61 protein-coding genes and 1 tRNA gene (1 of these 62 cut by a window edge) are annotated in these 53,342 nt (G+C 73.6%); 30 read left to right on the forward strand and 32 right to left on the reverse strand.

From position 1 onward, the window contains the following. The 4 genes from PU704_RS11790 to PU704_RS11805 all read left to right on the forward strand — a co-directional run. Nucleotides 1–1,126, forward strand: the 3' portion of a protein-coding gene (locus PU704_RS11790; RefSeq protein WP_277551491.1) for a S8 family serine peptidase. 293 nt of this gene lie to the left of the window's left edge; only the last 1,126 of its 1,419 coding nucleotides appear in the window; its start codon lies off the left edge, out of view; it ends in the stop codon at nucleotides 1,124–1,126. Nucleotides 1,127–1,212: 86 nt separating this feature from the next. Continuing rightward, entirely contained in the window at nucleotides 1,213–2,622 is a 1,410-nt protein-coding gene (locus tag PU704_RS11795; RefSeq protein ID WP_277551492.1) for an NAD(P)/FAD-dependent oxidoreductase, read from the forward strand. A 191-nt stretch (nucleotides 2,623–2,813) separates the two neighbouring features. Continuing rightward, nucleotides 2,814–3,158 (forward strand): hypothetical protein, encoded by a 345-nt coding sequence (locus tag PU704_RS11800; protein ID WP_047804039.1) that lies wholly within the window; start codon nucleotides 2,814–2,816, stop codon nucleotides 3,156–3,158. A 429-nt stretch (nucleotides 3,159–3,587) separates the two neighbouring features. Then, nucleotides 3,588–4,664: a hypothetical protein gene (locus PU704_RS11805; protein ID WP_277551493.1), complete on the forward strand. Its 1,077-nt coding sequence runs from the start codon at nucleotides 3,588–3,590 to the stop codon at nucleotides 4,662–4,664. Here the strand turns inward: PU704_RS11805 and PU704_RS11810 are convergent. Further along, the gene (locus PU704_RS11810) at nucleotides 4,652–4,930 is read right to left on the reverse strand and encodes a hypothetical protein (RefSeq protein WP_075872844.1); all 279 of its coding nucleotides are present in this window, start codon (nucleotides 4,928–4,930) and stop codon (nucleotides 4,652–4,654) included. The genes PU704_RS11805 and PU704_RS11810 overlap by 13 nt on opposite strands. 228 nt (nucleotides 4,931–5,158) lie before the next feature. Between PU704_RS11810 and PU704_RS11815 the strand changes: the two genes are divergently transcribed. Further along, nucleotides 5,159–5,232, forward strand: a tRNA-Leu gene (locus PU704_RS11815). Nucleotides 5,233–5,352: 120 nt separating this feature from the next. On the opposite strand, the gene PU704_RS11820 is transcribed toward PU704_RS11815, so the two are convergent. Continuing rightward, the gene (locus tag PU704_RS11820) at nucleotides 5,353–6,072 is read right to left on the reverse strand and encodes a hypothetical protein (protein ID WP_277551494.1); all 720 of its coding nucleotides are present in this window, start codon (nucleotides 6,070–6,072) and stop codon (nucleotides 5,353–5,355) included. Between the two features lie 411 nt (nucleotides 6,073–6,483). Here PU704_RS11820 and PU704_RS11825 point away from each other — a divergent pair, with 411 nt between their 5' ends. The 3 genes from PU704_RS11825 (at nucleotide 6,484) to PU704_RS11835 (ending at nucleotide 8,271) form a co-directional block, all read left to right on the forward strand. Further along, on the forward strand, nucleotides 6,484–7,032 hold the full coding sequence (locus tag PU704_RS11825; RefSeq protein WP_277551495.1) for a hypothetical protein: 549 nt from the start codon (nucleotides 6,484–6,486) through the stop codon (nucleotides 7,030–7,032). After that, a complete protein-coding gene (locus PU704_RS11830; RefSeq protein ID WP_277551496.1) occupies nucleotides 7,029–7,598 on the forward strand; it encodes a dihydrofolate reductase family protein in 570 nt (189 codons plus the stop codon). Before PU704_RS11825 ends, PU704_RS11830 begins: the two co-directional genes overlap by 4 nt. Before the next feature lie 172 nt (nucleotides 7,599–7,770). Next, the gene (locus PU704_RS11835; RefSeq protein WP_277551497.1) at nucleotides 7,771–8,271 is read left to right on the forward strand and encodes a DUF6578 domain-containing protein; all 501 of its coding nucleotides are present in this window, start codon (nucleotides 7,771–7,773) and stop codon (nucleotides 8,269–8,271) included. On the opposite strand, the gene PU704_RS11840 is transcribed toward PU704_RS11835, so the two are convergent. From PU704_RS11840 to PU704_RS11850, 3 genes are all read right to left on the reverse strand, one after another. Then, a complete protein-coding gene (locus PU704_RS11840; protein ID WP_277551498.1) occupies nucleotides 8,244–8,906 on the reverse strand; it encodes a pentapeptide repeat-containing protein in 663 nt (220 codons plus the stop codon). The genes PU704_RS11835 and PU704_RS11840 overlap by 28 nt on opposite strands. A 142-nt stretch (nucleotides 8,907–9,048) precedes the next feature. After that, complete coding sequence (locus tag PU704_RS11845; RefSeq protein WP_277551499.1) at nucleotides 9,049–9,231, reverse strand: hypothetical protein; 183 nt, start codon at nucleotides 9,229–9,231, stop codon at nucleotides 9,049–9,051. A gap of 21 nt (nucleotides 9,232–9,252) precedes the next feature. After that, nucleotides 9,253–9,399, reverse strand: a complete 147-nt coding sequence (locus tag PU704_RS11850) for a hypothetical protein (protein WP_277551500.1) — start codon at nucleotides 9,397–9,399, stop codon at nucleotides 9,253–9,255. Between the two features lie 119 nt (nucleotides 9,400–9,518). Here PU704_RS11850 and PU704_RS11855 point away from each other — a divergent pair, with 119 nt between their 5' ends. After that, the gene (locus tag PU704_RS11855; RefSeq protein WP_277551501.1) at nucleotides 9,519–9,692 is read left to right on the forward strand and encodes a hypothetical protein; all 174 of its coding nucleotides are present in this window, start codon (nucleotides 9,519–9,521) and stop codon (nucleotides 9,690–9,692) included. A gap of 41 nt (nucleotides 9,693–9,733) precedes the next feature. After that, nucleotides 9,734–9,934 (forward strand): hypothetical protein, encoded by a 201-nt coding sequence (locus tag PU704_RS11860; RefSeq protein WP_277551502.1) that lies wholly within the window; start codon nucleotides 9,734–9,736, stop codon nucleotides 9,932–9,934. Here PU704_RS11860 and PU704_RS11865 read toward each other — a convergent pair. From PU704_RS11865 to PU704_RS11890, 6 genes are all read right to left on the reverse strand, one after another. Then, nucleotides 9,931–10,428 carry a hypothetical protein gene (locus tag PU704_RS11865; RefSeq protein WP_139318617.1) on the reverse strand — a complete coding sequence of 166 codons (498 nt, stop codon included), beginning with the start codon at nucleotides 10,426–10,428 and terminating at the stop codon, nucleotides 9,931–9,933. The genes PU704_RS11860 and PU704_RS11865 overlap by 4 nt on opposite strands. Before the next feature lie 4 nt (nucleotides 10,429–10,432). Next, nucleotides 10,433–10,702, reverse strand: coding sequence for a PLD nuclease N-terminal domain-containing protein (locus PU704_RS11870; RefSeq protein ID WP_075872810.1), 270 nt, complete (start codon nucleotides 10,700–10,702; stop codon nucleotides 10,433–10,435). 264 nt (nucleotides 10,703–10,966) lie between these two features. Then, complete coding sequence (locus tag PU704_RS11875) at nucleotides 10,967–11,332, reverse strand: hypothetical protein (protein WP_277551503.1); 366 nt, start codon at nucleotides 11,330–11,332, stop codon at nucleotides 10,967–10,969. Between the two features lie 82 nt (nucleotides 11,333–11,414). Further along, entirely contained in the window at nucleotides 11,415–12,065 is a 651-nt protein-coding gene (locus PU704_RS11880) for a hypothetical protein (RefSeq protein WP_277551504.1), read from the reverse strand. A 10-nt stretch (nucleotides 12,066–12,075) separates the two neighbouring features. After that, nucleotides 12,076–12,216 carry a hypothetical protein gene (locus PU704_RS11885; protein ID WP_277551505.1) on the reverse strand — a complete coding sequence of 47 codons (141 nt, stop codon included), beginning with the start codon at nucleotides 12,214–12,216 and terminating at the stop codon, nucleotides 12,076–12,078. Further along, nucleotides 12,189–13,019 (reverse strand): hypothetical protein, encoded by an 831-nt coding sequence (locus PU704_RS11890; protein ID WP_075872842.1) that lies wholly within the window; start codon nucleotides 13,017–13,019, stop codon nucleotides 12,189–12,191. The genes PU704_RS11885 and PU704_RS11890 overlap by 28 nt, the downstream gene beginning before the upstream one ends. Before the next feature lie 96 nt (nucleotides 13,020–13,115). Here PU704_RS11890 and PU704_RS11895 point away from each other — a divergent pair, with 96 nt between their 5' ends. Next, nucleotides 13,116–13,457 (forward strand): hypothetical protein, encoded by a 342-nt coding sequence (locus PU704_RS11895; protein ID WP_277551506.1) that lies wholly within the window; start codon nucleotides 13,116–13,118, stop codon nucleotides 13,455–13,457. 123 nt (nucleotides 13,458–13,580) lie between these two features. Then, on the forward strand, nucleotides 13,581–13,838 hold the full coding sequence (locus PU704_RS11900; protein ID WP_075872805.1) for a hypothetical protein: 258 nt from the start codon (nucleotides 13,581–13,583) through the stop codon (nucleotides 13,836–13,838). Nucleotides 13,839–13,934: 96 nt separating this feature from the next. Here PU704_RS11900 and PU704_RS11905 read toward each other — a convergent pair whose 3' ends face one another. Next, complete coding sequence (locus tag PU704_RS11905) at nucleotides 13,935–14,399, reverse strand: ester cyclase (RefSeq protein WP_158041294.1); 465 nt, start codon at nucleotides 14,397–14,399, stop codon at nucleotides 13,935–13,937. Nucleotides 14,400–14,673: 274 nt separating this feature from the next. Beyond that, nucleotides 14,674–15,507 carry a hypothetical protein gene (locus tag PU704_RS11910; protein ID WP_277551507.1) on the reverse strand — a complete coding sequence of 278 codons (834 nt, stop codon included), beginning with the start codon at nucleotides 15,505–15,507 and terminating at the stop codon, nucleotides 14,674–14,676. A 221-nt stretch (nucleotides 15,508–15,728) separates the two neighbouring features. On the opposite strand from PU704_RS11910, the gene PU704_RS11915 reads away from it, so the two are divergent. Further along, on the forward strand, nucleotides 15,729–15,941 hold the full coding sequence (locus PU704_RS11915; protein ID WP_047804056.1) for a hypothetical protein: 213 nt from the start codon (nucleotides 15,729–15,731) through the stop codon (nucleotides 15,939–15,941). Between the two features lie 64 nt (nucleotides 15,942–16,005). Here PU704_RS11915 and PU704_RS11920 read toward each other — a convergent pair whose 3' ends face one another. From PU704_RS11920 to PU704_RS11935, 4 genes are all read right to left on the reverse strand, one after another. Further along, the gene (locus PU704_RS11920) at nucleotides 16,006–16,266 is read right to left on the reverse strand and encodes a hypothetical protein (protein ID WP_277551508.1); all 261 of its coding nucleotides are present in this window, start codon (nucleotides 16,264–16,266) and stop codon (nucleotides 16,006–16,008) included. A 17-nt stretch (nucleotides 16,267–16,283) separates the two neighbouring features. Next, the gene (locus PU704_RS11925) at nucleotides 16,284–16,556 is read right to left on the reverse strand and encodes a hypothetical protein (protein WP_277551510.1); all 273 of its coding nucleotides are present in this window, start codon (nucleotides 16,554–16,556) and stop codon (nucleotides 16,284–16,286) included. A gap of 117 nt (nucleotides 16,557–16,673) precedes the next feature. After that, nucleotides 16,674–18,374, reverse strand: a complete 1,701-nt coding sequence (locus PU704_RS11930) for a flavin monoamine oxidase family protein (protein ID WP_047804059.1) — start codon at nucleotides 18,372–18,374, stop codon at nucleotides 16,674–16,676. After that, nucleotides 18,371–19,885 (reverse strand): amino acid permease, encoded by a 1,515-nt coding sequence (locus PU704_RS11935; protein ID WP_047804060.1) that lies wholly within the window; start codon nucleotides 19,883–19,885, stop codon nucleotides 18,371–18,373. Before PU704_RS11935 ends, PU704_RS11930 begins: the two co-directional genes overlap by 4 nt. A 98-nt stretch (nucleotides 19,886–19,983) precedes the next feature. Between PU704_RS11935 and PU704_RS11940 the strand changes: the two genes are divergently transcribed. Continuing rightward, a complete protein-coding gene (locus tag PU704_RS11940; RefSeq protein WP_277551511.1) occupies nucleotides 19,984–21,570 on the forward strand; it encodes a PucR family transcriptional regulator in 1,587 nt (528 codons plus the stop codon). Between the two features lie 15 nt (nucleotides 21,571–21,585). On the opposite strand, the gene PU704_RS11945 is transcribed toward PU704_RS11940, so the two are convergent. Further along, nucleotides 21,586–22,392: a carbon-nitrogen hydrolase family protein gene (locus PU704_RS11945; RefSeq protein ID WP_075872801.1), complete on the reverse strand. Its 807-nt coding sequence runs from the start codon at nucleotides 22,390–22,392 to the stop codon at nucleotides 21,586–21,588. Between the two features lie 304 nt (nucleotides 22,393–22,696). Here PU704_RS11945 and PU704_RS11950 point away from each other — a divergent pair, with 304 nt between their 5' ends. From PU704_RS11950 to PU704_RS11960, 3 genes are all read left to right on the forward strand, one after another. Then, nucleotides 22,697–24,235: a PucR family transcriptional regulator gene (locus PU704_RS11950; protein ID WP_075872800.1), complete on the forward strand. Its 1,539-nt coding sequence runs from the start codon at nucleotides 22,697–22,699 to the stop codon at nucleotides 24,233–24,235. 292 nt (nucleotides 24,236–24,527) lie between these two features. Next, a complete protein-coding gene (locus PU704_RS11955) occupies nucleotides 24,528–25,823 on the forward strand; it encodes a Glu/Leu/Phe/Val family dehydrogenase (protein ID WP_277551512.1) in 1,296 nt (431 codons plus the stop codon). Between the two features lie 248 nt (nucleotides 25,824–26,071). Next, the gene (locus PU704_RS11960) at nucleotides 26,072–26,944 is read left to right on the forward strand and encodes a Bax inhibitor-1/YccA family protein (protein ID WP_047804065.1); all 873 of its coding nucleotides are present in this window, start codon (nucleotides 26,072–26,074) and stop codon (nucleotides 26,942–26,944) included. A 100-nt stretch (nucleotides 26,945–27,044) separates the two neighbouring features. Here PU704_RS11960 and PU704_RS11965 read toward each other — a convergent pair whose 3' ends face one another. Then, the gene (locus PU704_RS11965; protein ID WP_053004976.1) at nucleotides 27,045–27,647 is read right to left on the reverse strand and encodes a nitroreductase family protein; all 603 of its coding nucleotides are present in this window, start codon (nucleotides 27,645–27,647) and stop codon (nucleotides 27,045–27,047) included. A gap of 163 nt (nucleotides 27,648–27,810) precedes the next feature. Here PU704_RS11965 and PU704_RS11970 point away from each other — a divergent pair, with 163 nt between their 5' ends. Beyond that, nucleotides 27,811–29,229, forward strand: coding sequence for an AI-2E family transporter (locus PU704_RS11970; protein ID WP_277551513.1), 1,419 nt, complete (start codon nucleotides 27,811–27,813; stop codon nucleotides 29,227–29,229). A gap of 84 nt (nucleotides 29,230–29,313) precedes the next feature. Next, on the forward strand, nucleotides 29,314–30,561 hold the full coding sequence (ilvA, locus tag PU704_RS11975) for a threonine ammonia-lyase (protein ID WP_047804066.1): 1,248 nt from the start codon (nucleotides 29,314–29,316) through the stop codon (nucleotides 30,559–30,561). A 90-nt stretch (nucleotides 30,562–30,651) separates the two neighbouring features. Here ilvA and PU704_RS11980 read toward each other — a convergent pair whose 3' ends face one another. The 3 genes from PU704_RS11980 to PU704_RS11990 all read right to left on the reverse strand — a co-directional run bounded on the left by PU704_RS11980 (nucleotide 30,652) and on the right by PU704_RS11990 (nucleotide 32,069). Next, nucleotides 30,652–30,861, reverse strand: a complete 210-nt coding sequence (locus PU704_RS11980) for a hypothetical protein (protein WP_047804067.1) — start codon at nucleotides 30,859–30,861, stop codon at nucleotides 30,652–30,654. A 7-nt stretch (nucleotides 30,862–30,868) separates the two neighbouring features. After that, nucleotides 30,869–31,372, reverse strand: a complete 504-nt coding sequence (greA, locus tag PU704_RS11985; RefSeq protein ID WP_047804068.1) for a transcription elongation factor GreA — start codon at nucleotides 31,370–31,372, stop codon at nucleotides 30,869–30,871. Nucleotides 31,373–31,607: 235 nt separating this feature from the next. After that, entirely contained in the window at nucleotides 31,608–32,069 is a 462-nt protein-coding gene (locus tag PU704_RS11990) for a DUF4307 domain-containing protein (protein WP_277551514.1), read from the reverse strand. Between the two features lie 184 nt (nucleotides 32,070–32,253). On the opposite strand from PU704_RS11990, the gene mca reads away from it, so the two are divergent. The 3 genes from mca to PU704_RS12005 are packed head-to-tail and all read left to right on the forward strand — an operon-like array spanning nucleotide 32,254 to nucleotide 35,634. Beyond that, entirely contained in the window at nucleotides 32,254–33,132 is an 879-nt protein-coding gene (gene mca / locus PU704_RS11995; RefSeq protein WP_047804112.1) for a mycothiol conjugate amidase Mca, read from the forward strand. Nucleotides 33,133–33,140: 8 nt separating this feature from the next. Continuing rightward, complete coding sequence (locus tag PU704_RS12000; protein ID WP_047804070.1) at nucleotides 33,141–33,476, forward strand: hypothetical protein; 336 nt, start codon at nucleotides 33,141–33,143, stop codon at nucleotides 33,474–33,476. Between the two features lie 55 nt (nucleotides 33,477–33,531). Next, complete coding sequence (locus tag PU704_RS12005; RefSeq protein ID WP_277551515.1) at nucleotides 33,532–35,634, forward strand: thioredoxin domain-containing protein; 2,103 nt, start codon at nucleotides 33,532–33,534, stop codon at nucleotides 35,632–35,634. A 1-nt stretch (nucleotide 35,635) separates the two neighbouring features. Here the strand turns inward: PU704_RS12005 and trhA are convergent, their stop codons facing one another. Next, on the reverse strand, nucleotides 35,636–36,343 hold the full coding sequence (trhA, locus tag PU704_RS12010; protein ID WP_075872794.1) for a PAQR family membrane homeostasis protein TrhA: 708 nt from the start codon (nucleotides 36,341–36,343) through the stop codon (nucleotides 35,636–35,638). Nucleotides 36,344–36,559: 216 nt separating this feature from the next. On the opposite strand from trhA, the gene PU704_RS12015 reads away from it, so the two are divergent. Next, a complete protein-coding gene (locus PU704_RS12015) occupies nucleotides 36,560–37,321 on the forward strand; it encodes an isoprenyl transferase (RefSeq protein ID WP_075872793.1) in 762 nt (253 codons plus the stop codon). Nucleotides 37,322–37,452: 131 nt separating this feature from the next. Then, nucleotides 37,453–38,817: a PhoH family protein gene (locus PU704_RS12020; RefSeq protein WP_082157451.1), complete on the forward strand. Its 1,365-nt coding sequence runs from the start codon at nucleotides 37,453–37,455 to the stop codon at nucleotides 38,815–38,817. Between the two features lie 21 nt (nucleotides 38,818–38,838). Here the strand turns inward: PU704_RS12020 and PU704_RS12025 are convergent, their stop codons facing one another. Beyond that, entirely contained in the window at nucleotides 38,839–39,594 is a 756-nt protein-coding gene (locus tag PU704_RS12025) for a hypothetical protein (RefSeq protein ID WP_047804073.1), read from the reverse strand. 68 nt (nucleotides 39,595–39,662) lie between these two features. On the opposite strand from PU704_RS12025, the gene PU704_RS12030 reads away from it, so the two are divergent. From PU704_RS12030 to PU704_RS12040, 3 genes are all read left to right on the forward strand, one after another. Beyond that, the gene (locus PU704_RS12030) at nucleotides 39,663–40,187 is read left to right on the forward strand and encodes a prepilin peptidase (RefSeq protein WP_277551516.1); all 525 of its coding nucleotides are present in this window, start codon (nucleotides 39,663–39,665) and stop codon (nucleotides 40,185–40,187) included. Between the two features lie 114 nt (nucleotides 40,188–40,301). After that, on the forward strand, nucleotides 40,302–40,772 hold the full coding sequence (locus PU704_RS12035; protein WP_075872791.1) for an NUDIX hydrolase: 471 nt from the start codon (nucleotides 40,302–40,304) through the stop codon (nucleotides 40,770–40,772). A gap of 153 nt (nucleotides 40,773–40,925) precedes the next feature. Continuing rightward, nucleotides 40,926–41,171: a hypothetical protein gene (locus tag PU704_RS12040; RefSeq protein ID WP_047804076.1), complete on the forward strand. Its 246-nt coding sequence runs from the start codon at nucleotides 40,926–40,928 to the stop codon at nucleotides 41,169–41,171. A gap of 116 nt (nucleotides 41,172–41,287) precedes the next feature. On the opposite strand, the gene PU704_RS12045 is transcribed toward PU704_RS12040, so the two are convergent. From PU704_RS12045 to PU704_RS12055, 3 genes are all read right to left on the reverse strand, one after another. Continuing rightward, entirely contained in the window at nucleotides 41,288–42,733 is a 1,446-nt protein-coding gene (locus tag PU704_RS12045; RefSeq protein WP_277551517.1) for a class II fumarate hydratase, read from the reverse strand. A 62-nt stretch (nucleotides 42,734–42,795) separates the two neighbouring features. Further along, a complete protein-coding gene (locus PU704_RS12050) occupies nucleotides 42,796–43,446 on the reverse strand; it encodes a carbonic anhydrase (protein WP_075872789.1) in 651 nt (216 codons plus the stop codon). After that, the gene (locus tag PU704_RS12055; RefSeq protein WP_277551518.1) at nucleotides 43,443–44,123 is read right to left on the reverse strand and encodes a DUF4245 domain-containing protein; all 681 of its coding nucleotides are present in this window, start codon (nucleotides 44,121–44,123) and stop codon (nucleotides 43,443–43,445) included. The genes PU704_RS12050 and PU704_RS12055 overlap by 4 nt, the downstream gene beginning before the upstream one ends. 235 nt (nucleotides 44,124–44,358) lie before the next feature. Between PU704_RS12055 and glpX the strand changes: the two genes are divergently transcribed. Both glpX and PU704_RS12065 read left to right on the forward strand, forming a co-directional pair. After that, entirely contained in the window at nucleotides 44,359–45,306 is a 948-nt protein-coding gene (glpX, locus tag PU704_RS12060; protein ID WP_047804115.1) for a class II fructose-bisphosphatase, read from the forward strand. Between the two features lie 198 nt (nucleotides 45,307–45,504). After that, nucleotides 45,505–46,686 carry a hypothetical protein gene (locus PU704_RS12065; protein ID WP_047804080.1) on the forward strand — a complete coding sequence of 394 codons (1,182 nt, stop codon included), beginning with the start codon at nucleotides 45,505–45,507 and terminating at the stop codon, nucleotides 46,684–46,686. Nucleotides 46,687–46,846: 160 nt separating this feature from the next. Here the strand turns inward: PU704_RS12065 and PU704_RS12070 are convergent, their stop codons facing one another. The 4 genes from PU704_RS12070 to PU704_RS12085 form a co-directional block, all read right to left on the reverse strand. Continuing rightward, nucleotides 46,847–47,860 carry a lipid II:glycine glycyltransferase FemX gene (locus tag PU704_RS12070; RefSeq protein WP_277551519.1) on the reverse strand — a complete coding sequence of 338 codons (1,014 nt, stop codon included), beginning with the start codon at nucleotides 47,858–47,860 and terminating at the stop codon, nucleotides 46,847–46,849. Between the two features lie 75 nt (nucleotides 47,861–47,935). Next, nucleotides 47,936–49,552 carry an LCP family protein gene (locus PU704_RS12075; protein WP_277551520.1) on the reverse strand — a complete coding sequence of 539 codons (1,617 nt, stop codon included), beginning with the start codon at nucleotides 49,550–49,552 and terminating at the stop codon, nucleotides 47,936–47,938. 49 nt (nucleotides 49,553–49,601) lie between these two features. Continuing rightward, the gene (gene purE / locus PU704_RS12080) at nucleotides 49,602–50,087 is read right to left on the reverse strand and encodes a 5-(carboxyamino)imidazole ribonucleotide mutase (RefSeq protein ID WP_047804116.1); all 486 of its coding nucleotides are present in this window, start codon (nucleotides 50,085–50,087) and stop codon (nucleotides 49,602–49,604) included. Between the two features lie 136 nt (nucleotides 50,088–50,223). After that, a complete protein-coding gene (locus PU704_RS12085) occupies nucleotides 50,224–51,339 on the reverse strand; it encodes a 5-(carboxyamino)imidazole ribonucleotide synthase (protein WP_047804083.1) in 1,116 nt (371 codons plus the stop codon). Between the two features lie 290 nt (nucleotides 51,340–51,629). On the opposite strand from PU704_RS12085, the gene PU704_RS12090 reads away from it, so the two are divergent. After that, on the forward strand, nucleotides 51,630–52,274 hold the full coding sequence (locus PU704_RS12090) for a GtrA family protein (RefSeq protein WP_277551521.1): 645 nt from the start codon (nucleotides 51,630–51,632) through the stop codon (nucleotides 52,272–52,274). Nucleotides 52,275–52,284: 10 nt separating this feature from the next. Here PU704_RS12090 and PU704_RS12095 read toward each other — a convergent pair whose 3' ends face one another. Beyond that, nucleotides 52,285–53,073 (reverse strand): TIGR03089 family protein, encoded by a 789-nt coding sequence (locus PU704_RS12095; protein ID WP_139318664.1) that lies wholly within the window; start codon nucleotides 53,071–53,073, stop codon nucleotides 52,285–52,287. Nucleotides 53,074–53,342 lie beyond the last annotated feature (269 nt).

Raw genomic sequence — 53,342 nt, forward strand, 5'->3', positions numbered from 1 at the left:
CCGGATCGCGGTCATCGACACGGGGGTGGACGGTACCCACCAGGACCTGGAGGGCGCCGTCGTCGGCGGCACCGACGTCTCGGGCGGGGGCGCCGCCGACGGCCAGAAGGGCCTCGGCACGGAGCCCGAGCACGGGACCCTCGTGGCCTCCGTGGCCGCGGGCCGCGGCCACGTGGCCCCGGGCGGGCGCGACGACGCCGGACCCGGCCGGCCCGCCGGCGTGGTCGGCGTGGCTCCCGACGCCGAGGTGCTCGCCGTGTCCACGTGGCTGGGCGGCGAGACCTCCGAGGTCCGCAGCGTGGACGAGCAGCTCCCGGACGCCGTCCGGTGGGCCGTGGACCAGGGCGCGGACGTCATCAACATGTCCGTGGGCTCCAACACCACCTCCTGGCCCGAGAGCTGGGACGAGGCCTTCCTCTACGCCGAGGAGAAGGACGTCCTGATCGTCGCCTCCGCGGGCAACCGGGGATCCGGGCTCGTCCAGGTGGGCGCCCCGGCCACCATCCCCGGGGTGCTCACGGTGGGCGGCGTGGGCCGCACCGGTGAGGCGAGCTGGGAGTCCTCCTCCCAGGGCATCTCCATCGCCGTCGCCGGCCCCTCCGAGGACATGGTGGGCGCCATCCCCGGGGACCGCTACGCCTCCTGGGCGGGGACCTCCGCGTCCGCGCCCGTGGTCGCGGGCACCGCCGCCCTCATCAAGGCGAAGTGGCCCGAGATGAGCTCCGCCCAGGTCGCCAACCGGATCATCTCCACCGCCCGGGACACCGGGGCCCCGGGCAAGGACCCGCTCTACGGCTACGGGGTGCTCGACGTCGAGGCCGCGCTGACCGAGGACGTCCCCGAGGTCGAGGCGAACCCGCTGGGCAGCATGCGGCAGTGGGTGCAGGTGCACCGGCCGAGCTCCGGGGCGACCCCCGGGGCCACGCCCTCGGAGAGCTCCGCACCGGTCACCGAGGAGGTCGAGGCCGAGGTCGCCCCGCCCGAACCGGTCGCCCCGATCGACGAGACGGGCCTGCTGCCCGTGGTGGTGCTCACAGGATTCGGTCTGCTCGTCCTGGGCCTGACCGCCGGCGCCGCGGTGCACATCCGCCGCATCGTGCGCGAGGACGCGGACGGCGGAGCCTGAGCCGGTGTCCCGCCCGATCCCGGACACGGTGGCGGGGCTTCCGCCGGGGATCCGGGGCCGACAGCTTTCTGAGTAGACTCGGGGGCATGTCTTTCACTCAACTGGCCAAGGATCGTCCGCGCCTTCTGATCGTCGGCGGAGGCTACGTCGGCTTCACCGTGGCGCAGGAACTGCAGAAGCGGATCAAGGACTCCGGCGGGGTCGTGACCGTCGTCGACCCCAACCCGTACATGACCTACCTGCCCTTCCTCCCGGAGGTGGCCGCCGGCAACATCGAGGGGCGCCACGCCGTGGTCCCGCACCGTCAGCACCTGCGCGACTGCGAGCTCATCGGCGGGCGCGTGATCGGCGTCGACCACGCCAACCGCACCGCGACCATCCAGGGCGTCGACGAGGGCGAGACCTTCGAGCTCGCCTACGACGAGATCGTGATCTCCGGCGGGTCCGTCACCCGCGCCTTCCCGATCGAGGGCCTCGCCGAGAACGGCATCGGCCTGAAGTCCATCGAGGAGGCCGTCGGGCTGCGCGACTGGGTCCTCGAGCGCATCGAGTACGCCTCCCTGACCTCCGACGAGGACGAGCGCCGCCGCGCGCTGACCTTCGTCGTCGTCGGCGGCGGGTACGCCGGCACGGAGGGCCTCGCCGAGATCGAGGACATGGCCCGCAGCGCCGTGGAGCGCAACGACCGCCTGCAGCCCTCCGATCTGCGCTTCGTGCTGATCGAGGCCATGGGCCGGATCATGCCGGAGGTCTCCGAGGAGCGGGCCGAGAAGGTCGTGGCCCACCTGCGCAGCCGCGGCATCGAGGTGCTGCTCAACACCTCCCTCGACTCCGCCGTGGACAAGCACCTGAAGCTGATCAACATGCAGGACAAGTCCCCGGCCGGCGAGATCGACACGGACACCCTCGTCTGGACCGCCGGCGTGCAGGCCAACCCCCTGGTGAAGAACACCGACTTCCCGCTGGACCAGCGCGGGCGAGTGCGCGCCGGGGCCGACCTGCGGATCACCGGCGACGACGGGCCCCTCGAGGGTGCCTGGGCCGCCGGAGACGTCGCGGCCGTCCCGGACCTGACCGGCGGCGGCGTCGGCGGGTTCTGCGTGCCGAACGCCCAGCACGCCGTGCGCCAGGCCCGCGTCCTGGCCAAGAACGTCCTGGCCGCCCGCGCGGGCAAGCCGCTCGAGGACTACTACCACGAGAACCTCGGCGCAGTGGCCGGCCTCGGCCTCTACAAGGGCGTGGCCAGCATCAAGAACCTGCCCGGCATCAAGGGCAACGGGGTCGAGTTCTCCGGCTTCCCGGCGTGGATGATGCACCGCCTCTACCACGGCTACGCGATCCCCACCGTGGAGCGCAAGGCCCGGGTGTTCTCCGAGTACGTGCTGAACGCCGTGTTCGGCCGCGACACCGCGCCGATCCGGAACGCGCGCGAGCCCCGGCTGAACTTCCAGGAGGCCACCGGCACCGCCCCGGCCGCCAGCAAGGCCAGCCTCTGACACCACCGTCCGACCCGCTCGACCCCGCTCCGGCACCGGCCGGCGGCGGGGTCGAGCCGTTCCCGGGCCCGGCACGGGCGGGGATGGTCCGCTAAGCGCACACCTCCTTGTGGGCGGGCGCTGCGTTCCCTAGGCTGACGCGACCGCGGAACACCGTCTCGCGGCCACCGCACGCGAAGAAGGGTGCACCCATGGACCACCACGTCTCCGTCCTCGTCCAGGTCGACCGGCAGGGCGCCGCCGTGCGCCTGGTCGTCAGCGGATGCCTGACCGAGCACAACCACCAGGCCGTGCGTCCGCTCGTCCTCCGGGCGCGCACCCTGTTCCCGCCGGCGAACGTCTCGGTCGATCTGACCTGCGCCGACCACGTGGAGGCCTCCGCGGTGGACCTGCTGCGCTGGTCACTCGACGAGGACGCCATGCTCGAGCAGATCGGCCCGGTGGAGCTCGTGCTCCCGGATCCGCTGCCCGAGCACCGCCCCGCACTGCACCGCGGGCACCGCGGCCGGGACGCGGCGTCCGGACTCGCGGCCTGAACAGGCACCTCGCCCACCAGGACGAGCGCGAACCGGGCGGGGCGCGCCCCGGACAGCGCGCCGACCGGTTCAGGCGGCCAACCATCCGGGAGCCCGCAGGTCCATGGGAGCATCCTTCGTCGCATGCATTCCGTCGGCCGTCTGCTGGACCGCTCCTCAGCCTAGGCATCGCGCGGCGGTCGTCACCAGCGGCCTGCCCGCACAACGCCGGGCAGCCGGCCCGCGAGCCGCCGCAGCTCGGCGTCCTGCCCCGGGTCGTGCGCGGTGCCCGTCCCGGACCGGTCACCGGCGACTAGGCTCGGAGCAGAACGGAAGGTCCTCGGGCGCCGCGGTGTCCTGCCGATGCGCCCCGGTGCGCCCGACCCGCCCGGTAGTCCGGACGACGGTGGACGGTGGACGGAGCCGGGCGCGCGACGAGAGAGGACGACGATGCGGACGACGACGGTGGGGATCATGGCCGATCCCGGCCTGCCGGAGAAGGTGGCGCGGCGGGTCGCGGAGGACCTGCCCGGGGTGCTGTCGGAGCGCTCCGGTCCGGACGTCTCCTGGGAGATCGAGGTCAGCCGCGAGACGCTGCCGCTGACCGAGGAGGGCGCCATCCCCCTGCTGGACCGGGCGGAGGAGCTGCGGGAGCGCTACGGCTGGGACGTCGTGATCTACCTGACGGACCTGCCCCGCTCCCACGGTGGGGCCCCGATGGTGTGCGAGCTCAGCGCCGAGGCGGCCGCGGCGCTCGTCTCCCTGCCGACCCTGGGCCTCGACCACTTCTCGCAGAAGGCGCGCCGGCTGCTCGCCGCACTGGTCGACGCCCTGCAGGAGGGCACCGCGCAGTGTCCCTCCGCGACCGAGGTCGTGGAGGCGCTCGGGCACGGCCAGGTCCGCTGCGTGCTGCCGGACGGCGACGGGGACGTGTCCTACATCGTGCTGCCCGGACGGGCGAACCGGCTGCGGCTGCTGGCGGGCATGGTGCTGAGCAACCGCCCCGGACGGCTCCTCCCCGCGCTGGCCAGCTGCGTGGCCGCCGCCGCGGCCACCGGCGCCTTCGGCATCTTCTACGCCTCCATCTGGAACATGTCCGACGCCCTCCACCCGGCGCGGCTGGCCATGATCAGCGTGGTGGTCACCGGAGCGCTCAGCGGATGGCTCATCTTCCACAACAGCCTGTGGAACCGGAGCAGGGACACCGACGAGCCCTGGCGGGCCGGGTCCGACAACGCCTCCACCGTCATCACCGTGTGGCTGAGCGTGGCCATGATGTACGCGGTGCTGTGGTCGCTGCTCTTCGCCGTGTCCCTGGCGGTGATCGAGGCCGACTACCTCCAGAGCCAGCTCGGCCATCCCGTCGGCGTCCTGGACTACGTGCACCTGTCCTGGCTGGCCGCGTCCCTGGGCACCCTCGCCGGAGCCCTGGGCTCGAACTTCGACAGCGACGAGGCCATCCGCGAGGCCACCTACAGCCGGCGGGAGCACCAGCGGCGGCAGCTCGCGGACACCTACGACGACTGAGGCCGGAGCGCGTCCGGGACGCTGCGGGCGGCGCTGATCTCCCGGGCGTCGAGCTCCACGGTGATCTCCTGGCACCGCTCCAGGGTGAGGGGATGGGCCCCGTCCGGGACGGTGAGGTACTCCTGCTCGAGCTGGCGGGAGACCTTGCTGTGGAGCACGTGCAGCTCCGTCTCGGCGAGCTCGGTCAGATCCGCGGGGAACGCCGCCTCCGGCGGCAGGTAGGTGCTGGGCGCCGGGTCACCCGGCACCGCTGGGTCGCCGCTCATGCCGCCCACCGGATTCCCGCGGCGTGCTCGGGGCAGGTTTCCTCCAGGGACCGCCGGGCGGTGGATGCGAGGGATGGGTGGTGCACGGCGGCAGCCTCCTGCGTGTTCGACGACGACGCGGCCGGCTGCTCGACCACCGTCGAAGAATACTCGATCCGGACGGGTGGCGTCGCTCCGTCCGGCGTCGTGACCAGATAGGGTGGTGCGGCGCCCGAGAAGGCGACACCGGCCCCCATAGCCCAATCGGCAGAGGCAGCGGACTTAAAATCCGCTCAGTGTCAGTTCGAGTCTGACTGGGGGCACTGAAGAACCGCGGAAGAAGGCGGAAGTCGTCCGAATCTGTAACCGACGCAGGTGGCCGGTGCGCCGAGTCGTTCTCCATTTCCGGCACGGGTTCTGCCCCGGGAGCGGCGCGCCCCGGATCAGCCCCGCTGTTCGCGCTCTTCCGGCTCCGCCCGGCGCCGAGCCCTCCGGTCCAGCTTCATCCGGCGCACCACCTCCGCCTGCGCCTCGTCGGTGAAGGCGTGGGTCAGCTCGTCGCTGGCCCCGACCAGGGTGGTGATGTTGAAGAGGCTGGCGGTGCGTTCGGCCAGCCGGCCCAGGGCTTCGAGGGAGAAGTGGGTGAGGTTCGCACAGTCCAGCAGCGCCTCCTGCGGCGGGAGGTCCCGTCCGGTGAACGGTGCCAGCAGCGCGGTGACCTGCTCGGGCTCCAGCAGCTTGCCCGGCATGGTGAGCGTGACCGGCTTCAGGGAGTCCGCGTTCCGCTTCAGGTGGGTGAGGGCCTGTTCGCTCATCTCGCCGAACACGTCGATGAGCTGTTCGGCCGTCAGGACGTTGGACAGCGGGTCGCCCACGATCCTGCCGCGGGAGGACTCCAGCTTGGGGAATCCGGAGGGCCACTGGTCGTGGACGCTCGGGGTCTGGGTGCCGGTGGGCCACACGCGGAAGCGCGCGAGGTCACCCTGGTACGTGAAGACGAAAGGGCGCTCGTCCAGCACACCGGTGGCCGTGAGCGGGAGGGCGCCGAAGCGGTGCAGCGACCCGTCCTCGTCGCGGCGAAAACGCAGGCCAGGATGGCGGACTTCCAGGACGGAGACGACTTCCTCGTGGGCTGCGTGCTCGGTGTGGGGTTCGGGGTTCACGGGTCTCTCCTGGGATTCGGCCGGACCAAGGCGGGCCGCCTCATGGTTCATGTCTACGGGCTGACCCTGTGGTGTTGCTGAGCCAGCCCTGTCGGTTGTCCGGCATGCTCCTGACCGGCCACGCCGGGCCGACGAGAAGCCTCGCCCGTTCATCCAGGGCATCACCGAGCCGCCGTGAGACTGTCCGCCCTGCGGGTGCTGCCCGGCCGCGGCGTGAGGCGCACCGGTGCGTCCCGCAGCACGCTCCTCGTGCCGTCGACACGGTGACGACATCTCTGAGACATGCGCCCCGGACCCCGCGACGATGACCCTGCGTGAATTGCGTCGCCGGCGAGGAGGGCGACCGCCTGGTCACCTGCCCTACCGGGCGCCGGGTCTACCCCCGGCCTGCGCGGTCGGCGATCATGAGGCATGACCGATCGTGCCGATGAGGAGACACCGCAGTTCGTCACGTTCCAGTCGTGGCGGATCCGGGTCGCGATCGCCGTCGTGTTCTTCGCGCTGATCATGGTCGCGTCCGCGCTCGTACCGGACGGGCCGTATCTTCTGACGACCGGACCGGTGTTCTTCATCGGCTTCACGGCGTACTCGTTCGCTCTGCACAGATCGGTCGTCATTCGACTGGAGGACGACGCCGTGGACATCCGGCTCGGCTTGCACAAGGCGAGGATCCCCTACGAGGACATCACCGAGGCGGCCGTCGGGCCGCGCACCGAGTGGTGGCGCATCGGCCGGCGCCGCTTGGACGACCGGGCCACCGGCTACCTGACGGGCGGGCCCAGCGTGCGCATCAGCACCGGGTCGACGTCGGTGGTCGTCTCGGCCGCGAAGTCCTACCGGGTGGCCGGGGCGATCCAGCGGAAGTGCGATCACCTCGCCGAGGAACGGGGTGTGGCACGGAGCAGGCCGGCCGCTGAGGCAGCCGAGCCGGCACCACAACAAGGGAGGACAACGAGATGAGACCACTTCGATACTCGATCAACGTCACGCTCGACGGCTGCTGTCATCACGAGGCGGGGCTCCCCCCGGACGAGGAGTCGATGCGCTACTGGACCGCTGAGATGGAGCGAGCCGATGCCCTGCTGTTCGGCCGGGTGACCTACGAGATGATGGAGTCGGCGTGGCGGAAGCCGGCCACGGGCCCGTGGCCCGACTGGATGGACGAGTGGGAGACCCCCTTCGCCGAGGCCATCGACCGGGTGAAGAAGTACGTCGTGTCGAGCACGCTGAGCGGGGTCGACTGGAACGCCGAGCTGGTGCAGGGCGACCTGGGGCAAGCGGTTCAGCGGCTCAAGCAGGAGTCGGGCAACGGCCTGTGGGTGGGTGGCGTGACGCTCCCGACGGCGTTGGCGGATCTGGGACTGATCGACGAGTACGAGTTCCTGGTGCAGCCGGTCCTTGCCGGGCACGGGCCGACGTTGCTCGCCGGTCTGCGCGAGCGCGTCCAGCTCGAGCTCGTGGACCGCCATGAGTTCCGGTCGGGGGCGGTCGCCCTTCGATACCGGCCCACGCGAATTGCGGCTTGACGTGCTTCGTCCCGGCATGTCGGCCGCTGCCTCGCGACGGAACGACGACTCGGAGTCTCGCTGCCCCGCGCCGGCCGTGGCGCGGACGAGCGGGCATGTCGGCGGGGTATGGCCCGGAGGCACTGGCAGCGGCCAGGGCGGATGCTGCCTGACGCGGCGCTAGGTTGACTCCATGATGATCGAGGTGGGGCTCAGTGAGTGGGAGCAGCACTGCTGCGGAGACCCGTTCCGGATCGGGGCGACCGTCACCTGGAAGCTGGTGGCCCGAGCCCCGATCAAGGACGCCGGCACGGTGCGGCGCTACCGCGAGGAGCACCACGGCGAGACGCCCGAGCATGTGCCGCACCTGCCGGTGACCGGCACCGTGCGCACCATCCAGGGGCTGCACTACGCCTTCGACGAGGGACCGCACCCGGGTGAACTCACCGTGCGGCCCAGCAGCGAAGTGGCCGTGGGGCTCGACGCGGTCCCCGGCGCCGGCACCCAGCTGCCGGGGTGCTCGGCAGAGCACCGTCTGCTGGTCTACCGTGTTCGGCTGGAGGTCGCCGAGGACGCGGTGCTGCCGGGTTACGTCGGTGACGGCCAGGACGACTGGTTGGGTCAGGGCCAAGACCGGGGCCGACGGACCGGCCACCGAGCGTGTGCTCAGTCCTCGACGTCGATGCCCACGTGAGCGGCCAGCTGAGGGGCCAGCTGCTGGAGCTGGAGATGGTCGATCGTCGCCCCGCGCAGGTGGCTCAGGCCGGTGATCTCCGGTAGGTCGAGCCTGCGCAGGTCGACGTCGCGCAGGGTCGCCCCGGAGACGTCCAGGGTGCTGAGCTCGGAATCGGTGAACGCCAGCCGTTCGACCCGGGCGCCGGTCAGATCCAGCTCGCCGATGACGCAGTCGGTGAAGAGCACGTCGCGCACGGTGGCTCCGCGCAGGCTGAGGTAGCCGAGCTTGGCGCCGCGGACGTGGACGGCGTCCCAGGTGCCTTCGATGCACTGCAGCACCCCGAGCCGGGAGTGCTCGAGCACGGTGTTCCGGAATCGGGCGTAGGCGGCTGCGACGGTGGGGATGTCCAGCCGGGCGAGCAGCGAGTCGGAGATCCGGGCGCTGGTGAGTTCCAGCTCGTGGATGTTCAGCGCGGTGAAGGAGCAGTCGCTGAAGCCGATGTCGGAGAGGTCGGCCCCGGTGAGGTCGTCGCCGGTGAAGGCCAGCGCCTCGTAGCTGCCGTACGGGTGGATCGTGGTGCTCGCGCCGTCGGCGAGCTCGGGCAGGTGGAGGTCGTGCAGCCGTGGGGGAGCGGGGATGGTGCGTCGGGGCATGGGTTCCACGGTAGCCGGGGGGTTCAGCGAGATGTGCGGCCGGGTCGTCAGCCGGTGCGGCCGGCGGTGTGCAGGCCCGTGCGACGGCGGCGGTCTACTGCTCGGCGCGCAGTCGCTGGTCCAGGCGCTCCATGCGCCGGCGCTACTCGAGGTCGCTGGTCCGAAAGCGCCGCCAGGTGAGCACGGTGATGACGAAGGTGAGCAGCGAGTTGGCCGCTGTGAACCACGACATCATGCCGATCAGCGCGAGGACCACTGCGGCGACGAAGAGGACGCCGCAGGCGATCGCGATGGACCCGCTGATCGGAGCTCTTCCCTTAGTCATGGTGTCTCCTGTTCCAGGTCCTCAGCCGGTGCGCTCAGCGGTGTGCAGAGCGCGCAGGTAGGCCCAGGCCTTGGGAGCACGCACGGCTTCGATCCCGGTGACGATCAAGAGGACGGGACCAGCCGTCGGCACAGGCACCTCGTCGGTGCGCGGGGCGGACTGGTCCATGGCGCTGACGCTACCGGCGGGTCGAGGCGGCGTGACAGGTACACATGAGGGGAAGGACGGCGGAGTCGCCGGCGTGCCAGGATGCGAGCATCGGGGGCGCGGGGGGAGAGGGGAGCGTCGTGGGGACGAAAGTCTCATGGATCATCGTGGTGCTGGCCGCGGTGACGGTGGTCGGCGCCGTCGTCTTCACCACCCGAGGCAGCTGGGGCGGGTGGATGCTGTTCGGCATGGCTGTGGTGCTCGTGGTGGCTGCGGTGCTCGACATTCGTGAGAAGCGGCGGGGTGGTCGGTGAGCAGGAGATGCCCGCGGCATCGGGCCTCGCCATCGGCTCGGGTGCGCCGGGCCGAACGGCAGGGGCTCCTGGCACTGATCGCCTTGCCGTTCCTGCTCGCGTTCCTCATCCGGCATGCCGTGCGCACCGGCAACATGCTGCTGGCGATCGGGCTGGTCGTCGGCTCGGTCCTCGGAACGCGGTGGCACGACAGGCGGAAGGCTCGGAAAAAGGCGCGGCGGGGCTCCGAGCCTCTGGTCTAGGAGGAGGCGTGCGACTCGCGGTAGCGATACAGGCCGGCGCCCAGCAGGGCAAGCAGGGCGGCGGGCGCGGCGTACATCACCGCGTGCACGAAAAGCGGCTCCACCATCCGCGCCAGATCGCCCAGCGGAAGGTCCAGCACCATCCCCCACAGACCCATCATGTAGCCGTAGACCAGGTTCACGACCGCCACCATGGCTCCCGCCGCAGCCCACAGGGCGACCACCTGCGGCGTGGGCACGTACCGGTATCCGTCGGCCACCGCCCAGATGCCCGCCGGCACGAAGGCGAGCATCGCGGCCACGAGTCCGGGCATGTACGGGGAGTCGGTGACGAACCAGTTGTTGCGCAGCAGCACTTCGAAGCTCCCCTGCAGCACGACGACGACCGGGACCACGCGCAGCAGCACCTGCAGCACCCAGTAGCGAGGTCGCGTGCGAGGCGGAACTGAGGTCGCGGATGAGGTGGTCCCGTCGTGGCTGCGTTCTGTCGTCATGTCGTCAGCCCCTCCGAGGCTCGGGTGCGCGGCGCCGGCCGACGGCCAGCCACAGGAGCGGGCCGAGGACTGGGGCCGCCATGATGACGAGCAGCCACAGCAATCGCTGGACCGCGGTGTAGTGACGGTCCCGTGAAAGGGAGACCACCGCGACGGCGACCAGCGCGATCAGCACTCCGCCGGCCAGCAGCGCAGTGAACTCCCAGTGCGTGGGGAGGATCGGATTCGCGCCGGTGGCCTCGCCGAGGACCAGAGCGGCAGGGGCACCGGTCATGAGCGGAGTCCTTCAGCTTCTCGTGCCCGTGCCTCGACAGCTCGCCGGCGCACCCACCACCAGCCGAGAAGGGAAGCCGCCACGTACTGCGTCACGGCGACAGCCCACTTCATGGCGAGACCCTCGAACAGGTAGGTCGACAGAGCGAGGCCAACCGCGATCAACAACCCGATCCAAGCCATGATGCTCGGAGCGTGAATCCAGTCGTCGTGGAACCGGGCCGGACTCAACGGCTGGCCTGGTCACTGCAGATGGACGTGGTCATCACTTCTCCTCTGCCCGGTGGCTGGCTTCTACGCGGCGGCGGGACGGGCTGACCGCGATCCAGAAGACAGAGGCGATAGCCGCACCCGGGAACGTCGAAACGAGATCCATGTCCCAACGGTAGGGGAGCGGACGGCGTGGGCGGCTGAAGCCCTGATCGGGGAGCGTGTTCAGCGCGGTGGAGGAGCAGTCGCCGAAGTCGGCGCCGGAGAGGCCGACCCCGATGAGGTCGTTGACAGTGAAGGCCAGCGCCTCGTAGCTCCCGTGCGGGTGGATCGTGGTGCTCGCGACGCCGGCGAACTCGGTCGGGCGGAGGTCGTGCAGCTGCGAGGGAGCGGGGATGACGCATCGGGGCGTGAGCTCCACGGTGGTCGCGGCGGCGACCGTGAGGTGATGACCGGGCGTCAGACGGTGCGGTCGGAGATGTGCAGTGCGCGGCCCGTGGGGCTCAGCCCAGTTCGGCGATCCGTGCCTTCAGCCAGTCGAGGACCCACTGCTCGAGCTGGTGGGCGTCCCAGTCCGGGGCGCGCACCAGCACCACCTCCCGGTCCTCCCGGTGGGCCGAGACGACGCCGGGCTGGGTGGCAAGCTCCTTGACCAACCGGTTCACCGTGTGTGAGTGCTCGTGGGCGATCTCCTCGTGCAGTCCGACGTCGAAGACCCCTTCGTCGCCGTCGGCCCCGACCTCCACGAGCGGCTCGTCCACCACGGGGACCGGCTCGTTCTTCCCGCGCAGCTCGGTGATGACGGTGGTCGCGTACTCGGTGATCTCGTCCTCGCGCAGTGGGCCCATGCCGCGGCGCAGCCGGTTGGCTTCGACGGCGACCAGGTTCGGAGGATAGGTTTCCGAGGCGCCGAGCGGGCTCTTGAGCACCCAGGGGACGTCCTCGTCCTCCGGAGTCATGATGCGGCTGGCGACCCACACCCACAGCGGGGTGAGGGACTGCGGGGTCCCGTCCAGCAGGGCGTCTGGGTCCAGGCCGTCGATGGCGAGTTCCTCGCGCAGCCGGGCCAGTGCCGCGGGGCGTTCGGACAAGTACTCCTCCAGGGCGTGGGCGGCCTGGCGCCTGGTCATCTTCAGGTAGTGCGTCATCGCCATGAGGCGGACTCTACGGGCGGCGCCCGATGGTGGTGCGGACGTGTGTGCGCTGCGCCGGGGAGCTGGATCGCACGGCCACGAGCACGGCCACGGTGACCACCGCCCCGGCGACCAGCCGGCGGTTCAGCGCGGCAGATGGCGTTCCAACCACAGGGTGCACCACAGCTTCAGTTGGAGTTCGTCCCAGTCGGGGAAGTCGACAGTGAGTGCGGTGGGTCCGTAGCGGTGCACCGCCACGACACCGTCGCGGTCGGCGAGCTCGGCGATCAGCTGTTCCACCAGCCCGGGGTGCGCGGCGATGTCCTCGCGCAGGCCGACGTCGAAGCAGCCGACCTCGGCGACCACCGTCACCATCGGCTCCTGGAGGTCGGTGGCCTCCGGGCCCAGTCCGTGCAGGGCGTCGATGGTGCGTCGGGTGTGATCGAGCATCTCCGTCCCGGACAGCGGGGACCTCCCGTGGGCTGACTGGTAGGCGCCGTAGAGCGGGAAGGCGGGCAGGAAGATCTGGTGGTGACCGGCGGCGAGCACCGGCCGGTTGTGCAGCGGGTGGTCACCGATCAGGTGCTCTCCGACGCCCCAGGTCGCCTCGGGCACGGCAGTGCGCAGGATCTGTCCGAGGTAGGACACGAAGCCGTCCACCAGGAGGATGGTCTCCGCCGGCGGGTGCGGATCCACCAGTCGGCCGTGCCGGGCCCAGGACGGCCAGGTGGGGCGGGTGGGGTCCTCGGTCAGGGACATCGGGACGGTCCCGAGCTCGATGGCCCGGGCAATGATCCACGCCCACAACGGGGAGATCGAGTAGACGGAGCCCTCGAGCATCTCCTCGGGATCCAGACCGGCGCCGGACAGGGCCCCGCGCAGCCGGCGCAGCCCACCGGTGCGTTCGGCCAGGTAGGCGTCCAGCGCGTCCGCTGCCTGCCGGGCGTCCATCAGCTCGTAGAGCAGATCCCCCATGGGCATGACCATACCCCCGCTCGGATCGGGGGAACCCTCCTCGGGATGCGGCCGGTGCGCCGCTGATGCACAGGGTGACGCTGTGTCCGGCAGGGCGTGCGCGCCGCCCCCGGACCGGCCTGGGGAGTGCTCCGGCGCGGATTCTGGGCCAACGGGGTCACCGACCTGCGCGGCTTCCTCACCCAGACCCTTCGGTTCACCCTGCGCGACCGCGTCGCCGGGATCCGCTGCCCGGTGCTGCTGACCCGCGCGGAGAACGGTCCCCTGGCGGCCGGGGTGGCCGACCTCGCCGCCGCGCTGTCGGCTCCGACCACGGTGCTGGAGTTCGCCGCGGCCGAAGGAGCCGGCGAGCACTGCGAGATGCGGAACCGGTCCCTGCTCAACCGCCGCGTCCTGGACTGGCTCGACGACACCCTCGCCTCCCAGGACCGGCCGTGACGACCGCCGTCACGCCGGGCTGCTGCAAGTCGACGTGTCGCAGGCACAGGCGGCCGCACCCGGCGGGGCACTCCCGGCTTCGACCCAGGTGCAGCACATGAGACGGTGGCAGGCTCGGGCACCATGAGCACACCGACGACGCGCAGCCCGTACGAGACAGCCGCGGCGACGCGGACGGCCACCCGGGCGGGCCTGGCCGTGCTGACCGCCGTCCTGTTCTGCGCGGCCGTCCACTTCGCCGAGATCGAGTTCATCACCGCCGCCCTGCTGACTGGGGTGGCCGGCGTCGCGGTCGACCTGCGGCAGACGGAGAAGCTGGCCCGGGCCCGGGCGAAGTGCTGGGCCGGGCCCACGACCGCCGGACGCGCGGGTCCGCGCTGACCGACCCCGACCGGTCGGGCCCGGCGTCCCGCGCCCCACCGCGGCGGGGGCGAGGACTCTGGAGCGGTCGTACCGGGGCGGTGGTGCAGGGGCGGATCAGACCAGGCCGAGCTGCTGGGCCAGGCCCATGATGTCCAGGTAGCGGTGCTCCTCCGCGGTCAGACCGTCCTCTCCGATCCGGTCGAAGACCGCCATGGGGACCGAGACGCGGCGTCCGGTCGCCGGCACCTCCCCGGCCGGCATCGACAGAGGCCCGGTGTGGGTGCCCACGAACATCAGCCGGAGCACGTTCGTGGATCCGTCCTCGAGCAGTTCCTCCAGCTCGAGCGTCATGTCCGGCATGGCGCTGATCCATCCGCGGGTGTCCTGCTCGATGGCTTCCCGGCCCTGCAGCGGTCCGGGTGCGGCGGGGGTGTAGACGATCGCGTCTTGGCCGAAGCCCGCGGCGAAGCCCGCGGCGTCGTGGGCGTTGAGGGCCGCGAGGGCGCGCGTGACCGCTTCTCGGCGGTCATCGCCCGCGCCGGGCACGGGCCCCACGACGGATGTGTGCGTGTCGTTCATGACGGCCTCCACTCCTGGTCCTTGCTGTCCGGGACGTGCTGTCTCCGACGCTAGGCACCGCATGCGGGCGTCTCCAAGCCTTTCGACGCGATCGCCACCGGTCCGTGACCGTCGACCACATCGTGACGCCGGCCGTGCCCGGCCACGCCCCGGCGCCCCACGGCAGGACCCAGGCGTACACGTGCCCACCTTTCCCCGCACCGCGCGGAAACGCACGGTGCCGGGGCGGTTCCGGGCCTCCACGGCACCTGCGGCTGAACGGTTGCGCGCCGGGTCAGCGCGGCAGATGGCGCTGCAGCCACAGGGTGCACCACAGCTTGAGGCGCAGCTCGTCCCAGTCGGGGACGTCGACGACCAGGGCGGCGGGCCCGTAGCGGTGGACGGACTCGACGCCGTCCCGGGCGCACAGCTCGTCGATCAGCTGCGGCACGATCTGCGGGTGGTCGGCGGAGATGTCCTCGCGCAGGCCGACGTCGAAGCAGTCGATCTCGGCGACCACCGTCACGAGAGGCTCCTCGATGGCGGCGGCCTCCGGGCCCTCTCCGTTCAGGGCGTCGATCGTGCGGCGGGTGTGGGCGAGCATCTCCGACCCGCTCATAGCGGATCGGCCGTGAGCGGACTGGTAGGCGCTGTAGAGCGGGAGGGCGGGCAGGAAGATCTGGTGGTGGTCGGTGGCGAGCACGGGATAGTTGAGCAGCGGGTGGTCGGCGAGGAGGTGCTCCCCGACCTGCCAGGCCGCGTCGGGGGCCTCGGCGTCGATCACCCGGCCGAGGTAGGAGGCGAAGCCGTCGACCAGCGCGATCGTCTCGGCCGGTGGGTGCGGGTCCACGAGCCGGCCGTGCCGTGCCCAGGACGGCCAGCCGGGACGGGTCGGATCCTCGGCGAGCGCGTGCGGGTCCACCCCGAGTTCGGTGATCCGTGCGGTGATCCAGGCCCACAGCGGGGAGACGGAGTAGACCGACCCGTCGAGCGTCTCGTCAGGGTCCAGGCCGCCGTCCGCCAGGGCGCCGCGCAGACGCCGCAGCGCCGGGTCGCGTTCGGCCAGATAGGCGTCGAGCGCGTCGGCGGCCTGTCGGGCGTCCATCATCTCGTACGGCTGGTCCAGCATGGAGGTGACCTTACTGCGGATCGGCGTGTTCCGCTTCCCGGCCGTGCGCGGACCGGAGCTGCGGTGGGCGGGGCGGGGCTCTTCCGTGACGGGGGCGTCCGGGTGCACAATCTGATCCATCGAGGACCTCGCGAGCGCACCGATGCACCGGTGCAGTGGGGTCCTCGGTCCATCGACGACCTCCCGGGACCGGCCGGGACGGCCCGAAGGAGTGCGCTGGCATGGAGTCCAACGAGTGCACCGAGTGCGACTGGGGCACGGTGGCCCGCTACCGGGTGACCGCCACGCAGGAGATCGTCCAGTTCTGCGACGAGTGCGAGGCGGTGTGGGACGCGGAGGAGGACCGCACGTCGCCGTCGGTGACCACGATCGAGCAGTTCCTCACGGTGCGCGGGCTGCCGCTGCTGCGGTCGGGTCTGGTCCCGCTGGTCTGAGCGCGGACGTGCGGCCCGCGGCGGCGTCGTGGGCCGTGCGGCGAGGCCCGTGGGGCCGGGGTGATCAGAGCGCCGTGAGGAGGACGTGGAGCAGCTGCGCGTGGCCGAGGCCGAGGGGGAGGGCGGCGGTCGCCGCGGCCAGGCCCGCGCCGGCCACGGCCCGGTCCAGGTGCGCGGCCGCGGCCGCCCGCGATCCGGGGGCCCGCCGCCGGCCGGGCCCGGAGCGGTGCAGCCCGGCCTGGACCAGGCTCCACGCCGACGTGGCGACGGAGGCGGCCACGACGAGGCATCCGTAGAGCACGAGGACGCCGGGCAGCTGCACCATCGGGGATCTCCGGCCGCTCAGCCGACGGCCAGCGCCACGGCCAGCCCCAGGGTCAGCACGCCCACGAGCTCCCACGTGCGGCGGTAGGCCCGGCGGTACTGCTGCTCCCCGCGCAGCTCCAGCCATGCCACCGTGGACGGGGCCAGGGCGGCCTGCGCCCCGCTGCGGGATCGGTGCAGCCGGGTCAGCGTGCCGATGTAGCGGCTCCAGTGCAGGGCGGACAGGCCCCCGACCACGAGCAGCACGGGGATGGCGGCCAGCAGCACCCACGAGACGAAGGAGTCGGGCATGGTGGGCCTCCGGCGGTGAGGGATGTTCTCCACCAGAATGTGTGCACCAGCAAACACTTGTCTGTCCGCAGATGTGGGGCCGCCCCGGCGGCCCGGGGGACCGCCGGGGCGTGGTGCTCAGTCCAGGGCGATCGGCCCGAGCTCGTCGAGGAGGTCTCCCGGCCCGGGGTTGCCGGGGGCGCTCGCCCCGCCCAGGTGCCGGACGACGCCCCACACGGCGTTCAGGCCGGTGGTCACCGCCCCCTCGGCCCAGCCGGCGGTGAAGGAGATGTCGTCCCCGGCCAGGAAGATGCCGCGCTGGTGCTCCGGGAGGCCCTCCTGCGCGAAGTGGGTGAACAGGCGCTGCTGGTAGCGGTAGTGGCCGGGCAGGTTGGCCTTGAAGGCGCCCATGAAGTTGGGGTCGGCCTCCCAGGAGACGGTGATCGGCTCCCCGACGATGTGGGAGGCGATGTCCACGTCCGGATAGATCTGCTTCAGGGAGTGCAGCATCAGCTCCACCCGGCCGTCGGCGTCGAGGGCGAGCCACTTCAGGGCGTCGTCGTTCCAGGTGTAGGACAGGAGGATCACGGCCGGCCGGTCCGGGCCGTCGTCGAGGAGGTAGGTGGCGCGCGGCAGACGGTCGGTCAGGGTCATGCTCAGGGTGTCCCGCCCCGTGGCCGGGTCGACGTCCTTCCAGAAGGGGCGGTCCACCATCACGAACGTCTTCGAGGACTGCATGTAGTGCGAGCGCTCCATGGCGGTCCACAGCGGCGCGGGGAAGAGTCCCTCCTCGGTGTGGATCCGCGTGGAAAGCAGCCAGGACTGGCAGGTGGCCACGACCGCGCGGTACTCGGCGGCGCGCCCCCACTTCTCCTCGATGCGCAGGTCCCCGACGCCGCCGTCGGCGGTGGCGGGGCGCGAGATCCGGGCCACGGCGCCCCGGGGGGAGCCGTGGTGCAGCGAGGCGAGGGACGTCCCGGCGGGCCAGTGGGCGATGTCCTCCGGGGCGTGGTGCCACAGCGCCTCGGGGAGCCGCTGGGCGCCGCCGGCGATGCTGCGGTGACCGTCGTCGGCGTCGGTGTAGACCACCCGGAGGATCTCGAGGATGGAGTTGGGGAAGTCGGTGTCCCAGCCCCCCGTGCCGAAGCCCACCTGGCCGAAGGCCTCCCGGTGCTCGAAACCGGCCTCCTTGAACGCCGTGCTGGCGGCGATGAACCCGTAGAAGGTCTGCTCGTCGAGGTCGCGGACCAGCTCGTTCCAGAGCTGTTTGATCCGGCGGGTGTCGCGGGCCTTGATCGCCTCCTGCATCTGCAGGAACTGGGCGCCGTCGTCGACCGCGTGGTGCCAGGCGTCGGCGACCTCCTGGAAGAACGCGGGCAGCTCGTCGGGGGTGCGGGCGTAGTGGGACCGGCCGCCGAGCTCGATGACCGTGCTCGGGGTGACCTCGGAGAGGGGGTTGGGGAACGCCTCGGTGCGCAGCCCCAGCTTGTCGACGTAGTGGTAGAAGGCCCGGCCGGAGACCGGGAACCGCATCCCGCCCAGGTCGGCGGTCACCGACGGCGCGCCGGAGAACGAGGCCGTGCGGAGCCGCCCGCCGATCTCGCCCGCCTCGTACACCACGGGGTGCAGGCCCAGCTTCATCAGCTCGTAGGCCGTCACGAGCCCGGACAGGCCCGCCCCGATCACCGCGACCTTCGTGCCGAGTGCGGCCTCGGGCACGCTGCCCAGTCCCGCCGGGTGCTGGAGGTAGGTGTCGTAGCCGAACGGGAAGTCGGGGCTGAGCATGGTGATCGGCGCGGCGCCGGCGCCGGAGTGGTTGATGTCGGTCGCGATGGTCATGCGGTGTCCTTCACGGTCTCGTGGGTCGGGGTCACAGGGGCGGAGGCCTCCGCGTACTCACTGTCGGTCAGGGCGGCCACGGCCGAGTGCCTGCGGCCGTAGCCGAGGTACACGCCGGCGCCGACGGCCATCCAGAGGGCGAACACCACCCAGGTGGAGCCTCCCAGATTCAGCATGAGGAAGGCGCACATGAGCACGGCGAGGATCGGCGTGACCGGATAGAACGGCACCCGGAAGGTCCGGGGCAGGTCGGGGCGGGTGCGGCGCAGGTGGATCACGGCGAGGCTGACCAGGCTGAAGGCGAAGAGGGTGCCGATGCTCGTGGCGTCGGCCAGCTCGCCCAGGGGCACGAGCCCCGCCGTGGTGGCGATGACGCCGCCCGTGATCAGCGTGTTCGCGATCGGGGTGCCCGTGCGAGCCGACACCCGGCCGAAGACGGGCGGCACCAGACCGTCGCGGGACATGGCCATCAGGATGCGCGTCTGCCCGTAGAGGACGACGAGCACGATGCTCACGATGGCCACGACGGCGCCCGTGGCGAAGACGAGCGAGACCCAGGGGCGTCCGGTGATCTCCTGCAGGACGCCCACGAGGGCGGCCTCCTGGCCGTCGAACCAGTGCCACGGGCGGGCACCGATGGCGGCCACCGCGACGAGGATGTACAGGGAGGTGATCAGGGCCATGGAGAGGATGATGGCCCGCGGCAGGTCCCGCTGCGGATCGCGGGCCTCGTCCCCGGCGGTGGAGGCGGCGTCGAAGCCGATGTAGGAGAAGAACAGGCGGGACGCCGCGGCGGTGACGCCGGCGGTGCCCATCGGGAGCAGCGGGGCGAAGTTGCGGGAGTCGAAGGCCGTGAACGCCACGGCCACGAAGAACAGCAGGACGGCGATCTTGAGCACCACCAGCACGGTGTTCACCCAGGCGCTCTCGCGCGATCCCCGGATCAGGACCACCGTGGCGAGCAGCACGACCGCGACGGCGGGGACGTTGAAGACACCGCCGTCCCCGGGCGGCTGCACGAAGGCCTCCGGGAGGGTGACGCCGAACGCCGTGGCCATCTCGGTGAGGTACTCCCCGGCGCCGACGGCGATGGCGGCGACGGACACGGCGTACTCCAGCAGCAGGCACCAGCCGCAGATCCAGGCGAGGCCCTCGCCCATGGTGGCGTAGGTGTAGGAGTAGCTGGACCCGGAGACGGGCACGGCGCCGGCCATCTCCGCGTACGAGAGCGCCGAGAGCATGGCCGCCACACCGGCGATGACGAACGAGATCCACACCGCCGGCCCCGCGAGGGGCACCGAGTCCCCGAGCACCACGAAGATGCCCGTTCCGAGCGTGGCGCCCACGCTGATCATGGTCAGCTGCAGCAGCCCGAAGCTGCGGATGAGCCCGGTGCTGGCGGTCTCGGACTCGCGCGCCATCTGGTGCAGCGGTTTGCGCCGGACCAGCTGGCTGCCGAGCGGGAGGCCCGGGCGCGACCGCCGGTCCGGCAGGGTGGGTGTTGTGGTCATGGTGGCGTCCCTTTCGACGAACGACCTGCGGGGCACCACACACCCTAGGGATGTGACGTGCATCTCAGGCGGGACGAAGTGTCCTATAGTTCCCTCGCATGAGCGGAAATGCACCACTGCGGGAACCAGCCGCCACGGAGGGCTGGGGGGAGCTGACCCTGGACCGCCTGCTGGCGCAGATGCCGGCGGAGCTGGAGCTGGTGACCTCCTGGGCGGGGGCGTCGGCCCCGCCGCTGCGCTGGGTGGCCACCAGCGAGCTGGAGGATCCCACGCCCTTCCTGCTGGGCGGGGAGCTTCTTCTCACCGCCGGGGTCCCGCTGGCCGGACGGTCGCCGGCGGAGGTCGCCGACTACGTCGCGCGGCTGGCCGCCGCCGGGGTCACCGCCCTGGGGCTGGGCGTCTCCCCGGTGCACGAAGCTCTTCCCGCCGGGCTTGCCCCGGCCTGCGCGCAGCACGGCCTGCCCCTGGTGCGGGTCGCGGAGCACACGCCGTTCGTCGCCGTCACCCGCAGGTTCGCCGCCGTGCTGGAGGCGGAGAACGACCGGATGGCGCGGCAACTGGTCCAGGCCAACCGCCGGATGCTCCGGGCCGTGCTCTCCGGCGCCCCGGAGAGCTCCCTCCTGGAGGTGCTGGCCGCGGAGGTTCGGGCGTGGGCGGTGCTCACCGGTGCCGACGGGCGGATCAGTGCCTCCGCGGGCCGTCCCGTCCTCGACGAGGAGCAGCTGCGCCCCCTCCAGGAGAAGATCCTCGCCGGCAGCGGCCCGCGGGTCGAGGTGGCCAGCTTCGCCGAGCCCGGGGCGGCCGTCGTCGTCGGCCACCCCCTGCGCAGCGAGCGCGACGTCAACCTCGGCACGCTCGTCCTCGGAGCGTCCGCCGCGCTCTCCCCGGCCCAGCACACCGCGGTCTCCGTCGCCGTCGGCCTGCTCGAGGTGCTCCTGCGTCAGCGCACGGTCGGCAACCTGGCGCCGAGCCGCCTCGCCACCGCCCTGCTGCTGGGGGCGGGGGAGCCCGGGGATCGCGCCGTGCTGCGGGCGCTGGCGCAGAGCGTCGCCGGCCCCGAGGGGGAGCCGGTGCGGGTGGTGCAGGGGGTCCGCGGGCAGGGCCACGACGGGCCGTGGCCGCCGCTGGTCCCCGACGAGCTCCCCGAGCTGCTCCAGCTGCGCCGGCTGTTCGACACCCGGCTCGTGGAGCTCACCGAGTACGGCTTCGTCACCGTCACCCGCTCGCCGGTGCCCGGCCGGCTGGTCACGGACCTCGAGTCGCAGGGGTGGGTCGTGGCCGTCGGCCGGCCCGCGGGACTCTCCGGTCTGCGGGCCGCGCACGAGGAGGTCTCCGCCCTGCGCCGGAGGCTGCGGGCCGGCGGCGGGAGCCTGCGCGCGGAGGACGTGCCGTGGTCGGTGGCGGGCCTGCTCGGCCCGGAGTCGGGGCGGCTGGTGGCGGACCGGCTCCTCGCGCCGCTGGAGCAGCTGCCCGAGCAGCGGCGGGAGCTGCTGCTCGCCACGCTGCGGTGCTGGCTGGACGCCCACGGCAGCTGGGACGCCTGCAGCCGCCGGCTCGGCCTGCACCGCAACAGCGTGCGCCGGCACGTGCAGCAGGTCGCCGAGCTGCTGGGCGTGGACCTCGACGACGCCCGCGTGCGCGCGGAGCTGCTGATCGCCCTGCAGTTCGTGCCCGGGGCGCCGTAGTCCCTCAGCAGTCCCTCAGCGGGCCGAGCGCCCGCCCCAGCGCCCGTACAGGTCCGGGCGGCGGTCCCGCAGATAGGGCACGCGCTCGCGGGCGGCGGCCACGAGGGCCGAGTCCACGACGGCGTGCACCAGGTCGGGGCCCGCGCCGGCGTGGGCGAGGAGGCTCCCGTCGGCGCCGGCGACCACGCTCTCCCCGCCGAACTCCAGCCCGCTCTCGGTGCCGCAGTGGTTGGCGTAGGCGATCACCACCTGGCTCTCGAGGGCGCGGGCCGGGAGGAGGATGTTCGGCACGGCGGCGAACCCGGCGCCGAGGGCGGTCGGGACCAGCAGCAGCTCCGCGCCCTGGTCCGAGGCGGCGCGCACGCTCTCCGGGAACTCCACGTCGTAGCAGATCAGCAGCGAGACCCGCAGGCCGCCGTGCTCCACCACCTGCGGGGCGTCCTCGGCGGGGGCGAAGGCCCGCCGCTCCTCCTCCCCGAACAGGTGCACCTTGTCGTAGCTCAGCACGGCCCGCCCGGCGTCGTCGAGGAGCGTGGCGGCGATGTGCCAGCGCCCGCCCGCGCCCTCCCGGGGGGCGCTGTAGACCAGGGCGATCCCGTGGCGGCGGGCGATCGCGGCGGCGCGGTCGGCGATCAGGCGCAGGTCCTCGGCCGTCAGCCGCTGCCGGACCAGCTCGGGGCTGTAGCCGCACGGGAACAGCTCCGGGGTGAGCAGCAGGTCCGCGCCGTCCTGGCGGGCCCGCCGCGCGGCGTCGTCGACGACCCGGAGGTTGGCCTCCAGGTCGAGGACCGTGGCCTCGGCCTGGAGCACGGCGATCTTCATGGGCGGCCTTTCTCGCAGGAACCGGCGCCGGGCGGGAGTCCGCCGGCGCTGCGGGCTGTGATGCCCGGCACAGTCTGTCAGCACGTTGTCCGCGGAGCAACAATTGTTGCCACGGCGATCCCGGGCGGGGCCGTTCCGGACGGCCCCGCCCGCCGAGCCGCCGGCCGCGCCGATCCGGGAGCCGCGCCCTCGCCCGGACCGGCACGATAGTCTCGGCGGCAGCGGTGCGGGCCGGCGCGCCGCGGCCGGGGGCGGGACGCCGCCACGGCCGTCGTCCTCCCGGTCGGCACGGAAGGACACATCAGTGATCACGGTCGCCCAGGTGCTCGGGCTCGACGGCCTGGGCCTGCGCATGGTCGTCGAGGGGGACACGGGCGCCCCCGTGAGCTGGGTGGCCACCAGCGAGCTGGCCGACCCCACCCCCTATCTCAACGGCGGGGAGATCGTCCTGTTCACCGGGCTCAACAGCCCGGTCGACCGGCCCTCCTGGGGGCGCTACGCCCGCCGCCTCGCCGAGAAGGGGGTCGTGGCCCTCGGCATGGGCGTCGGGCGCAGCCTGTCCCACCCCGAGGTGCCGGAGCAGCTGGTCGAGGCGGCCCGGGAGGCCGGCCTCACCCTGTTCAGCGTGCCCGAGGAGACGCCGTTCCTGGAGCTGATCCAGGCCGTGGCAGAGATGCGGGCCGCCCAGGAGCGCACCGCCCTGGAGGCCATGCTCACCATGCAGCGCACGCTCACGCGCGCCGCCACGGGCGCCGACGGATCCACCCGGGTCCTGGAGTCCCTGGCCGGGCTCATCGAGGGGAGCTGGGCGGCGATCTGCACCGCGGACGCCGAGATCACGCACCGGTCCGCGCCCGTGGTCCCGGAGCTGCCCACGGGGCGGAGCCTGGAGGAGCTCGTCGACCGGCTCCGTCCCGCGCGGCTGCGGGGGTCGCTGAGCGAGTCCGGGCCCGCGGGCAGCATCGTGGTCCACCCGCTGGGCGTGCAGGGCGTGCCGCTCACCTACCTCGTCGTGGTCACGCCCCGGCCCGCGGAGCGGGCCCAGGCCGGGGCGATCACCACCGCCGTGGCCCTGCTCTCCCTGCACGCCGAGCGGGCGGGGGAGCGCGCCCTGTTCCGGCGCCGGGTCCGCGCCGGAGCCCTGGCCCTCGTCCTGGGGGGCGACGTGCGCTCCGGGGACGCCCTGCTGGCGGTCGCCGAGGACGGCGGCTGGGCCGGCTCGTCCGGAAGGGTGCGGGTGGTGCGCCTGCGCGGGGACGCGGAGCCGGTCCGGGAGGCGGCCCGGCGGATCGAGGGATTCGCCGACCGCACCGGCCACCGGGCGCTGGTGGGCGCCGCGGCGCAGGACGGGGCCGGGGAGGCGGACGTCGCCGTGCTGGTGGAGGACGACCCGGAGCTGCTCCGGGCCCTGCGCGAGGTCGTCGAGCGCTCCGGCGCCCGTGCCGGAGTCGGCGGCGCCGCGCCCGTGGAGGCCGCGGGCACGAGCGAGCACCAGGCCCTCGACGTGCTGGGGCGCACCACGGCCCGGCACCGGGTGGGGGTCTGGGACGACCTGGTGGCCGGTGGCTTCGCCGGGCTCCTGCCGCCCGAGGCGGCGCGGGCCTTCGCCCGGGACCTGCTGGCGCCGGTCAGGGCCCGGGAGGGCGGCGAGCAGCTGCTGGGGCTGCTGCGGACCTTCCTCGCCCACAACGGCAACCGGCGGCAGGCGGCGGCCGAGCTGGGGATCCACCGCAACACGATGCTGCAGCGGCTGCAGGCCGTCGAGCAGGCCCTGGGCCGCTCCCTGGACGACCCGCAGTTGCGGGCCGACCTCTGGATCGCCCTCCGCGTCCACGACGGCTAGAGCCGGCCGGGCGCCGGCGTGGGCGCCGCCGGTCCCGGACGCCCGGCCGGCACCCGCCGCACCCCGCGACTGGTGGGCACTCTGCACACCGGGCGGGGTGGACAGCAGCACTGTGCCGCGCGGGTGTGAGCCTAGTCTCGCAGTGTCGGGACGTGCGGACCTGGGTCCGCGGGGGCCCCGCTCCGCCGTCGGCCCCCGCCCCGCCCTGCGCCCCGGCCTCCCGGCGAACCGGTCCGTGCACCGGGCCGTACCGCGCCGACCGAGCCGCGTCATCCGCATCGAAGGAGATCCCATGACCACCCCCGTCCTCGCTCCCGCCGCCGACGCCCCGGGGGAGGCGGCGGCGGGCACCGGCCCGCTCGCCGAGGCCCAGGCCCAGCTGGCCGCGGCCGTGCGCACCCTCGGCTACGAGACCGGGCTGCACGCCCTGCTGGCCCGGCCGCGCCGGGAGATGACCGTGTCCATCCCGCTGCGCCGTGACGACGGGAGCGTGGAGGTGCTGACCGGCCACCGGGTGCAGCACAACTTCTCCCGCGGCCCCGCCAAGGGCGGGCTGCGCTTCTCCCCGGCCGTGGACCTGGACGAGGTGCGGGCCCTGGCGATGTGGATGACCTGGAAGTGCGCGCTCCTGGACGTGCCCTACGGCGGGGCCAAGGGCGGGATCACGATCGACCCCCGCCGCTACTCCCGAAGCGAGCTGGAGCGGGTCACCCGCCGCTACACCTCCGAGATCCTGCCGATCATCGGCCCCGAGCGGGACATCCCCGCCCCCGACATCGGCACCGACGAGCAGACCATGGCCTGGATGATGGACACCTACTCCGTGTCCGTGGGCTACACCGTGCCCGGGGTGGTCACCGGCAAGCCGGTGTCCGTGGGCGGGTCCCTGGGCCGCTCCGCGGCGACCTCCCGCGGCGTGGTGCACATCGCCCTGGCCGCCCTGGCCCACCGGGGGATCGCCCCGGCCGGGGCCACCGCCGCGGTGCAGGGCTTCGGCAAGGTCGGTGCCGGGGCCGCCCTGTTCCTCGCCGAGGCCGGGGTGGAGGTCGTCGCGGCCTCGGACCAGTACGGGGCGGTCCACCGCGCCGGCGGGCTGGACGTGCCCGCGCTGCAGCAGCACGTGGCCGCGACCGGCTCCGTGGTCGGCTTCGGGGGCGCGGACCCGCTCCCGGCCGAGCGGCTGCTGGGGCTGGACGTGGACCTGCTGGTGCCGGCCGCCGTGGAGGGCGTGCTGCACGCCGGCAACGCGGCCGAGGTGGCCGCGTCGGTCGTGGTGGAGGGGGCCAACGGGCCGACCACGGCCGCGGCCGACGAGATCCTGGCCGCCAACGGCGTGCTGGTGGTCCCGGACATCCTCGCCAACGCCGGCGGGGTGATCGTCTCGTACTTCGAGTGGGTGCAGTCCAACCAGGCCTACTGGTGGTCCGCGGCCGAGGTCGACGCCCGCCTGGAGGCCCGGATGCTCGCGGCCTGGGGCAAGGTGCTCGAGGTCGCCGGCGAGCGCGGACTGAGCCTGCGCGAGGCCGCCACCGTCACGGCGGTCCAGCGGGTCGCCGACGCCCACCTCACCCGCGGCCTCTACCCCTGATCGGCGGCGCCGCCGAGCCGGCGGCACCGCCCAGCGGCGCCGCCGGCCGGACGGTGAGCAGGGTGCGGGCGGGGGCCCGGCCCCGCGCGCGGGGAATGCCCCGCCCCCGCGGTGCCCTCCGCGGGAGCGGGCACCGCGGTCCGCGCCACGCCCTCGGCTTAAGCACAGCCGTTCCCCTGCTTCCACGATGCCTGCGTTGCTACCCTTGAGGGACATCACGCACAGCAGTGCCAGGGAAGGACCGACACATGGCCGGCGGGAACCCGCTCCTCCGCGATTTCACCAAGCAGGGCGCAGGCAGCGCCCAGCAGTCCCACGGGACCCAGTACGGGCAGAGCTCCTACGGGACCCCCTACCAGCAGCCCGGATACGGCCAGGCCGGATACGGTCAGACCGGCCCGTACTCCGCCGACCGGCTGGACTCGATGTACAACGCTCCGGCGGCGGGCACCAACCAGACCGGCCGGATGACCTACGACGACGTCATCATGCGCACCGCCACGGTGCTCGGCGCCGTGGTGGTCGGTGCGCTGGCCGGCTGGATCATGCCCGTGCTGACCCTGCCGGGCGCCCTGATCGGGTTCGTCCTGGCCATGGTCAACGTCTTCAAGCGCCAGCCCTCGCCGGCGCTGATCCTGGCCTACGGCCTGTTCGAGGGCATGTTCCTCGGCGGCATCTCGAGAATGTTCGAGAGCATGTACCCGGGCATCGCGGTCCAGGCCGTGATCGGCACCCTCGCGGTGTTCGGCTCCGTGCTCGTGCTCTTCCGCTCGGGCAAGCTGCGCGCCTCCGCACGGGCGACCAAGATCTTCATGGTCGCCCTCATGGCCTACGTCGTGTTCGCCCTGGTCAACCTGGGTGCCGTCCTGCTGTTCGGCTTCAACATCCGCACGGACAGCCCCCTGGGCCCGTGGCTGGGCCTGGCCATCGGCGCGATCGCCATCCTGCTGGCGGCCTACAGCTTCGTGCTCGACTTCGAGAACATCAAGCGCGGTGTCGAGGTCGGCGTCCCGGAGAAGATGGCCTGGTCCGCGGCCTTCGGCCTGACCGTCACCCTCGTGTGGCTCTACATCGAGATCCTGCGCATCCTGGCGATCATCCGGGAGATGACCTCCAACTAGGTCCTCGTTCCCAGGTTCCGCCACCGGCGACGGCCCGGTCCCCTCACGGGGCCGGGCCGTCGCCGTGTCCGCTGTCCCGCCCCCGGGGCGGGCGGTGGCCTCAGTGGTAGGTGATCCGCGGACCGGGCGCGGGAAGGGTGGCCGCGTGCGCCGCGGCGGCCCCCCGCGGCGGACGCCCCACGAACAGCCAGCCGAGCACCTTCTCGTCGGAGCCCAGCCCGTAGAAGGCGCGCAGCGCGTCCTCGTCCGCGCCGTCACGGGGCGCCCAGGCGGTGGCCCAGCCCGCGCCCCAGAAGGCGGCCTCGAGCAGCGGGCGGGCCCCGTGCGCGGCGGCGAGCTGCTCCTTGCGCGGCGCCCCGAGGGCGTCGTCGGGGCTGAACACCAGCGCGCACCCCAGCCCCCCGGTGCTCGCCCACTGCAGCGACCCCCGGAACGTCGCCAGCCGCCGCAGCTGCTTGCCCTTGAGCCGGGGGAACGGCGTGCTCATGGTGGGCACCCGGCGCATGCCCGCGGCCGCCGCCGCCAGCTCGGGCGCGGAGCGGCGCGTGGTCACGGCCACCCGCCAGCTGAGCCCGGGGTCCGCGGCGGCCGGGCCGGCGGCCGCGCGGAGCACGGCCTCCAGCTCCTCCCGCGGCGGGGCATCCGGGGTCAGGGCGGAGGCGGGACGCCGCTGGGCGAGGATCCGGAGGAACGCACGTGACATGGCGCCAGTCTGTCACCGCGGGCGCCCCGGCGGCGGTTTCCGCGACAGCCGCGTCGGCCGTCCCCGGCAGAGGCGCTCCCGTCCGGTCCGCACCCGGAGGAACCGGGTGCCGGTGTCGGCCCCGCGTCACCTGCCGGTCGTCCGGCCGTGGAAGGATGATGCCATGCCTTCCACTGCGCACGACGCCGAGCGTCCCCCGCTCCCGGGGCCCGGCAACGAGCTCCCGCCGTTGCACGGCAACGCCGCCGGGGGTGTGGCGGTCTCGGTGCGCGTCGCCGCCGCCTGGTCGTGGCGGCTGCTCATCATCCTCGCGGCCGTGGGCCTGTTCGGCTACATGCTCTCCACGATCACGGTGGTCATCATCCCCGTGCTCATCGCGGGGCTGCTCGCCGGCCTGCTGTTCCCCCTGGTGAAGGGGATGCGGGCCCATCACGTGCCCGCCGGTCTGGCCTCGGGCCTCACCGTCCTGGGCTTCATCGGCCTCGTGGTGGGCCTGCTCGTGCTGGCCGGGCGGCAGATCGTGCTCGGCTTCGCCCAGCTGTCCGAGAACGTGGTGGTCGGCACCCAGCAGCTGCTGGGCTGGCTCGAGGACGGGCCCCTGAACCTCAGCGCGGACAGCGTGAACGACTGGATCGACGAGCTCGGCACCACGGTGCAGGACAACAGCCAGGCCATCCTGAACGGGGCCATGTCCTTCGGCTCCACGGCCGGCAACGTCCTGACCGGCATCATCATCATGCTGTTCACGCTGCTCTTCTTCCTCATGGACGGGGAGCGGATCTGGCTCTTCCTGGTCCGGCTGTTCCCGGTCAGCGCCCGGCGCGCCGTCAACGGCGCCGGGCGGCGGGGCTGGCACTCGCTCGTGCAGTACGCCCGGATCCAGGGCTTCGTGGCGTTCGTGGACGCCGTGGGCATCGGCCTGAGCGCCTTCTTCCTCGGCGTGCCCCTGGCCCTGCCCATCGGCATCCTCGTCTTCCTCGGCTCCTTCATCCCGATCGTGGGCGCGGTGCTGACCGGCGCGGTCGCCGTGCTCGTCGCCCTCGTGGCCAACGGCTTCGGCACCGCCCTGGCCATGCTCGCGTTCGTCCTCCTGGTGCAGCAGATCGAGTCCAACGTCCTGCAGCCCCTCGTCATGGGCCGGGCCGTGTCCCTGCACCCGCTGGCCGTGTTCCTCGCCGTGGCCTCCGGCACGATCCTCTTCGGCATCGCCGGCGCCCTGTTCGCGGTGCCCGTGATGGCCTTCCTCAACACGGTGGTGCGCTACCTCGTGGGCGGGACCTGGAAGGGGGACGACGAGATCCCGTGGGAGCCCTACTACTTCCCCTGGGAGATCAAGAAGCACGCCAGCCGCAACGAGCTGACCCGGGACCAGATCATGGCCCAGCTCCAGCGCTTCCGCCGGACCCGGGCCCAGGAGCGCCTCCAGGCCGCACTCAAGCGCGGGCGCAAGGCCGACCGCACCCGGACCGCGGCCGGGGGCGCCGGACGGCCGGGCGGCGGACGGCCGGATGGCGGCGAGCGGCCGGAGCAGGCCGGCGCCGGCACCGGGGAGGCCCCCGGGCGGTCTCCGGACACCGACTAGGATGGGGACCGCGCCCGCCGCCGGCGGGCGCGAGCCGTGCCCCGCCCCCGGGTCCCGCGCACGCACCGACAAGGAAGACCCACCGTGAGCCTGGCCGCCCTGCCCGTCCGCCTCGCCGACATCGAGGACGCCGCCGCACTGCTCGACGGGGTGATCGACCGGACGCCGGTGGCCCACTCGCGGGCCCTCTCCCGCCTGGTCGGCACCGAGGTCAACCTCAAGGCCGAGAACCTCCAGCGCGCGGGCTCCTTCAAGGTCCGCGGCGCCTACGTGCGGATGGCCAAGCTCACCGCCGAGGAGAAGGCACGCGGGGTGGTGGCCGCCTCCGCCGGCAACCACGCCCAGGGAGTCGCCCTCGCCGCCGACCGGCTGGGGATCACCGCCCGCATCTACATGCCCATGGGTGCGGCCCTGCCCAAGGTCGCCGCGACCCGGGACCACGGCGCGGAGGTCGTGCTGCACGGCGACGCCGTGGACGAGGCGCTCGCCGAGGCGCAGCGCCACGCCGAGCGGACCGGGGCGGTCTTCGTCCACCCCTTCGACCACACGGACATCGTGGCCGGCCAGGGCACCCTGGGCCTGGAGCTCCTCGACCAGATCCCCGACGTCGACACCGTGATCACCGGTGTGGGCGGCGGCGGGCTGCTCGCCGGGGTGGCCGTGGCCGTCAAGGCCCGCGCGGAGCAGCTGGGCCGGCCGATCCGGCTGATCGGCGTGCAGGCGGAGAACGCCGCCGCCTATCCGCCGTCCCTCGCCGGGGACGCCCTGGTGACTCTCGAGCGCGTCTCGACCATCGCCGACGGCATCGCCGTGGGGAAGCCGGGCCAGCTGCCCTTCAGCATCATCAAGGAGCTCGTCGACGACGTCGTGACGGTCTCCGAGGACTCCCTCGCCCAGGCGCTGATCTTCCTGCTGGAGCGCAACAAGCTCGTGGTGGAGCCCGCCGGCGCCGTGGGGGTCGCCGCCCTGCTGGACGGCCGGCTGCAGGAGCGGTACCCGGACCTGGGCAGCACCGCGGTGGTGCTCTCCGGCGGCAACATCGACCCCATGCTCATGCTCAAGGTCATCCAGCGCGGCCTCTCCGCCGCCGGGCGGTACATGACGATCAAGATGATGCTCACCGACCGGCCGGGCGAGCTGGCGCTGATCTCTAAGGTCATCGCCGTGCAGGACGCCAACGTCACCGGCGTGGACCACACCCGCATCGGCGGCGCGCTCAGCATGGGCGACGTCTCCATCACGATCGACATGGAGACCAAGGGCCACGAGCACTGCCGCCAGGTCCTCCGGGCGCTCGAGGCCGAGGGGTTCCACCCCGTCGTCGTGCACTGAGCGCCCCGCCGGTGCGCGCCGCGCCCGGCACGGCAACGGCGCCGGCCCCCGTGGGGACCGGCGCCGCTGCCGTGCGCGCGGGCGGCGACGTCAGGAGCGACGCCGCCCGGTGAGGTAGGTGGCGAAGCCGCTGACGAACGTCGCGAACACGAAGACGTTGCGCAGGCTGCCGGGGGCGCTCGCCGCCGGATCGCCCTGGCCGGCGAAGTGCAGGACCACGGCGACGACGCCGAGCACCACGGTGAGCACCATGAGGGCCCGGGTGCCGGGCCCGGGGCTGCGCAGCCAGTGGGTCGTCACGGCACGCTCAGCCCTGGAACGGCTTGGCGTCCAGGATCTTGACCGGGATCTGCTTGCCGTTGGGCGCGGTGTAGGACAGCTCGTCGCCGACCTGGTGACCGGAGATGGCCGAGCCCATCGGGGACTTCTCGGAGAACACCTCCAGGTCGCTGCCGGCGGCCAGGTCCTCGGCCACCTCGCGGGAGCCGATCAGGAAGGTCATCGGCTCCCCGGCGATCTCCGCGGTGACGACCATGCCGGCCTCCACGATCCCGTCGTCCGCGGGGGCCTCGCCGACCTGGGCGTTCTCGAGCAGGCCCTTGAGGTGGGCGATGCGGCCCTCGTTCTTGCCCTGCTCCTCGCGGGCGGCGTGGTAGCCGCCGTTCTCCTTGAGGTCGCCCTCCGAGCGGGCCTGGTCGATGCGCTCCACGATCTCGTGCCGGTACGGCCCGGAGATGTAGTCGAGCTCCTTCTTCAGACGGTCGTAGGCCTCCTGGGTCAGCCAGGCGCCCTGGTTGCTGGTCTTGGTCACATTCTCTCCTCGGTGGACGGACGGCCGGACCGCCGGAGCCCGCCCGGGGCGTCCCGGGCGGCGGCGGACCGGAGCGACGGCGCGGGCGCCGTCGTCGGTGCGGGGATCCGCATAACGCAAAGTCCCCGCCCCGGTGCCGGGCCGTCCGTGCGGACGGTGCCCGGTGGCCGGGGACGGGGAGTCCTGACCTCCCAGTCTAGGCGGGGCCGGGGGAAGGCCCAAAGCACGGTGAGGTTTACGACACGTCCGTGCCGTCCTCGACCCAGCAGGAGTCGACGACCGCGGTGGTGGCCAGGTTCGTGGTGCGCACGGAGGCGCGGTGGGTGCTCGTCCCGCCGTCGCCCAGCTGCTCCTCGGGCACCGCCCCGACGGTCACCTCCGCCCAGCCCACCACGGCGTACTCCTCGTTCAGGGCGCTGACCGCGCAGGTCACCACGTCGCCGGGACGCTTGGTGAGGTCGAAGTCCGCCGTCACCCGCGCCTCGGAGACGACCTGGAAGCCGATGTCCTTGAACGTGGGCGCCGCGCCCCGGGCGGTGACCACCCACACGATGAACACGGCCGCGAGGAGGGTCGCCAGCACCAGCAGGCCCAGCCAGCCGCGCGGGCCGAGCCGGCGGGCACGGGCGGGGCGTCCGTAGCGGTCGCGGAGCAGTGCGGGGGAGTCGGTGGACACGGCGGCCTCGGGTCTCGGCAACGGGGAAGGCGGCGCCGGGCCCGGCGACCGCCCGTCCACTGTAGCCGAGCCCGCTGGGAGCATCCCGGGCACGCCGCGGCCCCGCGGACGCGTAAAATGGAGGGCGGCCCGTGCCCGCAGCGGCCGTGCCGCACCACCCCCGACCGATCCCGAGAGGACCTCCCGAGTGACCTCCCTGTCCCAGATGCGCCTGCTGGCCGTCCACGCCCACCCCGACGACGAGTCGAGCAAGGGTGCCGCGACCATGGCCCACTACGTCCGGCAGGGGGTCGAGGTCATGGTGGCCACGTGCACCGGAGGGGAGCGCGGTTCGATCCTCAACGGGGAGATGGAGGGCCACCCCTACGCCGAGCGGGACCTGACCGGCCTGCGCCGGCTGGAGATGGCCCAGGCCGCCGCCGCGCTGGAGATCCAGCACCGGTGGCTGGGCTTCATGGACTCGGGCCTGCCCGAGGGCGACCCGCTGCCGCCGCTGCCGTGGGGCTGCTTCGCCCTGCAGCCGCTGGAGCGGGCCGCCGCGCCGCTGGTGCGGCTCGTGCGCGAGTTCCGCCCGCACGTGATCCTCACGTACGACGAGAACGGCGGGTATCCGCACCCCGACCACATCCAGACCCACAACGTCTCGGTCGAGGCGTTCCGCGCCGCCGGCGACCCCGACCGGTACCCGGGCCTCGGCGAGCCCTGGACGCCGCTGAAGCTCTACTACGACCGGGCCTTCAACCTCGAGCGCTTCGTCGCCCTGCACGAGGCCCTCGAGCAGCGCGGCCTGCAGTCGCCGTACGCGGAGCGGATCGCGGCCTGGCAGGAGACCGACCCGGAGGGCCACCGCCCGCCCGCCCCCCGGCACGAGACCACCACCAAGATCCAGTGCCCGGACGCCTTCGTGCGCCGGGACGAGGCGCTGCGCAGCCACCGCACCCAGGTGGCCCCGGACGGGATGTTCTTCGCCGTCTCCGCCGAGATGCAGGCCGAGGTGTGGCCGTGGGAGGACTACGTGCTGGCGGACTCGCGGGTGTCCACCGCACTGCCGGAGAACGACCTGTTCGCCGGGATCCTGGGCTGAACGAGGAGATGACCGCCGTGCTGAACGTGCTCGCCCTGCTCCCCGCGATGGCGCCCAACCCGATCGACGAGGGCACGCTGCGCCCCGGGCTGGACCCCAGCCAGGTGACCCCCGGGGTGGCCGGCTTCCTCATGTCCCTGGTGCTCGCGGTGGCCGTGATCCTGCTCGTGCTCGACTTCAACCGCCGCAACCGGCGGATGCGCTACCGCGCGGAGTACGCCGAGCGCCGCGCCGCCGAGGAGCAGGTGGGCGGCTACACCCGGGAGGCCCCCGACGCCCCGGCCGCCGGGGAGACCCCGGGCTCTGCGGCCGAGGACCCGGGAGGACCCGACCCGCGCGGCTGAGACCGGGGCCCCTTCCTCGGGGCCCCGCGCCGGACCCGAGACCCGAGGAGCGAACGTGCCCAACCGACTGACCGGACAGTCCTCCGCCTACCTGCGCCAGCACGCGGAGAACCCCGTGGCCTGGCAGCCCTTCGACGACGCCGCGTTCGCCGAGGCCGTCCGCCGCGACGTCCCGGTGTTCCTCTCGGTCGGCTACGCCGCCTGCCACTGGTGCCACGTGATGGCCCACGAGTCCTTCGAGGACCCGGAGGTCGGCGCCTACCTCGACGAGCACTTCGTGCCGGTCAAGGTGGACCGGGAGGAGCGCCCCGACGTGGACGCCGTCTACATGAGCGCCACCCAGCTGCTCACCCGCCAGGGCGGGTGGCCCATGAGCGTGTTCCTCACCCCGGACGGCCGGGCCTTCCACGCCGGCACCTACTTCCCGCCCCGCCCCGCCCACGGCATGCCGTCCTTCCGGCAGGTGCTCGAGGCGGTGACGGAGGCGTGGGCCACCCGCCGCGGCGAGCTGGAGCAGGCCGCGGACGCGGTCGCCCGCGCCGTCGCCGGACAGGCGGAGGACCTGCGCACCGCCCTGGCCGCCGGCGCGGTGCCCGTGCCGGCGGCCGGGGACGGCCCGGACCCGACCGCCGCGGCCCTCGAGGTGCTCCTGCAGGAGGAGGACCCGGTCCACGGCGGATTCGGCGGAGCCCCCAAGTTCCCGCCCTCCACCGTGCTGCCGCTGCTGGAGCGGATCGCGGCCGGGCCCGGCGGACCGGCCGCGGAGCAGGCCCGCGGCCTGCTGGGCCGCACCCTCGGCGCCATGCGGGTCTCCGCGCTCTTCGACCAGGTGGGCGGCGGCTTCTACCGCTACTCGGTGACCCGGGAGTGGTCCCTGCCGCACTACGAGAAGATGCTCTACGACAACGCCCAGCTGCTGCGCGCCTACGCGCGCGCCGCGGCCCGGGAGCCCGGCCGCGGCGACGAGCGCACGGCCGGGGCCACGGCCGCGTTCCTGCTGCGCGAGCTGCGCCTGCCCGGCGGGGCGTTCGCCTCCTCCCTGGACGCGGACAGCCCCTCCGCGGACGGGGACGTGCACAGCGGGGAGGGCGCCTTCTACGTGTGGACCCGCGCCGAGCTGGCCGCGGTGCTCGGCCCCGAGCGCGGCACGGCCGTGGCCGACCTCATGGGGGTGGCCGCCGGCCGCGCCCAGCCGCTGCACCCGGGGCGCGTCCTGGACGAGGAGGAGCAGGCCCTGTGGGACGCCGCGCGCCCCGAGCTCGCGGCGGCCCGGGCGGCCCGGCCCGCCCCGGCCCGGGACGACAAGGTCGTGGCCGGGTGGAACGGGCTGGCCGTCACGGCCCTCGCCGAGGCCGGCGTGCTGCTGGAGGACCCCGCGCTGCTGCTCGCGGCCGAGGAGGCCGCCGGGCACCTGTGGGAGGTGCACTGGGACGGCGGCCGCCGCCGGCTGGCGCGCACCAGCCACGCCGGCTCGGCGGAGCGCTCCATCGAGGGCCTGCTGGAGGACTACGCGCTGCTGGCCGAGGCGTTCCTGGCCCTGTACCGGGCCACCGGCGCCACGGCCTGGCTCCGGCGGGCCCGCACGCTCGCCGACGCGGCCGAGGAGCGCTTCTCGCACCCGGACCCGGACGGCGGGGAGCGGGCGCCGGGACGGATCTGGTCCGACCTCGCCGACGTCCCCGCCCCGCTGCTGGCCGCCGGCGGCTCGGGGCGCGCCCAGCCCCTCGACGACGTCACGCCCGCCGGCGCCGCCGTGCTCGCGGCGGTGCTCGTGGAGCTGTGGGCCCTGGACGAGGACGAGGCCCGCGCCCGGCTCGTCCCGTCCCTGCTCGGTCCGCTGCAGCTCCTGGCCCAGCGCTCGCCCCGCGCCGCGGGACGGGCCCTCACCGTGCAGGCCGAGCTGGGCTCCGCGCCGGCCCACGTGGTGCTCGCCGGAGGGACCGCCGAGGACAAGCTCGAGGCCCGCCGCGCCGTCGGGGCCGCCGCGGTGCTGGGCACCCACGTGATCGACGCCGACGCCCCCGGGGCGCCCGGCGCCGCACGCGGGAGGACGGCGCCGGGCGGGCGGTTCACGGTCTACGTGTGCCGGGACTTCGCCTGCCGCGCCCCGGTCCACACGGTCGCCGAGCTGCGCGAGGAGCTGGCGGCGGGGGACTGACTCAGCCGAGCATCGCGAGCATGATCGCCACGTAGTGCAGCCCGAAGCCGAGGACCGTGCAGGCGTGGAAGATCTCGTGGAAGCTGAACACCTCGGGCAGCAGCCGCGGGCGCTTGGTGCCGTAGAACACCGCGCCGGTGATGTAGGCGGCGCCGCCCGCCGCGGTGAGCACCGCCGCCGGCGGGCTGGTCTGCCAGAACTGGGGGAGGTAGACGACGGCGAGGCAGCCCATCACCACGTAGAGCGGGGTGTAGAGCCACCGGGGCGCGAGCGTCCACAGCAGCCGGAAGAGCACCAGCCCTGCGGCGCAGGCCCAGATCACGCTCAGCAGCACCCGGGACTGGTCCGGGGCCAGCAGTGCGACGGCCAGCGGGGTGTAGGTCCCCGCGATCAGCAGGGCGATGTTGGAGTGGTCCATCCGGCGCAGGACCATGTGCAGCCGGCGGGGCCAGTAGGCGCGGTGGTAGATCGCCGACACGCCGAACAGCAGGATCCCGGTGACCCCGTACACAGCGCACGCGATGCGCAGCTCCGTGGTCGGGGCGAGCATTATCGCCACGAGCCCCAGGGCGACGACGACGGGCGTGAAGCCGGCGTGGATCCAGCCCCGCCACGCGGGCTTGCGCTCCGCGAGGTCCTCGAGCCGGTGCTCGATCGCCTCCCCGAGCTCTGCGGCGGCGCGGGCCGGCCCCCCGTGCGAGTGCTCCATGGTGTTCCTTCCGGCGTGCGGCGGTGAATCCGGACGATCCTCCACCGGGTAGTTTAGGAGGCGTCCCCGGCCGCCGCCCGAGCCCGTGACCGCCGACACGGCCGGGCCCGCCGCCCCCGCCAGCTCCGGCGGCGCGCCAGGCACCCCGTTCAGCACGAGCACCAGCACCAGGACCCGCGGCCCCCGCCGCGGGCGAGACCTCGGGAGGACCCACAGATGCCCAAGCCACGGCCGCTCTACCGGTTCTACGAGCGCCGGCTCGCCGCCGACCTCGACCCGCGGCGGCTGCCCAAGCACGTCGGCGTGCTCGTGGACGGGAACCGGCGGTGGGCCAAGCAGTTCGGCGCCTCGACCGCGGACGGGCACAAGGCGGGGGCGCAGAAGATCGTGGAGTTCCTGGGCTGGTGCCGGGAGCTGGACATCGAGGTGGTCACCCTCTACATCCTCTCCACCGAGAACCTCAAGCGTCCGGCCGCGGAGCTGGAGCCCCTGCTCGAGATCATCTCGGACCTCATGGAGACCCTCTCCGAGACGGGCATCTGCCGGGTCCAGCCCGTGGGCGCCCTCGAGATGCTGCCGCCGCGGCTGGCCGCGTGCCTGGCCGACCTCACCGAGCGCACGGCGGACAACGCCGGCCCGCACCTGAACATCGCGGTGGGCTACGGCGGCCGGCAGGAGATCGTCGACGCCGTGCGGGAGGTCCTCACCGAGGCCCTCGACGCCGGCGCCGACGTCCGGGAGCTGGCCCAGGAGCTGTCGGTGGAGCACATCTCGGAGCACCTCTACACCCGCGGGCAGCCGGACCCGGACCTGCTCATCCGCACCTCGGGGGAGCAGCGGCTCTCCGGCTTCCTCATGTGGCAGTCCGCCTACAGCGAGTACTACTTCTGCGAGGCCCTGTGGCCGGACTTCCGGCGGGTGGACTTCCTGCGGGCGCTGCGCGACTACGCGTCCCGCCAGCGGCGCTTCGGCGGCTGAACCCCCGGGACGTCGCTGGCAATTTCCGCCTCGTTCACCGTTTCTGCTCGCGCGGCGGGTCCGGCCTGCGTACGTTGTCCTCAGGCGGGCGGCGCGGACGCCGACCGCCGGACAGAGGAGGAAGGGCCGCCATGAGCATCTCCAAGAACACGGAGCGCATCGTCGACATCTCCGCCCCGCTGGGCGCCGCCCAGCCGCGGACCGGGGTGCGCTCCTACGTGATCGACACCTCGGTGCTCCTGTCCGACCCACGGGCCGTCCTGCGCTTCGCCGAGCACGAGGTGGTGCTGCCGGTCGTGGTGATCACCGAGCTGGAGGGCAAGCGGCACGACCCCGAGCTGGGCTACTTCGCCCGGCAGGCCCTCCGCCTGCTCGACGACCTGCGGGTGGAGCACCACGGGCTGAACCGTCCCGTCCCGATCGGGGACCAGGGCGGAACCCTCGTGGTGGAGCTCAACCACGTCTCGGACACCGTGCTGCCCGTGAGCTTCCGGCTCAAGGACAACGACTCCCTGATCCTGGCGGTGGCCCTGAGCCTCTCCAACGACGGCCGGGACGTGTGCATCGTGTCCAAGGACCTCCCGATGCGGGTGAAGGCCTCCGCCCTGGGCCTGGAGGCCGAGGAGTACCGGGCGGAGTGGGTGGGCTCGGACGTCGAGTGGTCCGGCACCGCGTCCGTGGACGTGCCCGACGACGTCGTGGACCGGCTCTACACCGGTGAGGCCGTCGTGGTCCCGGGCACGGAGGGCCTGCCGGCCAACACGGGCCTGACCCTGCACTCGACCCGCGGCAGCGCCCTGGCGCGGATCCGTGCGGACGGTGCGGCCCGGGTGGTGCGCGGGGACCGGGACGTCTTCGGCGTCAACGGCCGCTCCGCCGAGCAGCGGCTGGCCATCGACCTGCTGCTCGACCCCGAGGTCGGCATCGTCTCCCTCGGCGGCCGGGCCGGCACCGGCAAGTCCGCCCTGGCGCTGTGCGCGGGCCTGGAGACGGTCATGGAGCGCCGCGAGCACCGCAAGGTCATGGTGTTCCGCCCGCTCTACGCGGTGGGCGGCCAGGAGCTGGGCTACCTGCCCGGCTCCGAGGAGGAGAAGATGAACCCGTGGGGCCAGGCCGTCTTCGACACCCTCGGGGCGCTGGTCTCCCCGGAGGTCGTCGAGGAGGTGCTCGACCGCGGGATGCTCGAGGTGCTGCCCCTGACCCACATCCGAGGCCGCTCCCTGCACGACGCCTTCGTGATCGTGGACGAGGCCCAGTCCCTCGAGAAGAACGTGCTCCTGACGGTGCTCTCCCGCATCGGCCAGGGCTCCAAGGTGATCATGACCCACGACGTCGCCCAGCGCGACAACCTGCGGGTGGGCCGCCACGACGGGGTCACCGCGGTGGTCGAGGCGCTCAAGGGCCACCCGCTGTTCGGCCACGTCACCCTCACCCGCTCGGAGCGCTCGCCTATCGCGGCGCTGGTGACGGAGGTGCTGGGCGACCTGGAGCCCTGAGGCCGGCCCTGGCCGGTCGGCTCAGGGGCCGACCGGCCAGGGCAGGTGCCGGCTCACGTCGGTGAGGTCCAGCCGCACGGAGGTGAAGAGGTCGTCGATGAAGTAGTCGTCGACGGCCTCGATCCTCAGGTCGTGGCCGGTGCCCGCGAGGGGCCCCTCGAGGACCTCCGAGCGCACGCACACGCCCGTCCGCTCGTCGAGCAGCACCCGGGTGCGGGCCGGGGCGAGCGGATGGCCCGGCGTGCTCGGCGTGTAGGCGGAGCCCGGGGACACCACCGCGCCGCGCACCGCCCGCCCGTGGTGGACGCCCGTGAAGACCTCCTCGACGGTGCACGGGCGCCGCTCCGGCAGATAGGGCGGCACGGGGGCGCTGCCGGCGAGCTCGACCGGGTCGAGGATGGCCTGCCAGCGGCCGCCGCCGAAGACGGGGTCCCCGTAGGCGGCCTCCGGCCGGCGCTCCACCAGGCCGGAGTCGGTGAAGACCGGGGTCACGAGGGACGGCGCGAGCAGCCAGGACGACGAGGTGGAGGCCACGTAGAAGTCGTCGCGCGAGCGCTCCAGCGAGGTGGCCGTGTAGAGGGGGACCCCGTCCAGGGTCTCCACGCGCAGCTCCGACGGACGGCGCACCCACGCCCGCACCGGCTCGCGCGGTGCCTGGTCCGGTGGTGCGAGCCAGGACAGCCCGAAGCGCAGGGTGTCCCAGCGCCACGGCGAGGACCGGCACAGCGCGGCGAACTCGTCCGGATCGGTGGGCGCGGGGGCGGGGGAGCGGGGCATGGCCCCAGTCTAGGGAGGCCGGCATCGGCCCACAGGGCCCGGGCCCGCCGGCCGGCCCGGCGGCTACGATGCCCGGTGTGAGCGCCTTCCTGACCGACCAGTTCGCCCGCGGGGACGCCGCGGGCTGGGCCGCCGGGGCGCTCGCGGCGGCCGGCCTGCTGGTGCTGGCCGGCGGGTGCGCGTGGCTGTGGCGCACGGACGTGCGCGAGCACCTGCTGCCCGGCCGGGTGGTGCGCCCGCTCTATCCCGTGTGCGGCGGGCTGCTGGGCGCCGCGGCGCTCGTGGCCGGGGAGCCGGTGCGGCTGCTGTGGATGCTGTGGGGCCTGGCGGTGATGGGCGGGATCTACGTCCTGCTCCGCCTGCTGCAACCCGCCGGGATGGGGATGGGCGACGTCCGGCTGTCCGGGCTGCTGGGCATGTGCCTGGGCTTCGCCTCGGTGTGGCACGCGGTGCTCGGCGCGGCGGCCGGGTTCGTGCTCGGCGGTCTGGCCGGGGCCCTGCTGGTGGTCGCGGGCCGGGCCGGGGCCCGGACCCGCGTGGCCTTCGGCCCGGCGATGATCAGCGGTGCCCTCGGGGTGCTGCTGCTGCTCTGAGCGCCCCGGCCGGCCCGTGCCGCGCGATCCGTGCCGCGCCGGCCCGCGGGCGCCTGCCAGAATGGGCCGGGACCCCCGGCCCCCGGGCCGACCACCGCCGGACAAGGAGCGCCCATGCCCGTCCCCGAGTTCGTCCTCTCCCTGCGCGAGAAGATCGGCCACGACCTGCTCTGGCTGCCCGCGGTCACCGCCGTCGTCCTGCGCGACGACGGCCGGGTGCTGCTGGCCCGGCGCAGCGACAACGGCAACTGGGGGCTGGTCAGCGGGATCGTGGAACCCGGCGAGGAGCCGGCGGTCACGGCGGTGCGGGAGTGCCTGGAGGAGACCGGCGTCGTCGCCGTCGTGGAGGACCTCGTGGCGATCAAGGCCGGCGAGCCGGTGCAGTACCCCAACGGGGACCGGTGCCAGTTCCTCGACCACACCTTCCGCTGCCGCTGGGTCTCCGGGGAGGCCCGGGTCAACGACGACGAGTCCCTCGAGGTCGGCTGGTACCACCCGGCCGACACCCCGGAACTCCCGCCGCACCAGCGGGCGCGTCTCGACGCGGCCCTGGCCCACGACGGCCGGGCGCGCTTCGTGGTCTGAGCCGGCGGCCGCTCCCGGTCCGGACCGGGAGCGGCCGACGCCGCGGGGGAACGACGCACAAGAAACACAGCGTGCTTACTTGTGGGCCGGTGCACACGTTCCTAGACTCGGAAGCGTCCGCACCCGCAGCACCGACGAGCAAGGAGGAGCAACATGGCCACAGGAGAGACCGGTTTCGACGACGTCACCTACGACCTGGTGTCCGTGCAGTACCACGCGCTCAAAGCAGGTCACGACTACGGCCAGTACGTGCGGGACGCCCGCAACGCCGGCCGCGACGACATCGCCGACTTCTTCGAGAAGGTGATGTCCGAGGACTCCGCACGGGCCCAGCAGTGCCACGAGTTCATCAAGGAGCTCTCCAAGTCCGGCGAGTCCGGCCCCGCCGTGACCTCCTGATCCGGAGCACCGGTCCGGGGTGGGAGCCGCCGGACGACGAAAAGGGGGTCGCCCCCGCACCGGGACCGTGTCCGGTGCGGGGGCGACCCCCTTCCGCGCGCCTGCCTCGCGCCGGGTCAGTCGTTGGTGCCCGTCATCGTGGTGACGTCCAGCGCGCGGTCCAGCTCCTCCTCGGTGAGCTGCCCGTTCTCGACGTAGCCCAGGGCGAGAGTCGCCTCGCGCACCGTCATCTTGTTCGCCACGGCGTGCTTGGCGATCTTCGCGGCGGCCTCGTAGCCGATGGCCTTGTTCAGCGGGGTCACGATGGAGGGGGAGGCCTCGGCCAGGAACCGGCAGCGCTCCACGTTCGCCTCGAGCCCGTCGATCATCTTCTCCGCCATGACCCGCGAGGAGTTGGCGAGCAGCCGGATCGACTCCAGCAGGGCGGAAGCCATGACCGGGATGCCCACGTTGAGTTCGAAGGCTCCGTTGGTGGAGGACAGGGACACCGTGGTGTCGTTGCCGATCACCTGGGCGCAGACCTGGATCGTGGACTCGCAGATCACCGGGTTCACCTTGCCCGGCATGATCGAGGAGCCCGGCTGCAGGTCGGGGATGAGGATCTCGCCCAGGCCGGTGTTGGGGCCGGAGCCCATCCAGCGCAGGTCGTTGTTGATCTTCATGTAGCTGTAGGCCACGGTGCGCAGCTGCCCCGAGGCCTCGACGAGGCCGTCCCGGTTGGCCTGGGCCTCGAAGTGGTTGCGCGCCTCCGTGATCGGCAGTCCGGTCTCCTCGGCCAGCAGCTCGATCACGCGGGCGGAGAACCCGGCGGGGGTGTTGATGCCGGTGCCCACGGCGGTCCCGCCCAGGGGCACCTCGGCCACGCGGGGCAGGGCGGCCTGGACGCGCTCGATGCCGTAGCGCACCTGGGCGGCGTATCCGCCGAACTCCTGGCCCAGGGTCACCGGGGTGGCGTCCATCAGGTGCGTGCGCCCCGACTTCACGACGTCCCGGAACTCGGCGGCCTTGCGCTCGAGGGACTCGGCGAGCTGCGTCATGGCGGGGACCAGGTCGTTGACCAGGGCGCCCGTGACGGCCACGTGCACGGAGGTCGGGAAGACGTCGTTGGAGGACTGGGAGGCGTTGACGTGGTCGTTGGGATGGACCTCGACGCCCTTGCCCTCCAGCGCCCGGCTGGCCAGGGTGGCCAGGACCTCGTTGGTGTTCATGTTGGAGGACGTCCCGGAGCCGGTCTGGAACACGTCGATCGGGAAGTGCTCGTCGTACCGGCCCGTGGCGACCTGGTCCGCGGCCTCGGCGATCGCGCGGGCGCGCTCGTCGTCGAGCACCCCCAGCTCCGCGTTCGCCAGGGCGGCGGCCTTCTTGATCTGCGCCAGCGCGACGATGTGCTGGGGCTCGAGGGTTCTGCCGGAGATGGGGAAGTTCTCGACGGCGCGCTGAGTCTGGGCGCGGTACAGGGCCTGTGCGGGCACCCGCACCTCGCCCATGGTGTCGTGCTCGATGCGGTACTCGGTGGACGCTGCCGTGCTGTTTGCCGTGGTGTCTGTGGTGGTGTTCGCCATGGCGTCAGTCTAGGTCAGCCCGAGGTGACGCCCGGCACGGTGACCCGCGGCGTCCGGGGTCCTCAGCGGGCCGGCAGCCAGGTCCCGTGGCCGTGCACGAGCTCGGCCTGCCCGTCCTCCAGGTGGTAGAAGACGCCCACCACGGCCACCTCGCCCTGCGAGACGGCCTCGTTGATGATCCGCGACTGCTCGAGCAGCCGGGAGGCCGTCTGCTTGGTGTGCTCGACCACGGCCGAGTTGACGTCGGGCTCCCCGTGCCGCCGGGCGTCGAGCACGGACGGCATGATCCGCTCGATGAGGTCCCGCTGGAAGCCGCGCGGCATGTCCCCGGAGTGCGCGGTCGCGTGCGTGGCGCTGACCGCCCCGCACGAGTCGTGGCCCAGGACCATGACCAGCGGGGTGCCCAGGTTGGCCACGGCGTACTCGATCGAGCCGAGCACGGCGTCGTCGATGACCTGCCCGGCGGTGCGGACCACGAAGGCGTCCCCGAGCCCGAGGTCGAAGATGATCTCGGCGGCCAGCCGGGAGTCCGAGCAGCCGAAGATCACCGCGAACGGGTCCTGTCCGCCCGCCACGGACTGCCGGCGGGAGGCGTCCTGGTTGGGGTGCAGGGACTCGCCGGCCACGAAGCGGGCGTTGCCCTCGCGCAGGCGCTGCCAGGCGGCGGCGGGGGTGCGGGGCGAGGAGTCGTCGGATCGGATCTCGGGGGTCATGGCTGCTCCGTGGGTGCGGGGTCGGAGACCTCGGCGAGTGCCGCGGTCACTGCGGTGGCGAGGTGGTCCAGCTCGGCGCCGGGCGCGTCGCCCTTGAGCACCACGGTGGAGCCGTCGACCTCGCCGGAGTAGACGGTCAGGGCGTCCCGGTCCCGGGACTCCTCCCGGACGTGGACGTCCCACTGCACGCCCCCGGCCTCGGCGGTCGCGGAGACGGGCACGGCCTCGGTCTGCTGCGCCAGCCACGTGGGGTTGGCCAGGGACGTCTGCACGAGGCCGATGAAGTTGCCCTGCGGGGTGGCCCAGCCGATCTCCCAGTAGGGCACGCCCTCCGCGGCCCCGGCGTCCCAGCGGGCGTAGTTGGCCGTCCAGTCCTCGCCCGGCTCGGGGACGACCGGCGGGAACGGGGCCTCCTCGGCCACGTAGTCCGCCTCCTGCGCCACGTCGACGTCGGGGCGGTACGGCTGGGCGTCCGGGCGCGGCTGGAGCCACACGAACGGCAGCACCAGCAGCAGCAGGACGGCCATCGAGATGATCATGCCCTGCACGGGGGCGTTGATCCGCCGCGCCTGCTTCTCCGTGATCTGGGGCAGGGGCGGCGTCCCGGGGCCGGGCGCGGCCGCACGGGGCGCGTCCGCGGGCGGCTCGGCGGAACGGTCGGGGGTCGGGGAACTCACGGGTCCATTGTGCCCTGTCCGGGAGGTCGCGGTCGCACCACCGGGCTGACTGTGAGCCGGCTCCCAGCGCGCGGACGGGCGGGCGATATGCTGGGCGGGACGCGGTCCGCGCCGCGGCCGATCCCGGCCCGGTGGCCCGCAGACCCGAAACTCGAAGGTGAGGAACATCGTGGCCCAGGAATCCCCCGGAACGACCAAGGCATCCAGCAACAACGTGGCCGACCGCAACCTGGCGATGGAGCTGGTGCGCACGACCGAGGCCGCGGCGATCGCCGGGGGCCAGTGGGTGGGCGCCGGCGACAAGAACGCCGCCGACGGGGCCGCGGTCGACGCCATGCGAGCCCTGCTCTCCACCGTGCACTTCAACGGCACCGTGGTCATCGGCGAGGGCGAGAAGGACGAGGCGCCCATGCTGTTCAACGGCGAGCAGGTGGGCGACGGCTCCGGGCCGGCCTCCGACGTCGCGGTGGACCCCATCGACGGCACCCGCCTCACGGCGCTGGGCATGAACAACGCCCTGGCCGTCATCGCGGTGGCCGACGGCGGGTCGATGTTCGACCCCTCGGCCGTGTTCTACATGGACAAGCTCGTGGTGGGCCCGGAGGCCGCGGACTTCGTGGACCTGCGCCTGCCGGTCAAGCAGAACCTGCACCTGGTGGCCAAGGCCAAGGGCATCCACGTCAACCAGCTCACCGTGTGCGTGCTGGACCGCCCCCGGCACCAGAAGCTCGTCGACGAGATCCGCGCGACCGGTGCCCGCACCCGGATGATCCTCGACGGGGACGTGGCCGGCGCGATCGCCGCGTGCCGCGAGGGCACCGGCGTGGACGTCATGATGGGCATCGGCGGCACCCCGGAGGGCATCGTCACCGCGTGCGCCGTCAAGGCCACCGGCGGGATCATCCAGGGCCGGCTCGCGCCGGTCGACGACGCGGAGCGGCAGAAGGCCGTCGACGCCGGGCTCGACGTCGACGCGGTGCTCTCCACGGACGACCTCGTCACCTCCGACAACTGCTTCTTCGCCGCCACGGGCATCACCGACGGCGACCTGCTGCGGGGCGTGCGCTACCGCGGCCGGCGGATCACCACCCAGTCCATCGTGATGCGCTCCCGCTCCGGGACCGTGCGCATGGTCGAGGCCGAGCACCTCGCCGCGAAGTGGGAGAAGTACGCCCGCCGCTGACCCCGGCGCCCCGGCCCGTCCGGCCGGCACAGGACCCCTCGGGCCGGCCACCGGCACGGGGGGTCCTCGCCGTCCCCGTCATGCCGTGTCCGGGGGCCGATGCGGCGACCGGCCGCCCTAGACTGGTGCCGAACTGCGGGCGCCGACCGCGGTCCCCCCACCGGGGCGGGGCGCCCGGGTGATGAGGAGGACTCCATCGTGAGCACCACGGTCAGCCCGTGCCCCAACCGCAAGACCTGGGACGCCACCGTCCGGGTGACCGGCGGCCACCCCCAGCAGCTGTGGGGGATCGGCCAGGCCCAGATCTCGGCCGAGGGCCCGGGCCTGCGGGTGGACCGGGTCATGGTCCACGACGCCGAGCAGCGCACCGTGGGCTACGCCCAGCTCCACCTGCGCTCGGAGGCCGAGCGCGTGGTCGCCGGCACGGTGCACGCCCACGTGCACCGGCCCCAGGACCTGCCGGTGGTCGCCGAGGCCCTGGCGCTCTGGGCCCGGGAGGAGCACGCGGCGGAGCTGCTGCGCTTCCAGCCCGACACGCTGCGCACGCCGGGCACGGCCGAGGCCCTGGCGGCCGCCGGCTTCGCGCGGCCGGCCACCGGCGGCGGCCCCGACGAGCCCCGCCGGCTGGAGGTCCCGCTGGGGGAGACCCAGCAGGACCTCTCCCGCCGGCTCTCCGAGGCGACCCTGGGCCGGTGCCGGGCGGCCCTGCGCACCCCCGGCGTGACCGTGCGCGAGGTCACCGCGCAGAGCCGGGCGCTGGCCAACATCGGGCTGCGCACCCGGCTCATCACGCAGCTGCTCGAGGACCTGGGGGACGACTCCCTGCTGCTCGTGGCCACCGAGGAGGGCGACGTCGGGGCCGAGACCGCCCTGGGCTACCTCTGGTTCGTGCACACGCGCGGGCTGGCGATGATCTACCGCCTGGGCTTCACCCGCCGGGGCCGCGATCTGGGCCTGGACGACGCCCTGCTGCTCACCGGGCTCGTGGAGCTGCAGAAGCGCCGCGTGCAGCGCCTCGACGGCGGGGACCCGGACGAGGCGGACGTGCCGCAGGTGGTCCGCGAGCTGGCCGGCACGGAACGGCCGGTGCTGGGTCCGTGGGAGAAGTCCCTGGGGCGCAGCCCGGCCGGGGAGTTCTCGGCGGAGGCGGCCGACGCCGTCGCGGCGCGCACCGGCACGGCCGTCGCCGCGGAGCTGGGCCTGGAGGCGCCCGCCCCGGCGCGGTCCTGGTCCCCGGGCGGCCCCGAGACGGCCGCCGCGCCCGCCGACGGCGACGGCGCGGGGGGCACCGGCCGCTCCCGGACCCGGCGGGCCCGGGCACTCACCCGGCGGGTGGTCGGGGAGGGGCTCTCCGCGCTGCGCGACGCGGCCGGGCGCTGACGCGGCCGCGCCGGCAGCCCGGCGACGGGCGCGGTCGCGGCGATGCCTCGGCGCTGCGTCGCCTCCGGGGCCTCGGTCCGGGGACCGGCGCGGCCTCCGCGCCGGCGGGCGTCGTGGCCGGAGGGCGCCCGCCGGCGGTGCGCCGTCCGTGCCGATCCGCTCAGGCGTCCCGGCGGTGGGCGAGGGCCGCGCGGAGCCGCCCGGGCACTCCCGGGAGCTCCCGGCGCGCCGAGGCGGCCGTCTCGCGGGCGGCGCGCAGGCCGGTGTAGGCCGCGTACCGGCTGCGGCCCACCGGCAGGTCCCAGGTCCCCGGGTAGGCCTCCGGGCGGCCGCCGAAGGACTTCTTGAACTTCGTGAAGCCGTGCCAGGCGTGCTCCGGGTCCGCGCCCTCGGGGGCCGTGCCGAACAGGTCGAAGCGGCGCAGGCCCTTCTGCCGGGCGTCCAGCACCATCCGCACGACCAGCGGGATGCCCGCGGAGAGCTTGCGGTGCTCGAAGTCCATCGCGGCGTGGGCGTAGGTGCGGGTGTCGTCGGAGTCGTAGACGAGCGAGGCGCCGATGGGCTGCCCGTCCAGCCGCGCCACGTACAGGACGGCCGCACCGAGCGGCATGAGCGTGCGCGCGGCCTCGCGCAGGTAGGCGTCCTGCTGCCGGGTGAAGTCCTTGCGCTCGGCGGTGGCGTCGAGGAAGCCCAGCAGGACGTCGACGTCCCCCGGGTCGGTGGACGCGGTGAACGTCACGCCCTTCTTGGCGATGTTGCGGTGCAGGTTGCGGTTGGTGGACTTCATGTCCTTGAGGATCGCGTCCTCGTCCTGCGTCAGGTCGATCACCTGGGTGTGCCCGGGCTGGACCTGGCGCGGCGCCGGGCGCAGACCGCGGCGGCGCAGCGAGGCCTCGGGGGTCTCCAGCCCGTCGGTCACGGCGGCGTCCACGGGCTCCACCCGGACGAACCAGCACCGCTCCTCCCGGGCCGTGCGCACGAGGTGCTCGAGCGCCTCCTCGAAGGCCTGGGGGGTGCCGGCCTCGGGGCCGTACGGGCAGTACAGGTAGCGGCCGAGCCTGCCGCCCTCGAGGACCGCGAGGTAGCGCCACCCGTCCCCGGAGGCCTGGAACACCCGGTGCCCCAGGTTCCGCTGGAAATCGGCCCATGCATTCGACTGAAGTATGTTCGCCACGCCCCCACTGTACCGGTGCGTCCAGGAGCCCCCGGCGCGGTCGCCCGGGCCCCCGGGCCGGGACGGCGGCCCAGGTCAGGGCACGGAGCAGGTGCCGTTGGGGGTGAGCTCCTCGGCGGGCACCCGGGGGAGCGCGGCCGGGACCGGGACGGCCATGGCGACCCCCGGGCCCACGGCCGCGCCGCGCGGCAGCGCCTCGGCCTGCCGGGCCCCGCGGTCGGTGGCCTCCTCCAGCACCTGGGCGAGGTCCTCGTGCAGCCGGTCGTAGTCCGGGTAGGTCGGGAAGGACGGGTCGTAGTAGGGCGGGCCGGCGGCGAACTGCACCAGCTCGTGCTCCTTGGCCTTCAGGGCCACGTCCACGAACGAGCCGATCTGGCTCTGCGGGATGTCGGTCTCGACGACCTGCGTGCCGGACTCCGCGAGGTCCTGGAACCGGGCGAGGACGTTGACGGGGTTCAGCTGCTTGAGCATCGCGGCCTGCACGCAGCGCTGGCGGGCCTGCCGGTCGTAGTCGGTGGCCCCCTCGCGGGACCGGGCGTACCAGAGGGCGTGGTAGCCGTCCAGGTGCTGGACGCCCGGCTCGATGTAGCCGAAGATCTCGTTCGGCAGGCCGGTGACCAGGTCGGTGCCGCCGCCGATCGGCACGCGCCCGCCGACGTCGATGGTGATCCCGCCGAGGGCGTCCACGAGCTGCTCGAAGCCGTTCATCTCGACGATCGCGTAGGCCTGGACCTCGATGCCGAGCACCCCCGACGCGGCGTCCTTCATGGCCTCGGCGCCGGGGTCCGCGGCGTCCGGGTACAGCTCGGCGTGGTTGTTCGTGACGTCGGTGTAGAGGGCGTTGAGGATGCACTCGTCGCCGCAGTCGAAGCCCTCGGGGTAGACCTCGGCCAGCGGGGAGTCCTCGGGGAAGGGGGCGTTCTGCAGATTGCGGGGCAGGGAGATGGTCACGGTCCGCCCGGAGTCGGCGTCCACGCTGAGCACCGTCATCGAGTCGGGGCGGCGGCCCGAGCGGTCCTCCCCGGAGTCGGTGCCCATGAGCAGGATGTTGTAGCGCCCGTCCGCGGGCCGGAAGGGCAGTCCGCCCCCGAAGACGTCCGAGACCGCCCCGCGGGTCACGGACAGCAGATAGGCGGAGTAGGCCAGCCCGCCCGAGGTGACGAGCATGAGCGCCACGGTGGCGGCGGCCACCGCCCGGCGGGTGCGCTGCGCGAGCAGTCCGGGCCGGATCAGGCGCAGCGTGTCGAAGAAGAGGAACGCCCACCCCAGGGCCAGGCCCAGCAGCACGGCGATCAGCAGCAGGGACGTCAGCGAGTTGGTCAGGAACCAGATCAGAGGAGTCCGCCACAGCAGGAGACTCACGAGGGCCAGGGCCAGGGCCGCCCAGACGACCACGTCGGCCTTCAGGGCGGCGCGCCCCGTCGCCCGCCGGCCCGCGACGAGCTGGGCGCTGCCGGGAACCACGAGCGTGGACAGGAGCAGCGTCCAGGCGCGCCGGGCGCGCGTGCCCTCCCCGGCGTGCTGCGGGTGGCGCAGCGGGTCCGTGAGCCGCGGCGGGGACGCGGCGTCGTCGTCGCCCCGCCGCACGGCGGTGACGGCGTCCTCGGGCGTCGCGCCGGAGCCGGGTCCCGGATCAGGTCGGCGGTGCGGCGGACGGGGGTCCGGCTCGGCGCGGGGGGTGTGGCCGTTCACGGGCAGCTCCGGCGGGGAAGGGCGGGTGGGGAAGGGCGGGGCGGCGGGCTCAGGCGCCGAGGCGCGAGCGCAGGGCGGCGCCCTTGTCCTGGGCGGTCTGCCGCAGCTCGGAGGCGAAGTGCACCAGCTGCTCGCGCAGCTGCGCGGCCCGGTCGTCCGCGCCCGCGGCGAGGATGCGCGCCGCGAGCAGCCCGGCGTTGCGGGCCCCGCCGATGGACACGGTGGCCACCGGCACGCCGGCGGGCATCTGCACGATCGACAGCAGCGAGTCCATGCCGTCGAGCGTCCGCAGGGGGACGGGCACCCCGATCACGGGCAGCGGGGTCACGGAGGCGAGCATGCCGGGCAGGTGGGCGGCGCCCCCGGCCCCGGCGATGAGCACGCGCAGGCCGCGGTCGTGGGCGCGCCGGCCGTAGTCGATCATCTCGGCGGGCATCCGGTGGGCGGAGACGACGTCGACCTCGTAGGCGATGCCGAACTCGTCCAGGGCGGTGGCCGCGGCCTCCATCACGGGCCAGTCGGAGTCCGACCCCATCACCACGCCCACGACGGGCTGCTGCTTCTCGTTCACTGGCACTCCTGGACTGCTGGGGTGGTGCGCGGCGCAACCGCACTCCGGTCTGGGGCTACGGTAGCCGTCCCGGCTGGACGGACCGTGAGGGGCACGCTGGTCAGGCGCGGCCGTCGCGCAGCACGGCCGCGGCGCGGGACGCCCGGCGGCGCAGCTCCGGGATCTCGTCCGCCGCGCCCGTGATGTTCACGTGGCCGATCTTGCGTCCGGGCCGCACCGCCTTGCCGTAGTTGTGGATCTTGGCGCGGGGCTCGGCGCTCATCGCGTCCCGGTAGGCGCCGAAGAGGTCCTGGTTGGCCCCGCCCAGGTAGTTCTTCATCACCGCGGACCCGCCGATCAGCCCGGTCTCCCCGAGGGGGAGGTCGAGCACCGCGCGCAGGTGCTGCTCGAACTGGCTGGTCACGGACCCGTCCATCGTCCAGTGCCCGGAGTTGTGCGGGCGCATGGCCAGCTCGTTGACGAGGAACCCGGGGCCGCGGCCGGGGCTCTCGAACAGCTCCACCGCCAGCACGCCCGTGACCCCGAGCTCGGTGGCCAGGGTCAGGGCGGCGTGGGCGGCGGCGGCGGCCACCGCGGGCTGCAGGTCCGGGGCGGGGGCGAGCACCTCGTCGCAGACGCCGGCCACCTGGATGGACTCCACGACCGGCCAGGCACGCACCTCGCCGGAGGGCGTGCGGGCCACGAGGGCCGAGAGCTCGCGGGAGAACGGCACCTTCTCCTCGGCCAGCAGCGGTCCGTCCGTGCGCGCGAACCACTGCGCCGGCTCCTCGCCACGGGCGTCGGCGGCGGTGTCCAGCACCATGACGCCCTTGCCGTCGTAGCCCCCGCGCGGGGTCTTGAGCACCACGGGCCAGCCGGCCTCTTCGCCGAAGGCCACGAGCTCGTCGGCGTCGGCCACCGCCGCCCACCGGGGGTTGGGCAGGCCCAGGCGCTGCACGGCCTCGCGCATCCGCAGCTTGTCCTGGGCGTGCACCAGGGCGTCCGGCCCGGGGCGGACGGCGACGCCCTCCGCGAGCAGGGCGTGCAGGTGCTCGGTGGGCACGTGCTCGTGGTCGAAGGTCAGCACGTCCACGTCCGCGGCGAACCGGCGCAGCGCCTCGAGGTCGGTGTAGTCGCCGACCGGGGCGGTGGGCACGGCGGCGACGGCCGAGACGTCGGGGCCCTCGGCGAGCACGCGCAGCTCGATGCCCAGGGCGGTGGCGGAGGGCGCCATCATGCGGGCGAGCTGCCCGCCTCCGACGACGCCGACGACAGGTGCGGTTCCAGAAGCTCTCACCCGACCAGCGTATCCCGGCCCGGAGGGACCGCCCGGCGGGCCGTCCCCTGCCCGTCACCTGACCGTCCCCCGGCTGTCGCCGGGCCCGTAACAGGGCGCCCACGCCCAGGGAGCGCGCAGGAGGGGCGGGGTAGGATGTCCCGAGGTCCGCCGCGGGGGCTTGCCCGCGTCCGTCGACCGCTGCGCCGGCCGGCGCCCACCGACCCACCACCTGGGAGACCTGAAGCCGCGTGAACCGTCTCGTCGACCGTTTCGATGCCCTGTGGCACCTGTTCGTCAAGGAACTCATGAAGTTCGGAGTCGTCGGGGCGCTCGCCTTCGTCATCAACGCGTCGCTCACCTGGGTGCTGATGCACACCTGGTTCCAGGACGGTCACCTCAAGGCCAAGTTCGTCGCCACCGCCGTCGCGATTCTCTTCGCCTGGGTCGCGAACCGCCTCTGGACCTTCCGGCACAAGCGCCAGTCAGACAAGCGCCGCGAGCTGGTGCAGTTTCTCGTGGCCAACGGCATCGGCATGGCCATCGAGCTGGGCTGCCTCGGCTTCAGCTACTACGTGCTGGGCCTCACGAGCGCCTACGCGTCCTTCGTCTCCGGCACGATCATCGGCACCATCCTCGGCACGATCTTCCGGTACTTCGCCTACCGTTTCTGGGTCTTCACCGAGGAGCTCGACGAGGACCCGAACTTCGCCGACACCGCGGCCCTCGAGATCGCGCTGATCACCGGTGCCGCCCCCGCGGGCGGCACCGAGCACCCGCGGCGGGGAACCGCCGAGCAGGCGCCGCGGGAGACCGCCGAGCACACGCCCCGGGAGAGTGCTGCGCACCCCGGCCGGGACGCCCACGAGGGCGCGGGCCCGGCCGAGGGCCGCTGAGCGGAGCGGATCAGAACGCCACGGCGTTCTCGGCCGCCAGCACGGACGCCCAGGACGGGTCGGTGCCGTCCGCCGGCCGGTCCGTGACGACCACCGCCCGGCCACCGGCCAGCACGCCCAGGACGCGCAGCAGGTGCTCCGCGTCCATCCGCCGTCCGGGCACGTGCACCGCCGCGGCCCCGCCCCACGCCTGCTCCCGGCCGGACACGCGCGCGGCGGCGTCCGGCAGCAGCGCCCCGTGGCTCAGGGGCCCGTCATCGCCCGCCGCCCACAGGGCCGGCCCGTCCGGGTCCGGCTCCTCGAAGCCCTCGTACACGTCCGCGTGGGACCGCACCTCGGCGCAGTAGTCCAGCGCGTCCCCCTCGGGCAGCTCCCCCCGGTACCCGAGCGAGAGCGCCGGGCGGTCCAGCACCACCGCCCGCGCCCCGGAGGGCACCCGCCCGAGCAGGGCGGGAAGCGCACCCCGGGCGTCCACGAGTCCCGCCACGGCCCGGTCACCGGGCTCCGGGGCACCTCCGGACGGGTCGACCGGCCGCAGCCCGGCGCCCATGGTCCACGTGCCCAGGGCCACGGCGAGGCCGCGCCAGTGCACCTCGTCGCCCAGGGCGACGACGTCGCCCGCCTGCAGGTCCAGCTCGTCCACCCACAGGTTCGCCGTCTTGGCCGCCCAGTTGTCCAGCACCCGGCCGGAGAGCTCCACGCGCTCGCCGTCCTGCCCGTACCAGATGAGGGCGGGGTGGCTGCTCCGGCGGAGCTTGTCCACCAAGCGGGGGACAGAGGTGGGGGTAGGGATGTCCAAGGGCTCCTCCTGAGGGATGCGGGGCCGCCGGAGGCCGTCCCGAGGCATATGCGTCGGCGTGCATTCTTCGCTTTTCCGGGTGCCTCACGCCAAACCGGGCGTGACCTGGAAAAACGTCTACTCCCAAAGGAAATCTGGGCCGATATGGTTCCAAGGGTCCCTCCGGCGAGAGGGTTGACGCAGTAGTAGTTACACACGTGTAATGAGGAAGTCCGGCAGGCGATCACCAAAGATACGTTCTCCGGGATGCAACGAACTGGTACCCCCGC

Origin of the sequence: Kocuria oceani, from assembly GCF_029524215.1 — a bacterium.
In the GTDB taxonomy this organism is placed as follows: Bacteria; Actinomycetota; Actinomycetes; order Actinomycetales; family Micrococcaceae; genus Kocuria; species Kocuria oceani.

Bases quoted from the DNA above. Each gene is read 5' to 3' on its own strand.
- PU704_RS11965 (WP_053004976.1), bottom strand. From the start codon at position 27,647: ATGTCACGTGCGTTCCTCCGGATCCTCGCCCAGCGGCGTCCCGCCTCC.
- PU704_RS11915 (WP_047804056.1), top strand. From the start codon at position 15,729: ATGGAGTCCAACGAGTGCACCGAGTGCGACTGGGGCACGGTGGCCCGC.
- PU704_RS11865 (WP_139318617.1), bottom strand. From the start codon at position 10,428: ATGACGACAGAACGCAGCCACGACGGGACCACCTCATCCGCGACCTCA.
- PU704_RS11945 (WP_075872801.1), bottom strand. From the start codon at position 22,392: ATGAAGATCGCCGTGCTCCAGGCCGAGGCCACGGTCCTCGACCTGGAG.
- PU704_RS11840 (WP_277551498.1), bottom strand. From the start codon at position 8,906: ATGCCCCGACGCACCATCCCCGCTCCCCCACGGCTGCACGACCTCCAC.
- PU704_RS11805 (WP_277551493.1), top strand. From the start codon at position 3,588: ATGCGGACGACGACGGTGGGGATCATGGCCGATCCCGGCCTGCCGGAG.
- PU704_RS12050 (WP_075872789.1), bottom strand. From the start codon at position 43,446: ATGACCCCCGAGATCCGATCCGACGACTCCTCGCCCCGCACCCCCGCC.
- PU704_RS11795 (WP_277551492.1), top strand. From the start codon at position 1,213: ATGTCTTTCACTCAACTGGCCAAGGATCGTCCGCGCCTTCTGATCGTC.
- PU704_RS12085 (WP_047804083.1), bottom strand. From the start codon at position 51,339: ATGATGGCGCCCTCCGCCACCGCCCTGGGCATCGAGCTGCGCGTGCTC.
- PU704_RS11910 (WP_277551507.1), bottom strand. From the start codon at position 15,507: ATGCTGGACCAGCCGTACGAGATGATGGACGCCCGACAGGCCGCCGAC.
- PU704_RS12030 (WP_277551516.1), top strand. From the start codon at position 39,663: ATGCCCGGTGTGAGCGCCTTCCTGACCGACCAGTTCGCCCGCGGGGAC.
- PU704_RS11850 (WP_277551500.1), bottom strand. From the start codon at position 9,399: ATGGACCAGTCCGCCCCGCGCACCGACGAGGTGCCTGTGCCGACGGCT.
- PU704_RS12045 (WP_277551517.1), bottom strand. From the start codon at position 42,733: ATGGCGAACACCACCACAGACACCACGGCAAACAGCACGGCAGCGTCC.
- purE (WP_047804116.1), bottom strand. From the start codon at position 50,087: ATGGGGTCGGACTCCGACTGGCCCGTGATGGAGGCCGCGGCCACCGCC.
- PU704_RS12040 (WP_047804076.1), top strand. From the start codon at position 40,926: ATGGCCACAGGAGAGACCGGTTTCGACGACGTCACCTACGACCTGGTG.
- PU704_RS11920 (WP_277551508.1), bottom strand. From the start codon at position 16,266: ATGGTGCAGCTGCCCGGCGTCCTCGTGCTCTACGGATGCCTCGTCGTG.
- PU704_RS11940 (WP_277551511.1), top strand. From the start codon at position 19,984: ATGAGCGGAAATGCACCACTGCGGGAACCAGCCGCCACGGAGGGCTGG.
- PU704_RS11955 (WP_277551512.1), top strand. From the start codon at position 24,528: ATGACCACCCCCGTCCTCGCTCCCGCCGCCGACGCCCCGGGGGAGGCG.
- PU704_RS11800 (WP_047804039.1), top strand. From the start codon at position 2,814: ATGGACCACCACGTCTCCGTCCTCGTCCAGGTCGACCGGCAGGGCGCC.
- PU704_RS11960 (WP_047804065.1), top strand. From the start codon at position 26,072: ATGGCCGGCGGGAACCCGCTCCTCCGCGATTTCACCAAGCAGGGCGCA.
- glpX (WP_047804115.1), top strand. From the start codon at position 44,359: ATGGAGCTGGTGCGCACGACCGAGGCCGCGGCGATCGCCGGGGGCCAG.
- PU704_RS12025 (WP_047804073.1), bottom strand. From the start codon at position 39,594: ATGCCCCGCTCCCCCGCCCCCGCGCCCACCGATCCGGACGAGTTCGCC.
- PU704_RS11825 (WP_277551495.1), top strand. From the start codon at position 6,484: ATGACCGATCGTGCCGATGAGGAGACACCGCAGTTCGTCACGTTCCAG.
- PU704_RS12000 (WP_047804070.1), top strand. From the start codon at position 33,141: ATGACCGCCGTGCTGAACGTGCTCGCCCTGCTCCCCGCGATGGCGCCC.
- PU704_RS12035 (WP_075872791.1), top strand. From the start codon at position 40,302: ATGCCCGTCCCCGAGTTCGTCCTCTCCCTGCGCGAGAAGATCGGCCAC.
- PU704_RS11845 (WP_277551499.1), bottom strand. From the start codon at position 9,231: ATGACTAAGGGAAGAGCTCCGATCAGCGGGTCCATCGCGATCGCCTGC.
- PU704_RS11835 (WP_277551497.1), top strand. From the start codon at position 7,771: ATGATGATCGAGGTGGGGCTCAGTGAGTGGGAGCAGCACTGCTGCGGA.
- PU704_RS11870 (WP_075872810.1), bottom strand. From the start codon at position 10,702: ATGACCGGTGCCCCTGCCGCTCTGGTCCTCGGCGAGGCCACCGGCGCG.
- PU704_RS11830 (WP_277551496.1), top strand. From the start codon at position 7,029: ATGAGACCACTTCGATACTCGATCAACGTCACGCTCGACGGCTGCTGT.
- PU704_RS11935 (WP_047804060.1), bottom strand. From the start codon at position 19,885: ATGACCACAACACCCACCCTGCCGGACCGGCGGTCGCGCCCGGGCCTC.
- PU704_RS11880 (WP_277551504.1), bottom strand. From the start codon at position 12,065: ATGGCGATGACGCACTACCTGAAGATGACCAGGCGCCAGGCCGCCCAC.
- PU704_RS11890 (WP_075872842.1), bottom strand. From the start codon at position 13,019: ATGGGGGATCTGCTCTACGAGCTGATGGACGCCCGGCAGGCAGCGGAC.
- mca (WP_047804112.1), top strand. From the start codon at position 32,254: ATGCGCCTGCTGGCCGTCCACGCCCACCCCGACGACGAGTCGAGCAAG.
- PU704_RS12020 (WP_082157451.1), top strand. From the start codon at position 37,453: ATGAGCATCTCCAAGAACACGGAGCGCATCGTCGACATCTCCGCCCCG.
- trhA (WP_075872794.1), bottom strand. From the start codon at position 36,343: ATGGAGCACTCGCACGGGGGGCCGGCCCGCGCCGCCGCAGAGCTCGGG.
- PU704_RS11900 (WP_075872805.1), top strand. From the start codon at position 13,581: ATGAGCACACCGACGACGCGCAGCCCGTACGAGACAGCCGCGGCGACG.
- PU704_RS11905 (WP_158041294.1), bottom strand. From the start codon at position 14,399: ATGAACGACACGCACACATCCGTCGTGGGGCCCGTGCCCGGCGCGGGC.
- PU704_RS12015 (WP_075872793.1), top strand. From the start codon at position 36,560: ATGCCCAAGCCACGGCCGCTCTACCGGTTCTACGAGCGCCGGCTCGCC.
- PU704_RS11930 (WP_047804059.1), bottom strand. From the start codon at position 18,374: ATGACCATCGCGACCGACATCAACCACTCCGGCGCCGGCGCCGCGCCG.
- PU704_RS11810 (WP_075872844.1), bottom strand. From the start codon at position 4,930: ATGAGCGGCGACCCAGCGGTGCCGGGTGACCCGGCGCCCAGCACCTAC.
- PU704_RS11925 (WP_277551510.1), bottom strand. From the start codon at position 16,556: ATGCCCGACTCCTTCGTCTCGTGGGTGCTGCTGGCCGCCATCCCCGTG.
- PU704_RS11970 (WP_277551513.1), top strand. From the start codon at position 27,811: ATGCCTTCCACTGCGCACGACGCCGAGCGTCCCCCGCTCCCGGGGCCC.